Here is a 55,806-nt window from a genome sequence, read left to right as displayed (position 1 = left end):
CCGCGCCCAGGGCGAAGCTCAGCGCGACGCTCGCGGTGGCGAGGACCCGGACCGCCTCCGCCGTGACCTGCACCGTGCGGCGGTCGAAGCGGTCGACCGCCTGCCCGGCCGGGAGGCCGCAGAGGACCGTGGCCGCGGCCTGGACGAAGCCGAAGAGACCGGCCACCGCGGGCGAGCCGGTGATCGCCAGGATCACCAGCGGGTAGGCGATGTCGGTGGCGAAGACGCCGGTCAGGGCAGCGGTCGAGCCGATCCACAGGGTCTGGAAACGCCAGTTGCGGTGCAGCGGAACGGCGCTGGCAACGCTGGGCATGGCAGTGGACGCGCTGGGCGCAGCGGATGCGCTGGATGCGGCAGGCGCGGTGGTGTCGGTCATCTCGGGCCCTCCCCGTTTCATGAACGCTCACCCCATAGAGACCGTTCACTCTTAAGTGAATGATTGCGCAGTCGTGAGCACCTGGCAAGATGGTGGGCATGAGCGAATCCCGCGGATCCGTGCCCGTCGTCGGCCTCCGGATCGTCGACGACATCGACACCCTCAAAGCGCTGGCCGACCCGATCCGGGTGACCATCCTCCAGGTGATGATGGGACGCACCGGTCAGGACCCGCGAGGTTGGACCGCCAAGGAGTTGGCCGCCGAGCTGGACCAGCCGCAGACCAAGCTCTACCGCCACATCAAGCACCTGGAGGAGCGCGGGCTGCTCCGGGTCGCCGAGACCCGGTTGGTCTCCGGCATCACCGAGCAGCGCTATGTCGCGGCCCAGACCGACCTGCAGCTCAGCCGGGAGCTGCTCGGCGGCGAGATCGACGCCGACGACGTCGCCGCGGCGTTCGGGGCCGCGATCGGCAGCTACCGGGACCGGTTCCTGACGGCGGTGCGCTCCGGCGGTGTGCGGATGAACCCCGGAGCCGACGCCGAGTCACATCGCAAGCCGCTGATGATGCTCGGCGACGTCCGGCTCGCCCCGGGACGGGCCGACGAGTTCCACGACCGACTGGCCGGGCTGATGGCGGAGTACCTGCAGGGCCCCGAGCAGGACGACGGCATCCCGGTGAACGTCATGCTCGCGGTCTACTGCGAGGACGGCCCGACCGGGGGCTGATGCGACGTCACGCAGAGATCCCTGTCTTCCCAATGACCGCAACGGTACCTTTCGGGCACCATGGACCCTTTCAGGACCTTGGGAGGGAATCCGGGGTCCCGGGGCGGCGGGGTGCCGGAGCGGACGGCGGCTGAGGGGGTGAGCGGGACGGACGAGGACGAGGAGGGGCCGCTCACGCATCTGGAAGATCTGTTGGATCAGATGAACGGCATTGCTGATGAGATGCTTGGCCCCTTGCAGGGGCGAGCGGGGCGCGGGGGAGCGGCGATGACGGCAGGCGGGCGGGACGGCCGGGGCGGTGACCGGCAGAACGACGAGCGTCCCTGGGAGGCGTGGCCCGGCACGTCCCGGGCGGGTGCGGCGGCGGGCGGCGATCAGGAGGGGTGGCCCGGAGGGTCTCGGACAAGGGCGGCGGTGGGTGGCGGGCGGGCATACCTGGCGCAGCAGTACACCGAGGTCGCCGAGGACGCCGAGCAGCGGTTGGAGGAACTCCTCGCGCTCGCCGCCGAGCCGTCCCCCGCGGTCGACTTCGACGCCCTGCGCCGTCCCTACGAGCCGCGTCCGCTCCCCGCCGACGCCCAGGTCGAGCCCCCGCGCTGGGCCGACTTCGCACCCGACCCGGGCCCGGCCACCGCCGGTGCGCCGGGACGTCCGCTGCTCAGCGGCTCCTACCAGCAGGAGCTGGCAGCCGCCCGACTGCGGCACCAGCGCGCCCTGCGCGAGTACCGGCACCAGGAGAAGGGGCTGCGGGAGCGGGCCGAGCAGGCCCGCCTCGCCCATGAGCTGGAGGAGCAGCAGCGCGCCCGCAGCGTGCGGGAGTACAACGAGCGGCTGGAGGGCTACCGCAAGTCGTACGAGGAGGGCCGTCCCGCGGCCGTCGAGTCGGTGCTCGAACGCGCGCTCGCAGCGGCCGGGCGGCTGCCCGGACTTGAGGTCCCGGCCCGGGTGTCCTACCGCGAGCTGACCCGGACCGCGGTGGTCGACCTGGTGCTGCCGGGGCCGACCGTGGTGCCCTCGGCGCTGCGGTTCCAGGTCGCGCCGGACGGGGGAGTGGAGGCGGTGGAGCGGCCGCCGGCGGAGACCCTGGCCCGCTACCGGCAGCTGCTGGCCCGGCTGGTGCTGCGCGCGCTGGACGCGCTGCTCGCCGCGGACACCGAGTGCACGCTCGACGGCATCGTCCTCAACGGCCTCGCGGTCACCGCGGAGGCGGGGGAGTCCTGCCTGGTCAGCGTGGACGCGCGCCGGGCCGACCTGTTCGCGGGGACGCTGCTCCCGGCGAGCAGCGCGGAGGCGGTGGAGCGGTTGTGCGCGCTGCCGTGCGTGCTCTCCGACGACCCGTTCGGTCCGACGCCGGTGCTGCCGTTCGCGATCGGCCGGTCCGGGCCCCCGGCTCCTGAGGACCTGTCACCCGGCGAGTTCACCGCGATGATCACCGAGCTGTTCGAGCTGATGGGCCTGGACGACTGGGACCTGCGGCTGCAGGGCCACGACGGGCTGCTGGCGCTGGCCCAGGGGGACGGACGCGAGTTCGCGGACACCTCGTACGTGGTCTTCGCGGCCCGCCGCCCCTCGACGGTGCGGGCGGACGCGGTGCGGGACGTGGCCGAGGTGGTCGCCGAGGAGCACGCCGACGGCGGGATCTGGGCCAGCACCGGCAGTTTCGAACTGGACGCGGTGGTCGCGGCGGCGTCGCTCCCGCGACTGCGGCTGATCGACGGCGGCGAGCTGCGGGCACTGATCCGGGCCCACCTCGGCGCGGAACTGGGCGGGTAGGGCCTGCGGCCCGGCCACCCCGGCGGCGGGTCCGATCCAGCCCGGCTCGGCCCACCTCGGCCCAGCCGCCCCGGCGGCGGGTCCGGTCCGGCTCGGCCCACCTCGGTCCGGCCACCGGCACCGGGAGGCGCGGCCGGTCGGGGAGGGGCGGGTCCGGCTTCCTGCTGGCAGGCTGGGGGCATGGGTTTCGCATTCCTCGACAGATGGCGCACCCGGCAGCCCCCGGCCGCGCCGGGACCGGTCCGCTACGGCTCCGTTCAGCCCGGCAGCCTCGGCGAGATGCTCTCCGAGTGCGGGCTGCTGCGCGAGCGCGCACTCGACGCTGGGCTGCGGCTGGACGACACGGCCGCCTCGCTGCGCGCGCTCGACCAGCTCATACCCGACTGGCGGAACGACCCGAACGTCTCGGAGTGGCTCGGCAACGACGCCGGGCTCTACCTCGGCACGGTGATCGTCCGGACGGTCGACGGCGCCCAGTGGGAGCTGCTCGCCGACGGCAGCCCGATGGTGGTCCTGGCGAACGGGCGCGAGATCGACGTGGTGACGGCGGGCCGGAGCTGGGCGGAGGAGGGCTCGCCGGAACTCTCGGCCGCGTACGCCCTGGTGCACAGCGGGGGTTGACCCGCGGTCGGCTGTCGCGGTCACGGCCGGGCGGCTGACGCCCACTCAGGCGGCGGGGCACCCGTCCGGCGCAGCAGCGGGGGCGCGGCGGCGCGGGGCCGCGCAGGATGGGGGTGTGAGGGCGCGGGTCGGGCCTCTCCGAGGGTGGCGGCGACTGGGCAGGGCGCCGCCACCCTCACCCCGTATCAGGGCCTCCCCCTTCGGGTGCGGGGCCGCTGATCAGGAATTAAACGACAAGCATTATCATTACCGTGTGGTAGCCGTGACGCACGGGACGGATCCGGGCGCGCGGGACACACGAGTGAGAGCGAGCGTGCGGGATGCCGGTGCTGGTGGCCGCTGGGGCCTTTCTGATGACCCTGCTGGGCGGTCTGGTCGCCGGAAAGGTCGGCGACAAGCGGCACCTGGTGCTGGGGCTGGCGGCCGGTCTGATGCTCGGCGTGGTCGGCTTCGACCTGCTGCCCGAGGCCCTGCACGCCGCGTCGAGCGACCTCTTCGGCGTCCCGCAGGGCCTGCTGATGTTCGTACTCGGCTTCCTGGTGCTGCACGTGGTCGAGCGCTCGGTGGCGATCCACCGGGCCCACGAGGCCGAGTACGCCGAGCACCTGCACGCGGGCCACTCGGCCGGGCACACCCACGGCCGCAGCGAGAAGCTCGGCCTCGCCGCGGCCTCCGCGCTCTGCCTGCACAGCGTCATGGACGGCTTCGCCATCGGCGCGGCCTTCCAGGTCGGCGACAGCTTCGGCACGGTCATCGCCATCGCCGTGATCGCCCATGACTTCGCCGACGGCTTCAACACCTACACGATCACCCGGCTCTACGGGAACGACCGGCGCCGGGCGCTGCTGCTGCTCGGCTGCGACGCGCTGGCCCCGGTGCTGGGCGCCGGGATCACCCTGCTGTTCACCATCCCGGAGCATGTGGTGGGGCTCTACCTGGGCTTCTTCTCCGGCTTCCTGATGTACCTGGCGACCTCGGACATCCTCCCCGAGGCGCACAGCCCGCACCCGTCCCGCTCGACGCTGCTCTGCACCCTCGCCGGAACCGGCTTCATGTGGCTGGTCATCGGCCTGGCCAGCTGACGACGGCTCAGCCCGGCCCCGGGGCCGAGTCGCGCTGCGGCCACTGCTCGCGCAGGGCTTCCAGCGCCGCCGCGATGGCCGGGCGGCGGGAGGCGTGCTGCCGCCAGAGCGCGAACACCCGCCGGGTCGGCGCCGGGTGCACCGGTCGCGCCACCACCTGCGGCGGCAGCGTCCCCCGTCCCAGCCGGGGCACCAGGCCGAGCCCGAGCCCGGCCGCGATCAGCGCGATCTGGGTCTCGAACTCGCCGATCTGGTAGCGGATGTCCGGCTCCTCGCCGGCCTCCCGCATCGTCCGGACCAGCCAGTCGTGGCAGATGTTCCCGGCCGGGACGCTGGTCCACGGCCGCCCGGCCAGATCCGGCACGGTCAGCACCGGCAGCGCGGCCAGCGGGTCGTCCGCGGGCAGCAGCACGTCGACCTGGTCGTCGCCCAGGGACAGCCGGGCGACGCCCTCGGGCACCGCCAGCGGGGTGTTCGGCCAGTCCTGCACCACCGCGAGGTCCACCTCGCCCCGGGCGACCAGGTCGACCATGTCGTAGGGGTCGCTCTCCAGCAGCCGCAGCTCCAGCTCCGGGTGCCGTGCCGCGAGGGCCGCCAGCACGCCGGGGAGCAGCCCGCGCGCGGCGGTCGCGAAGGCGGCTAGCGACAGCCGTCCGACCACCGCGCCGCGGCGCTGCTCCAGCGACACCTCCGCCTGCTCGACCAGCGCCAGCACCCGCTGCGCGGCTCCGGCCAGCTCCTGGGCGGCGTCGGTGAGCACCACCCCGCGACCGCGCTTCTCCAGCAGCGTGGTCCTGGTCTCCCGCTCCAGCTTGGTGATCTGCTGCGACACCGCGGACGGGGTGAAGCCGAGGGCTGCCGCCGCCGCGCCGACCGAGCCGTGCACCGAGACCGCGTGCAGTGCGCGCAGGCGCCCGAGATCCATCATGCGGCGATGCTATGCGCTGTGCGTCCCGACCCGGCGGGGCCTCGACCGCCGTGGCCTCAGCCCTGCCGGATCGCCGCCCGGTAGACCGCGGCGATGCCGGGGCCGAAGTACGGGGAGTAGGAGACGGCCGAGGTCCGTCCGCCGTCCTGGTGGCCGCCGATGACGCCGACGACCGTGCCGCGCCCGCCCGCGCCCGCCGTGGTGCCGGTGAGCAGCGGGCCGCCGCTGGTGCCGCCGGGCAGCCCGGCGCAGTCGAACTCCAGCTGGTCGGCGCCGAAGCCGCGGAGGGCGGCGCTGCCGCAGTGGACCGGCCGCTCGGTCCGGTCGGGGTAGCCGACGGCGACGGCCGCCGCGCCGCGCCCGGTGTCGAAGCCGAGTGCCTCCGAGCCGGCCGCGTCCTCCAGTTTCAGCCCCTTGGCCTGCGGAGCCACCGTCAGAAAGGCCACGTCGTAGTCCGGGTCGCCGTGGACGGACCACTTCGCGTCGGCGGTCACCCGGGTGACCGTCCACTGCCCATACGGGCTGAGCCCGTCGTGGTAGCCGGGGACGAAGACCAGGCCGGTGGTGACCCGGCCGCTGCCCGGGACCACCACGCAGTGCGCCGCGGTGACCAGCAGGTCGTGCCCCGGGCTGTCGACCACGGTGGCGGTGCAGAAGTGGCGGCCGAGCCGCCCGCCGCTGCCGCCGGTGAACAGTGCGCCGACCCTGGGGGTGCCCGCGAACGGGACGGCGGTGGGCGCGCCGGCGGGCGCGGCGATGGCGGTGGGAGCGGCGGTGGCGGAGGCCGGGGGAGCTGCGGCGGCCAGGCCGAGCCCCGTGCTGACGAGGAGGGCGAGCCCGAGCCCGAGCGAACGGTGCGTCATGTGAACTGATCCTCAAGGAGGGCGGGGACGGCCGCCACCCTCCGAGCCAAGCGGGTGACGTGCTCACCCCGACGCCACCGCCCCGACGCCACCCCCGTCGCCGGCCACCCCCGTCGCCAGCCAGCCCCGTCGGCGGTCAGTCCGCGGCCGGCGTCCCGGGCCCGTCGGCCGGTCCGTGCTGCCGGTGGTCGTGCCCGTGGCCGTGCGGGTGCGGATGCTGGTGGTGCGGATGGGCCCGGTCGTGCGCCTCGTTCACGGACCGCAGCAGTCGGAGCAGCGCCGAGCGGTCCTCGGGACCGACCGAGCCGAAGTACTCCTCGGCGACCTGCTGCCGGACCTGCCCGATCCGGTCCACCGTCTGCTCGCCCGCCTCGGTCAGCCGGAGCAGGATCGCCCGCCGGTCCTCCGGGTCCTGGACCCGGGCCACCAGTCCGGCCGCCTCCAGCGCGTCGACCACGGTGGTCACCGAGCGGGGGGCGATCCGCAGCCGCTCGGCGAGCTGGTTCAGCCGGATCATCTGGCCGCCGCGCTGCGCGCCGCGTGCGAGCACTTCCAGGGCGCGCCCCTGCGAGGGGTTGATCCCGAACGGCGCCAGCTGGTGGAACGTCCCGCGCCGGATCCGTTTGGCCGCCCGGGTGACGGCGTCGGCAAGCTCGACCTCGGTGGGGACGGGGCTGCTCACGGGGGCTCCTGAGAGGGTGCGGGCGGACGGCGCCGATAATTAAAGAGCTAAGCTCACATTTTCCGTTAGGCTGACCTAAGTCAGACTCTACTGGAGGTCACCCATGCCCCGCTCGCAAGCCCGCGTCAGCACCGACCGCCCGCACCGCTACGCCAAGCAGCTCGCCGCCCATCTCGGCCGCAAGGTCGAGAGCAGCTGGGACGAGGAGACCGGGCTCGGCTCGGTCTCCTTCGCCATGGGCACCGCCACCCTCACCGCCGCGCCCGGTGCGCTGCTGCTCGCCGTGGAGGGCGAGGAGGAGAACCTCCCCAACCTGGAGAGCGTGGTCGGCCGCCACCTGGTCCGCTTCGGCAGCAAGGACGAGCTGGTCGCCGAGTGGCACCGCGACAACGGCGAACCCGGCAGCGTCCAGCGCAACGAGGAGGAGCCCCCGGCTCAGTCCTGACGCAGGTTCAGTTTGAAGCCCACATGCGATCCGGTGAAGCCCAGCCGCTGGTAGAAGCGGTGGGCGTCGGGCCGTCGGGCGTCCGAGGTCAGCTGGACCAGGTCGGCGCCCAGCCTGCGGGACTCCTCGATCGCGTACTCCATCAGCAGGGTGCCGAGCCCGCTGCCCCGCTCGGTGGAGCGGACCCGGACCGCCTCGATCACGGTCCTGGTCGCACCGCGCCGGGACAGCCCGGGGATCAGCGTCAGCTGGAGCGTGCCGACCACCTCGCCCGCCCGCTCCGCGACCACCAGCCGCTGGTTCGGGTCGGCGGCCAGGCGCTCGAACGCGGCCAGGTACGGCGCCGGGTCGCCCGGGGTCTCCCGGCTCGCGCCGAGCGGGTCCTCGGCCAGCAGGGCCACGATGGCGGGCAGGTCCTCGGCGCCTGCCCGCCGGAAGCGGACGTCGCTCATGCCGGGAGCTGCGCCTCGATCGCGGCGACCACCTCGGCGGCCTCGGGCTCGGTCCGCGGGCGGAACCGGCCGACCACCTCGCCCTGCGGGGAGAGCAGGAACTTCTCGAAGTTCCAGGTGATGTCCCCGGCCTCGCCCTCGGCGTCGGCCGCCTTGGTCAGCTCGGCGTAGAGCGGGTGCCGGGCCTCGCCGTTGACGTCCGTCTTCTCCAGCAGCGGGAAGGAGACGCCGTAGCTGGTGGAGCAGAAGGTAGCGATCTCCTCGGCGCTGCCCGGCTCCTGTCCGGCGAACTGGTTGCTGGGCACCCCGAGCACGGTGAAGCCGCGCGCGGCGTACTGCTGCTGCAGCCGCTCCAGGCCCGCGTACTGCGGGGTGAGGCCGCACTTGGAGGCGACGTTCACCAGCAGCACGGCCTTGCCCCGGTAGTCGCCCAGCGTGGTCGGCCGGTCGTCCAGGGTGCGCAGCGGGATGTCGTACAGGCTCATCGGGGACCTCCGGTGATGGGGAGTCAGCTGACATGGAGACGGACATGCCTCGGCGACAACAGTGCCCCATCACCGGATCTTCCCGCTCAGCCGGGCTGTCCCTCGGTGGCGATGATCGCGAAGCGTGAGCCCTGCGGGTCGACCAGCTCGGCCATCCGGCCGACGCCGGGCATGGTCTCGGCGGCCATCATCGCGGTGGCGCCCAGCGCGACGCCCTTGGCCAGGCTGGCGTCGCAGTCGGCGACCTCGAAGTACGGCCGCCACAGCACGGCCGGGAACTCGGCCATCGCCATGATCCCGCCGAAGCCGTCGCTGCCGTCGCTGTCCGCGGGGGAGAGCACGTGGTAGAGCATCTCCCCGCCGATCGGCATGTCCCGTACCACCCAGCCCAGGGCCTGCCGGTAGAAGCGGAGCGCGGCCGGGCCGTCGGTGGTGTGCAGCTCGACCCAGGAGACGCTGCCGGGGACGTTCACCACGCCGAAGCCGGTGTTCCGGCCGGGCTGCCAGGCCGCGAACCTCCCGCCGGTGGGGTCGGTGAACTGGGCCATCCGGCCGGAGTCCCGCACGTCCGTGGCCGGCATCCGGACCGTGCCGCCGGCCTGCTCGACCGACTTGGCGGTGGCCTCGACGTTGGTGCTGCCGAAGAAGGGGGTCCAGCCGCTGAAGACGCCGGGCTCCATGACCGGGCCGAAGCCGGCGACCGTCTTTCCGTCCTGCTCGAAGAAGCCGTGGCGGCCGGTGTGGGGACCGGTCGAGGCGATGGTCCAGCCGAAGAGGCCGGTGTAGAAGGCGGTGCTGGCGTCGAGGTCGGTGGTGCCGAGGTCGAGCCAGATCGGGGAACCGGGCCGGAAGGTGGAGCTGATCATGCGGATACTCCCTCGGGTGTGTGCTGACCAAGCGGGCGTGCGGTCCACAGTCTTGCGCCCGGCACTGACAATTCACCGGCTTGCGGGCGTCTGCCCCGCAAAGAAATTAATTCGGTCATTTTCGATCCTGTTCGATCAGCGGAGGGCCGGACATTCCACGGCTGTCGGACCCCGGCGGTACGGTTCCCCCACGCGATCACAGCAGCGTCACACCGGAGGGGGAGCGCGGCGATGGCGGCTCCACAGCACAACGCTCCGCAGAGCAACGCCCCGCAGCCGCAACACGCCGAGGTGACCGGGGTGCTGGAGCGGATCACCTACTCCAACGAGGAGACCGGCTACACCGTCGCCAGGGTCGACACCGGGCGCGGCGCGGGCGACCTGCTCACGGTGGTCGGCGCACTGCTCGGCGCCCAGTGCGGGGAGAGCCTCAAGCTCTACGGCCGCTGGGGCAGCCACCCCCAGTACGGCAAGCAGTTCACCGTCGAGAACTACACCACCGTGCTCCCGGCCACGATCCAGGGCATCCGCCGCTACCTGGGCTCGGGGCTGATCAAGGGCATCGGGCCGCGGCTGGCCGACCGGATCGTCGAGCACTTCGGCACCGACACCCTGGACGTGATCGAGCAGACCCCGGAGCGGCTGGTCGAGGTCCCCAAGCTGGGGCCGAAGCGGACCAAGCTGATCGCCGCCGCCTGGGAGGAGCAGAAGGCGATCAAGGAGGTGATGATCTTCCTGCAGAGCGTCGGGGTCTCCACCTCCCTCGCCGTCAGGATCTACAAGAACTACGGCGACAACGCCATCACCGTGGTGAAGACCGAGCCCTACCGGCTGGCCGCCGACGTCTGGGGCATCGGGTTCCTCACTGCCGACCGGATCGCCCAGGCCGTCGGCATCCCGCACGACAGCCCGCAGCGGGTCAAGGCGGGCCTCCAGTACGCGCTGTCGCAGGGCTCGGACCAGGGCAACTGCTTCCTGCCCGAGGAGCGGCTGATCTCCGACTCGGTCAAGCTGCTCGCGGTGGAGGTCGGCCTGGTGATCGAGTGCCTGGCCGAGCTGGTGGCCGAGGAGGGCGTGGTCCGCGAGCTGCTGCCGCCCGAGGCCGACGGCGCGGAGCCGGTCACCGCGATCTACCTGGTCCCGTTCCACCGCGCCGAGATCAGCCTGGCCGGGCAGCTGCTGCGGCTGCTGCGGACGCCGGAGGACCGGATGCCGTCCTTCGCCACGGTCGACTGGACCAGGGCGCTGAGCTGGCTGCGTGGTCAGACCGGGGCCGAGCTGGCCCCGGAGCAGGAGCAGTCGGTGAAGCTGGCGCTGACCGAGAAGGTCGCGGTGCTCACCGGCGGGCCCGGCTGCGGGAAGTCCTTCACGGTCCGCTCCGTCGTCACCCTGGCCAGGGCCCGCGAGGCGAAGGTCGTGCTGGCCGCGCCGACCGGACGGGCCGCCAAGCGGCTGGCCGAGCTGACCGGCTGCGAGGCCTCCACGGTGCACCGGCTGCTGGAGCTGAAGCCGGGCGGCGACGCCGCCTACGACCGGGACCGGCCGCTGGACGCCGACCTGGTGGTGGTGGACGAGGCGTCCATGCTGGACCTGCTGCTGGCCAACAAGCTGGCCAAGGCGGTGGCGCCGGGTGCGCACCTGCTGCTGGTCGGCGACGTGGACCAGCTGCCCTCGGTCGGCGCGGGGGAGGTGCTGCGGGACCTGCTGGCGCCCGGCAGCCCGGTCCCCTCGGTCCGGCTGACCAGGATCTTCCGGCAGGCCCAGCAGTCCGGCGTGGTCACCAACGCGCACCGGATCAACGAGGGCGTGCCGCCGATCACCGACGGCATGGCCGACTTCTTCCTCTTCCCCGAGGAGGACACCGAGCTGGCCGCGAGCCTGACCGTGGACGTGGTGGCCCGCCGCATCCCGGCCCGGTTCGGGCTCGACCCGAGCCGGGACATCCAGGTGCTCACCCCGATGCACCGCGGCCCGGCCGGTGCCGGGAACCTGAACACCCTGCTGCAGGCGGCGGTCACCCCGTCCCGCCCGGACGTCCCGGAGCGGCGCTTCGGCGGACGCACCTTCCGGGTCGGCGACAAGGTCACCCAGATCCGGAACAACTATGACAAAGGCGAGAACGGCGTCTTCAACGGCACGGTCGGCACGGTCACCGCGCTCGACCTGGACGAGCAGCGGCTCACCGTGCTCACCGACGAGGACGAGGAGGTGCCCTACGACTTCGACGAGCTGGACGAGCTGGCCCACGCCTACGCGGTGACGATCCATCGGTCGCAGGGCAGCGAGTACCCCTGCGTGGTGATCCCGGTCACCACCAGCGCCTGGATGATGCTCCAAAGGAACCTGCTCTACACCGCGGTGACCCGGGCCAGGAAGCTGGTGGTGCTGGTCGGTTCACGCCGCGCGCTGGCCCAGGCGGTCCGCGCTGTTTCCGCAGGTCGCAGGCATACTGCTGTGGACCACAGACTTCGTACGGGGTGACCCGGCTGTCCGTCCGCTGTTCCGCTTCTGTCAAGAAGTGAACGCTGGACGGCTTGTTCTCAGGGGTCGCCAGCTCTTTCGGGCCACCCTGACTGCACGTTTGTACGGCAAATGGGGGACAGTGTAGGGAGTCAGGGCACCCCTTGAAGAGGTTCATTTCGCTGGTGAGGGAAGACGTGAGCGACAACTCTGTAGTACTCAGCTACCACGGCGACGAGTACGAGTACCCGGTGGTGGACGCCACCGTCGGCAACGCGGGCTTCGACATCTCGAAGCTGCTCAGCCAGACCGGCCTTACCACGCTGGACAACGGCTTCGGCAACACCGCGGCCTGCAAATCAGCGATTACCTACATCGACGGCGACAAGGGCATCCTGCGCTACCGCGGGTACCCGATCGAGCAGATCGCCGAGCAGGGCACCTTCCTGGAGACCGCGCACCTGCTGATCAAGGGTGAGCTGCCGACCTCGGACGAGCTGTCCGTGTTCCAGCACGAGGTCTCCCAGCACACCCTGCTGCACGAGGACGTCAAGCGCTTCTACCAGGGCTTCCCGCGCGACGCCCACCCCATGGCGATGCTGTCGTCCGTGGTCAGCGCGCTGTCCACGTTCTACCAGGACAGCCACAACCCGTTCGACGCCGAGCAGCGGGACCTGTCGGCCATAAGGCTGATCGCCAAGCTGCCCACCATCGCGGCCTACGCCTTCAAGAAGGCCCAGGGCCACCCCTTCGTCTACCCGCGCAACGACCTCGGCTACGTCGAGAACTTCCTGCGGATGACCTTCGCGGTGCCGGCCGAGGACTACGAGCTGAACCCGGTCGTCGTCAGCGCCCTGGAGAAGCTGCTGATCCTGCACGCGGACCACGAGCAGAACTGCTCCACCTCCACCGTGCGGCTGGTCGGCTCCTCGCAGGCGAACCTGTTCGCCAGCATCTCGGCCGGCATCAACGCGCTGTGGGGCCCGCTGCACGGCGGCGCCAACGCGGCGGTGCTGGAGATGCTCACCGCGATCAAGAACGACGGCGGCGACGTCGACGCCTTCATCCGCAAGGTGAAGAACAAGGAAGACGGCGTGAAGCTGATGGGCTTCGGGCACCGGGTCTACAAGAGCTTCGACCCGCGCGCGCAGATCATCAAGAGCGCCGCCCACGACGTGCTGGCCCAGCTGGGCAAGTCCGACGAGCTGCTCGACATCGCGCTGAAGCTGGAGGAGCACGCGCTCACCGACGACTACTTCATCTCGCGCAAGCTCTACCCGAACGTGGACTTCTACACCGGTCTGATCTACCGCGCCATGGGCTTCCCGACCAGCATGTTCACCGTGCTGTTCGCGCTCGGACGACTGCCCGGCTGGATCGCCCACTGGCAGGAGATGATCACCGACCCGGGCAACAAGATCGGCCGCCCGCGGCAGATCTACACGGGCTTCGAGACCCGTGACTACGTTCCGGTCAGCGAGCGCTGAACCGGATCCGCGGCTGAGAAGCACGCACGGCGCGGACCGTAGGGGGAGGCCGCTCAACCACCCCCCGGCCGCGCCGTGCGCGTGTCGGCCACCCAGCGACGGAGGCCGACTCACGGGGTCCGCCGGAACCCCGATTCACGTGTTGTAACACATAACAGGGGGAGTGAAGTTACGCCGGTCCCCTGTGACTCCGCTCTCATGTCGCAGAGTAGTGCTGACGTGACGTCACCGGAAGCGCCGCAACCGCAGACTGTTGCTCACCACGAAGACCGAGGAGAAGGCCATCGCCGCTCCCGCGATCATGGGATTGAGCAGGCCGAACGCCGCCAGCGGCAGTGCCGCGACGTTGTAGCCGAAGGCCCAGAACAGGTTCCCCCTGATGGTGCCGAGGGTCCGCCGGGACAGCCGGATCGCGTCCGCCGCGGTGCGCAGGTCACCGCGGACCAGGGTCAGGTCCGCCGCCTCGATCGCCGCGTCGGTGCCGGTGCCCATGGCCAGACCCAGATCGGCCTGCGCCAGCGCGGCGGCGTCGTTCACCCCGTCGCCGACCATGGCGACGGTGCGCCCCTCCGCCTGCAGCCGGCGGACCACCGCGGCCTTGTCCTCCGGCAGCACCTCGGCGATCACCCGGTCGGCGTCGATGCCGACCTCGGCCGCCACGCCCGCCGCCGCGGCCCGGTTGTCCCCGGTCAGCAGGACCGGGGTGAGCCCCAGCGCCCGCAGTCGGCGTACCGCCTCGGCACTGGTCGGCTTCACCGCGTCGGCGACCACCAGGACGGCCTGTGCCGCGCCGTCCCAGCCCACGGCGACAGCGGTGCGCCCGGCGTCCTCAGCGGCCGTCCTGGCGGCCCGCAGCGGCTCCGGCAGCGCCCCGCCGGGGTGGTCGGACACCAGCGCGTCCCTGCCGACGGCGACGGCGCGGCCCTCGACCGTGCCGCGGACCCCGCGTCCGGGCAGCGCGCGGAAGTCCTGGACCGGCGGGAGCGGGCCCGCCGCCGCGGCGGCCTCGGCCACGGCGCGGGCGATCGGGTGCTCCGAGGCGTGCTCCAGCGCCCCGGCCAGCCGCAGCGCCAGCGCCGCCGCCTCGGGGGTGCCCTCGGCGGTGTGGACGGCCAGCAGCGCCATCCGACCGGTGGTCACCGTGCCGGTCTTGTCCAGGACGACGGTGTCGACCGCACGGGTGGACTCCAGCACCTCGGGGCCGCGGATCAGGATGCCCAGCTGGGCCCCGCGACCGGTGCCCACCATCAGCGCGGTCGGCGTGGCCAGCCCGAGCGCGCACGGGCAGGCGATGATCAGCACCGCCACCGCGGCGGTGAAGGCCTCGCTGGGGCTGCCGCTGACGGTCAGCCAGGTCACCAGCGTGGCCAGGGCGATGACCAGCACCACCGGCACGAACACCGCGGAGATCCGGTCGGCCAGCCGCTGCACCGCCGCCTTGCCGTTCTGCGCCTGCTCCACCAGCGCTGCCATCCGGGCCAGTTGAGTGTCCGCGCCGACGCCGGTGGCCTGGACCACCAGTCGCCCGCCGGAGTTGACGGTGGCGCCGGTCACCGGATCGCCGGGGGCGACCTCGGTCGGCACCGACTCCCCGGTCAGCAGCGAGGTGTCCACCGCCGAGCTGCCCTCGACCACCACCCCGTCGGTGGCGATCTTCTCGCCGGGCCGGACCACGAACCGGTCGCCCACCGCCAGCGCGGACACCGGCACCCGGACCTCGCGCCCGTCCCGCAGCAGCACCGCGTCCTTGGCGCCCAGCGACAGCAGCGCGTGCAGGGCGGCGCCCGCGCTGCGCTTGGCACGGGCCTCCAGGTAGCGGCCGAGCAGGATGAAGGCGGTCACCCCGGCGGCGGTCTCCAGATAGAGCGTGGAGCCCGCGTCGGCCCGGGTCAGGGTGAGGCTGAAGCCGTGCACCATCCCCGGCATCCCGGCGCTGCCGAAGAACAGCGCCCAGGCGGACCAGCCGAAGGCGGCCAGGGTGCCGAGCGAGACCAGGGTGTCCATGGTGGCCGCGCCGTGCCGCAGATTGGTCCAGGCGGCGCGGTGGAACGGCAGCCCGCCGTAGACCACGACCGGCCCGGCCAGTGCGAAGGACAGCCACTGCCAGTTCCGGAACTGCAGCGCCGGGACCATCGCCAGCAGCACCACCGGGAGGCTGAGCACGACGGTGACCAGCAGCCGCTGCCGCAGCCCGGCGAGCTCGTCCTGCGGCCGTTCGGAGGCGCTGTCCTCCGGCTCGAGCCGCGGGGCCTCGGCGGTGTAGCCGGTCCGCTCGACCGTGGCGATCAGGTCGTCCACGGTCAGCCCGGGGGCGTAGCTCACGCTGGCCCGCTCGGTGGCGTAGTTGACGCTGGCCCGGACGCCGTCCATCCGGTTGAGCTTCTTCTCGATCCGGGCGGCGCAGGACGCGCAGGTCATTCCGCCGATGGCGAGGTCGACCCGGCTCTCGGCGGCGGGCGCCCCGGTGCCCGCGGCGGTGGTGGTGCTGCCCATCCTGCTGCTCCCTTCCGGGGCCGGGGTCAGGCCCGGCCGACCAACTGGTAGCCGGCCTCGTCCACGGCGGCGCGGACCACGTCGTCGGTCAGCGGCAGCTCGTGGGCGACGGTGACGGTGCCGGCCTTGGCGTCGGCGCTGACCCCGGTGACGCCGGGGAGGGAGCCGATCTCCTCGCTGACCGACTTCTCGCAGTGGCCGCAGCTCATGCCGGAGACGGTGAAGACGGCGGTGGACATGGCTTCCTCCAAGGAAGGTGGTGACGGGTGCTTCCCTCTACGGAACACCATACCCCTAGGGGGTATTCCGCTCCAGGGCAGCCGAGAGCGTGACGGTACAGAGAGTAACGAGCGCGGGGCCCGCAGCCACATTCCGCCACGGCGGCGGGGGCAGGCGTGGACTTATGTCGCCTATCAGATGATTGATATAGATTCGAAGCTGTGACGATCCGGAACAGCGACACCACGCTGCTGCAGACCCGGCGCTGGGTCCGGATGTCGGTTCCGCTCGGGGTGATCGTGCTGATCGCCGCCACCGACCTGCTGGCCGGCCGGGAGTCCTACCTGGCCTCGCTGCTGGCCGTGGTCCCGCCGCTGGCGGCGCTGACGCTGTCCCCACTGGAGGTGATCGGCGCCAGCGCGATCGGGCTGGTGCTGCTGGTCGCGCTCAGCCGCTTCGACGGCCTGGAGGACCCGGCCGACTCCCGGCTCTTCTTCGGCACCCTGATCTCCTACATCGCGCTCTCCGCCGCCAGCATCGTCATCTCGCACCTGCGGATCGTCAGGACCAGGCACCTGGTCGCCGTCAGCACGGTGGCCGAGGCGGCCCAACTCGCGCTGCTGCGCCCGCCGGGCCCGCAGGTCGGCGACATCCGGCTGGCGGCGCGGTACGTCTCCGCCGCCGACTCGGCGAAGATCGGCGGCGACCTCTACGGCGTGCTGGACACCCCGTTCGGGGTGCGCGCGATCATCGGCGACGTCCGCGGCAAGGGCCTGGCCGCGGTGCAGACCGCCGCGGTGGTGCTGGGCGCGTTCCGCGAGGCCGCCTACGACGAGCCGGACCTGGCCGGGGTCGCCCGCAGGCTGGAGACGAGCGTGCTCCGGCACGTCACCAGCGGCGAGTTCACCACCGCGCTGCTGGTCGGCTTCCGCGACCCGGAGCTGATCGAACTGCTGCACTGCGGCCATGTCGCCCCGCTCCGGGTCGCCCCGGACGGCACGGCGCAGGTGCTCGACCCGCCCGACCCCTGGGTGCCGATCGGCCTGGCCCACCTGGCCGAGGGCGCGCCGCTGACCTGGCGGGTCCCGTTCCGGCAGGGCGACGTGCTGCTGCTCTGCACCGACGGCGTGGTCGAGGCCCGGCAGCGGAACGGCGAGGGCCCGTTCTACCCGCTGACCGAGCGGGCCCCGGCCCTGGTCGCGGGCGGGGCGGTGGACCCGGAGGAGGCGGTGGCCCGGGTCTACGCCGACCTGCTGCACCACGCCGGCGGCGAGCTGCGCGACGACGCGGCACTGCTGCTGCTGGCCCGCGACGCGGACACGCCGTCACCCGAACGCGCTGCTCCGGAATGCGCTTCCGATGATCAGGGCCGATCCTGAGCGGACAGGCGAGTACCAGAGGAGTCGCACATGTTTCAGATCATCTGGATTGTGATCGTGGGTGCCATCCTTGGCGTCATCGCCAAGATGCTCCTCCCCGGCAAGCAGGCCATCCCGTTCTGGCTGACCATCATCTGCGGCATGCTCGGCGCGCTGCTCGGCAACGCCGTAGCCGGCTGGATCGGGGTCCGGCACACCAGCGGCATCGACTGGATCCGCCATCTGCTCCAGTTGATCGGCGCGGTGGTCGTGGTCGCCGCGGGCTCCGCGGTCTGGCCGGCGATCCGCGGCAAGAACAAGAACGTCGATACCACCCGCGTGTGACTCCGCCGCACTGACGGGACTCCGCCGCGCTGACGGGCCCCTGCCGGGACGTTCCGGCAGGGGCCCGGTGCGCTGCTGGGTGACCTTGATTATTGATGAGGTCAAGTTGTTGCCGTAGGCTGGAGGCCATGAACAGCACCCCCGCGCCCGCCGTCGTGCCCACCAAGGCCACCCTGATCGACGAGTTCGCCGCGATCGGGGCTGCCTACTTCCAGGACTTCGCCGCCGTCGCCGCCCGGCACGGGCTGACGTCCGTGCAGGCCAAGGCGCTGGCGGTGCTGGTGCGCAAGCCGCTGCCGATGCGCGGCATCGCCGAGCAGCTGGTCTGCGACGCCTCCAACGTCACCGGCCTGGTGGACCGGCTGGAGGCGCGCGGGCTGGTCCGGCGTGAGGTCAGCGCCAGCGACCGGCGGATCAAGATCGTACTGGCGACCGAGGCCGGGGAGGCCGCGATCCGCGCGGTGCGCGACGACATGCACGCCACCCAGCAGGCGCTGGACCTGCTCAGCGACGAGGAGCGGACCGTGCTGCACGGGCTGCTGTCGCGGCTGCGCCCGGTGCTGGAGTCCGCACCTGCCACCGGACCGACCCGCTAGCGCCCCTGACTAGCCCCTGACCGCGTCGATCGCCCGCAGGATGCGCTGCTCCGACACCGGGTACGGCGTCCCCAGCGGCTGGGCCCACAGGCTCACCCGGAGCTCCTCCAGCATCCAGCGGATCTGGACCGTGCCCTCCTCGTCCAGCCGGTCCGGCGGCAGGTCGGCCAGCAGCTCGTCGTAGGCGTCCCGCATCCTGAGCATCACGCTGGTGCGGTCCCGGTCCTTGTGGGGGTCGTCCGGGAGCTTCACCAGCCGGCGTTCGACTGCCTTGAGGTAGCGCAGCAGGTCCGGCAGGCGGCGCTGGCCGGTCTCGGCCACGAAGCCGGGGTGGATCAGCTCGGCCAGCTGCGCCCGTACGTCGGTCAGGCCGGTGAGCATGGCCAGGCTGTTGCCGATGGCCTTCAGCCGCTCGGCCACCCGGTGGTTCACCGCCAGCACATTGGCGGTCTTCACCACGGTGTCGGCGGTGACGTCGTAGAGGTCGGCCCGGACCGCGCCGCGCAGCCGCTTGTACGAGGCCTCGTCCCAGACCGGGCCGCCCGCGTCGGCGATCAGCCGGTCCGCCGCCGCGGTCAGGCAGTCCGCGAACAGCGCCTCGGTGCTGCCGTGCGGGCTCGCCGCCAGCGCCAGCTTGGCGCCGTTGCCCAGCCGGGACTGGATCGAGTTCACCGGGGAGGGGATGCCGAGCAGCAGCAGCCGGCGGGTGCCGGCCAGCATCGCCCGCTGCTGCGCCCGGGGGGTGTCCAGCAGCCGGACCGAGACCGTGGCGCCGTCGTCCACCAGCGCCGGATAGCCCTTGACGGTCTGTGAGCCGCGCTTCTGCGCGAAGACGTCCGGCAGCTCGCCGATGGTCCAGTCGGTCAGCCCGCGTCGCTCCAGACCGCCGGCCGCCTCGGCGATGGCCGCCTGGGTCCGGGACTTCAGCTCCAGCTTGAGCGCGTCCAGGTCCTTGGACTCGCCGAGCTTGCGGTTCTTGTCGTCCACCACCCGGAAGGTGATCCGCAGGTGGTCCGGGACCGCGTCCAGGCTCCAGCTGTCGCGCGGGACCGGGATGCCGCGGAGCCGGTGCAGCTGCCACTCCAGCAGCTCCACCAGCGGCTTGTCCTCGGTGGTGGCGGTGGCCGGGTCGCGGTGGCCCAGGCCCTGCATCAGCCGCTTGGCGTAGTCCGGGGCCGGGACGAAGTTGCGCCGCAGCGCCTTGGGGAGGGAGCGGATCAGCGCGGTGACCAGGTCCTCGCGCAGGCCCGGGATCTGCCAGTCGAAGCCGATCGGCCGGACCTGGTTCAGCAGCGTCAGCGGGAGGTGGACGGTCACGCCGTCGGCCTCCGCGCCCGGCTCGAACTGGTAGGTGAGCGGGAACTCCAGGTCGCCCTGCCGCCAGACATTGGGGTAGTCGCGCTCAGTGACCGTGGCCGCGTTGTCGTTGACCAGCAGCTCGGGGGTGAAGGTGAGCAGCTCCGGACGGGTGCGGTGGGTCTTCTTCCACCAGCTGTCGAAGTGCGCGCCGGAGACCACGTCGGCGCCGATCCGCTGGTCGTAGAAGTCGAACAGGGTCTCCTCGTCGACCAGGATGTCGCGGCGGCGGGCCCGGTTCTCCAGCTCCTCGACCTCGTCCAGCAGCTTGCGGTTGTCATGGAAGAAGCGGTGGTGGGTGCGCCACTCGCCCTCGACCAGGGCGCGCCGGATGAACAGCTCGCGGGACAGCTCCGGATCGATCGAGCCGTAGCCGACCTTGCGCTGGGCGACCAGGGTCACCCCGTACAGGGTGACCTTCTCGAAGGCGACGACCTGGCCCCGGTCCTTCTCCCAGTGCGGCTCGCTGTAGCTGCGTTTCAGCAGGTGGGCGGCTTGCTCCTCGATCCACTCGGGTTCGACCTTGGCGGCGATCCTGGCCCACAGGCGGGAGGTCTCCACCAGCTCGGCGGCGATCACCCAGCGCGGGGTCTTCTTGAACAGCGCACTGCCCGGGAAGATCGCGAACTTGGCGCTGCGGGCGCCGAAGTACTCCTGCTTCTCGGCGTCCTTGAGGCCGATGTGCGAGAGCAGCCCGGCCAGCAGCGAGCGGTGGACCGCGTCGCCGTCGACCTCGTCGGCTGGGTGGCCGAGGTCGATGTCGAGCGACTTGGCGACCTGCCGCAGCTGCGCGTCGATGTCCTGCCATTCGCGTATCCGCAGGTAGTTCAGGAACTCCGACTTGCACATCCGGCGGAACTGGCTGGAGGACAGCGCCTTCTGCTGGTCCTTCAGATAGCGCCAGAGGTTGAGGTAGGTGAGGAAGTCCGAGGTCGGGTCGGTGAAGCGGGCGTGCAGCTGGTCGGCGTGCGCCCGCTTCTCGACCGGGCGCTCGCGCGGGTCCTGGATCGACAGCGCGGCGGTGATCACCATCACCTCGCGGACCACGCCGTGCTTCTCGGCCTCCAGCACCATCCGGGCCAGCCGCGGGTCCACCGGCAGCGCGGAGAGCTTGCGGCCGAGCGGGGTGAGCGTGTTGACCTTGGTGGTCGTCACCAGCGCGCCCAGCTCCTGGAGCAGGTCCACGCCGTCCTTGACGTTGCGTCGGTCCGGCGGCTCCAGGAACGGGAAGGCGGCGATGTCGCCGAGGCCGGCGGCGGTCATCTGCAGGATGACCGAGGCCAGGTTGGTGCGCAGGATCTCCGGGTCGGTGAACTCGGGGCGGGCGAGGAAGTCCTCCTCCGAGTACAGCCGGATGCAGATGCCGTCCGAGGTACGGCCGCAGCGGCCCTTCCGCTGGTTGGCGCTGGCCTGCGAGACCGCCTCGATCGGCAGCCGCTGGACCTTGGTGCGGTGGCTGTAGCGGGAGATCCTGGCGGTGCCGGGGTCGATCACGTAGCGGATGCCGGGGACGGTGAGGGACGTCTCGGCGACGTTGGTGGCCAGCACGATCCGGCGGCCGGTGTGGGACTGGAACACCCGGTGCTGCTCGGCGGAGGAGAGCCGCGCGTAGAGCGGGATCACCTCGGTGTGGCGGAGGTTCTGCTTCTCCAGCGCGTCGGCGGTGTCGCGGATCTCCCGCTCGCCGGAGAGGAACACCAGGATGTCGCCGCTGCCCTCAGCGCCCAACTCGTCCACGGCGTCGCAGATCGCCTGGATCTGGTCGCGGTCGCGGTCGATCGCGTCGGCTTCCTCGTCCTCGCCTTCCTCGATGACCGGGCGGTAGCGGACCTCGACCGGGAAGGTGCGTCCGGACACCTCGATGATCGGGGCGGCCTCGCCGGTGCGGGCGTCGGTGAAGTGCTCGGCGAAGCGCTCCGGGTCGATGGTCGCGGAGGTGATCACCAGCTTCAGGTCCGGGCGCTTGGGCAGCAGTTGCTTGAGGTAGCCGAGGATGAAGTCGATGTTGAGGCTGCGCTCGTGGGCCTCGTCGATGATCAGGGTGTCGTACTGGCGCAACAGCCGGTCGTTCTGGATCTCGGCGAGCAGGATGCCGTCGGTCATCACCTTGACGGCGGTGTCCGGGCCGACCTGGTCGGTGAAGCGGACCTTCCAGCCGACGGTCTCGCCCAGTTCGGTGCCCAGTTCCTCGGCGACGCGCTCGGCGACGGTGCGGGCGGCGATGCGGCGGGGCTGGGTGTGCCCGATCAGGCCGCGGACGCCGCGGCCCAGTTCCAGGCAGATCTTGGGGATCTGGGTGGTCTTCCCCGAGCCGGTCTCACCGGCGATGATCACGACCTGGTGGTCCCTGATCGCTTCGAGGATGTCCTCGCGGCGGGCGCTGACCGGCAGCGACTCGGGATAGGTCGGGGTCGGGACAGATGCCCTGCGGTTGGCGACGCGGAGTTCGGCGGACTCGATCTCGGCGGCGAGGGTCGCTTGGGTGCGCTCGCGCTTCTCCGGCTCGCGGAGCTTGCGGAGGCCTTCCAGGCGGCGGCCGAGGCGCTCCTCGTCGCGGAGGGTGAGCGTCTGCAGCTTGGCGACGAGGTCGCCGAGGGAGGGGACGGCGTCCGCCGGGCGCTGGGCGTCTTGCTGGCCGTCGGCGCGGGGGGTGCGCGGGCGGTCGCCGCGGCGGCCGTTTCCGCGTGAGCGGCTGCTGCGGGCGCGGCGCGGTGCGTCGGCGCCCCTACCGGTGCCGGGGCCCTGAGCGGTGCCGTCGGTTGAGCCGGTGGTGGCTTCCGCGGCGGTGGGCGGTGCCTCGGGGGGATTCGAGGGCGCGTTCGCGCTCGGCGTGGCGGGGGAGCGGGGGGCGACTGGCGAGGAGTCGACGGCTGCGGAGTTCTGCGGGGTACCCATTGCACTCCCCACCCTACGCAAAGTGCCCCCTCACCTGTCGACCCGATATCGGCGCAGCCCGTCCAGGTCGGCGGTGCGGAGAAACCCGGCCCGCAGCAGTACCCGCTGCGACGCGGTGTTGTCCGGCCGGGTCAGCGCGAGCACGCCGCGCACCACGGGGTGGGTGAAGGCGTAGCGGGTGAGCGCGTGCGCGGCCTCGGTGGCCAGGCCGAAGCCGCGGGCCTCCGGCACCAGGTCGTAGCCGATCTCGACCGTGCCGGTGCTGTCCGGCGGCCCGTGGAAGCCGACGCTGCCGATCGCCAGGCCGTCGGCCGGGTGCACCACCACGTACAGGCCCCACGGAGGCCGGTGCCAGCCGACCTCCGCGGCGCGGGTGACGATCCCGGCCATGCCCCGGGTGCCGTCCTCGGGCCCGCCGCCGAGCCAGCTCCAGCCGCCGTCGCCGCCGTGGGCGAGCTGCGCCGCCGCGGTGGCGGAGGCGGGTTCGAGGCGGAGCCGGGGGGTGGAGATCACCCAGGGATTATGCCGCCCCGCCGGGACCGGGCCGCTCAGGGGTTGACGGTGAGCAGCAGCTTGCCGGTGCTGGCGCGGCTCTCGACCAGGCGGTGGGCGTCGGCGGCGTCCGCGAGCGGGAACTCGGCGGTGATCGGCAGGTGCACCCCCTGCGTCGCGGCCAGCGCGAACGCGTCGGTGGTGAGGGCGCGCAGCGCCTGCGGGTCGGCGGCGGCCAGGCCGAGGATGCTGAAGGCGGACACGCTCAGCGCCTTCGGGGCGAGGTCGGCGAAGCCGCTGCTCCAGGCCTCGGCGTTGCTGCTGTTGCCGAAGGCCACGGCGCGGCCGTAGCGGGCCAGCGAGGCCACGCCGCGCCGCCAGGTGTCGCCGCCGACCGAGTCGAGGACCAGGTCCACGCCCCGGCCGCCGGTGGCCTCGGCGAGCTGCCGGTCGAAGTCCTCGCCGACGAACACCTCGTCGTAGCCGTACTTCAGCGCGTATGCGGCCTTGTCGGGGTGGGAGACCACGCCGAAGACCCTGCCCGCCCCGGCCAGCCTGGCGACCTGGCCCAGTGCGGTGCCGACGCCGCCCGCCGCGCCCTGGACCAGCACGCTCTCGCCCGCGCGGAGCCGTCCGGCGTGGTGCACCAGGGCGTAGGCGGTGGGCAGCACCGAGGGCAGTGCGGCGGCGTCGCGCAGTTCCAGGCCGTCCGGGAGGGCGAAGGTCTGTGCGGCCTCGGCCAGGGCCACCTCGGCGTAGCCGCCGCCGGAGAGCAGTGCGACCACCGGCTGCCCGACCTGGAGCCCGGTCACCCCCTCGCCCACGGCCCGGACCAGGCCCGCGGCTTCGAGACCCGGCACGAACGGGAGGCCGCTGACCCGGTAGCCGTTGCTGCGGGCCAGGATCTCGGCGAAGTTGACCCCGGCGTAGCCGGTGCTGATGCTGACCTGCCCGGGACCGGGCAGCGGCTCCGGCAGGTCGCGGAGCTGGAGCACCTCCGGAGTGCCGAACTGTTCGACGACTACTGCGCGCATGGGTGAACCCCCGGCTAGACTGTTCGACGAGATGCGAACACCGATGAGTGTACGCAATCGGTCGAACACTTCACAGGACTTTCGCTCCACCGGACTTTCGGGAGACCGCCATGGGCCAGCGTCCGGCGCCGCAGCACCGGGATCCGCGGGAGGTGCCGATCGAGACGGTGTTCGCCGCGCTGGCCGACCCGGTGCGGCTGGCCATCGTCCGGCAGCTCGCGGACAGCGCGGACTGGTCCCGGGCCTGCGGCAGCTTCGACGTCCCGGTGGGCAAGGCGGGTCTGAGCCACCACTTCTCGGTGCTGCGCGAGGCCGGCCTGGTGGAGCAGCGGGACGCCGGGGCGCGGCGGGTGAACCGGCTGCGGCGGGACGAGATCGAGTCGTGCTTCCCCGGGCTGTGGGCACTGACGCTGCGTCAGTCGTCCTGATCCTCGTCCTCGTCGTCGCTGCCGCCCTTGGCGTCCAGGTAGCTGCTCGCGACATGGGTGTCCAGCGGGAACTGCACCGGGGTGTCGCCGAAGACCAGGCGGCGGGCCTCCTCCCCGGCGTCGGCCACGGCCGCCCTCACCGCGTCGGCGAGCTGGGCCGGGGTGTGCACGATCACCTCGTCGTGCTGGAAGAAGACCAGGCGGGGGCGGTCGCCGTCGGTCGCCACCGGGATCGCGGCAAGTCGGCGGCGCAGCCCGGCGATCAGGGCCAGGGCCCAGTCCGCGGCGCTGGCCTGGATCACGAAGTTGCGGGTGAAGCGCCCCCGGGAGCGGGTGTCCCTGGCGGCGCTGTCGTCCCCGGCGTCGGCGCCGTCCTGCTGCGCGGCGCCCTCGGTGAGGTCGAGCCAGTGCGCCGACGGCGGCGGGCAGACCCGCCCCAGCTGCGAGCGGACCACCCCGCCCGCCTCGCCGGTCCTGGCCGCCGCCTCGACCAGGCCCATCGCCTGCGGGAACCGCCGCTTCAGCACCGCGACCAGCTGGCCGGTCTCGCCGCTGGTCCCCCCGTACATCGCGCCGAGCAGGCCGAGCTTGGCGCGGCCCCGATCGCCCTGGAACGCCTCGGCGGCCAGGCCCGCGTAGAGGTCCCCGGCCGCGCCCGCGCGGATCATGCCGGGGTCGCCGGACATCGCCGCGAGCACCCGCGGCTCCAACTGGCCCGCGTCCGCCACCACCAGCCGCCAGCCGGGGTCGGCGACCACCGCGCCGCGCAGGATCCGCGGGATCTGCAGCGCGCCGCCGCCGCGGCTGGCCCAGCGCCCCGACACCACCCCGCCGACCACGTACTCCGGCCGGAACCGGCCGTCCCGGACCCAGGCCTCGCGCCAGGCCCAGCCGTGCGCGGCGTGGATCCTGGACAGCTCCTTGTAGCGCAGCAGCAGCGGCGCGGCCGGGTGGTCCAGGTCGCGCAGCACCCAGTTGCGGGTGGTGGTCAGGCTGATGCCTTGTTCGGCGAAGGCCCGGATCACCTGGCCGGGGGAGTCCGGGTTCAGCGCCCGCCCCTGGTGCTGTCCGCCCAGCGCCTGCTGCAGCTCGTAGGACAGCGCGGCCAGCTTGGCCGGCTGGGCGCCGCCGCGCGGACGGGAGCCGAGCAGGTCGTAGAGCAGTTCGTCGTGCACCTGGGTGCTCCACGGCAGACCGTCGAACGCCATCTCGGCGGCGATCAGGCCGCCGGCCGACTCCGCCGCGCAGAGCAGCCGGGTGCGGCCCGGCTCGGCGGTGGCCGCGATCCGGCGCAGCTGCTCGGCGTGCACGGCGACCAGGGCGCGCAGCGGGTCGGTGCCCGGCGGCAGCCGGCTGCGGTCCGGGGCGAACAGGGTGTCCTGGTCGGCGTCGGACGCGGCGGAGCCCTCCGGCAGGTCGGGCGGCACCGGGAGGCCGTTCAGCCGGGCCCAGGCCGCGCCGAGCGAGCGCGGGCGGCCGTAGCGGTCCTCCTGGCCGAGCAGCAGCGGCTCAACCAGTTTCACGTCGTGGCAGCGGGCCGGCCGGGAGCCGGGCAGCCGGGGCAGCAGCCGCCCGTACACCTCGTCGGTGGCGGCCCAGACCCAGCGCGGCGACTCGGCCGCCTCCTGTTCGGCCAGGGCTGCGGCCAGGTCGCGGACCCGCACCGGCTCGCCCAGCGGCGAGCCGTCCTCGGCGAGCGGCTGCAAGCGCCCGCCGGGGCCGTCCTGGTCCGCCGCGACCGCGACCCGCCGTTCCGCCACCGCGCTGCCCTCTTCACGTCGTCACGTCGTCTTGTTGCCGTGGGGGCCTATGGGTCGGCCCTGCTGGTCGGTCCTGCGGAACGTACCACCGGGCACTGTCAGCCAGGCGTGCCCGCGGCGCGGCGGGTGGGGTCCGGATGCTGAAAATCCCGGCGGCGGAGCCATGGGCACGTTCAGGATGAGCGGTATGCAGACGACGCAGCCCCGCCCCCGCCTCTGGTTGATCGACCTGCCGGTGCTGGTGGTCGCGGCGATCTGGGGCTCCAGCTACCTCTCCGTCAAGACCATCGCCACCGGACCGACCGTGGTCCCGCTGCTGGTGCTGCGCTTCCTGGTCGCGCTGCTGCCGATGGGGGTGCTGGTGGCGGGTCGGCTACGGCGGCTGAGCCGGCCCGAGGTCCGGGGCGGGATGCTGATCGGGCTGATCCTGGCCACGATCTTCCTGGTCGAGACGGTGGGCGTGGTGCACACCTCGGCCACCAATGCCGGTCTGATCATCAGTCTGACCATGGTGTTCACCCCGCTCCTGGAGAGCGGCCTGGCGCGTACCCGTCCGTCCACGCCCTTCGTCTGCGCCGCCGCGATCTCGGTGCTCGGGGTGGCGCTGCTCACCCAGGGGGCCGGGTTCCAACGCCCGGGGCTCGGCGACCTGCTGGTGTTCTGCGTGGCGGTGATCCGCGCGGTGCACGTGGTGGTGATGCACCGGATGAAGTCCCTCAGGGACACCGAGTCGGGTGCGCTGACCTTCGTCCAACTCGGCACCTGCCTGGTGGTGTTCCTGCTGATCTCGCCGTTCTCCGGCCCGGCGCCCTGGCGGCTGGCGGCCTCGTACGACGCCGGGCAGTGGGTCGACCTGCTCTACCTCGGGCTGGCCTGCACGGTCTTCGCGTTCTTCGTGCAGATGTGGGCGGTGCGGCGGACCTCCCCCTCGCGGGTCAGCCTGCTGCTGGGGACGGAACCGCTGTGGGCGGCGGTGATCGGGGTGGAGATCGGCGGCGACAAGCTGGGCGCGCTCGGCGCGGTGGGCGCGGTGCTGGTCCTGGTCGGCACGACCTGGGGCCGGGCCACGGCCGGGCGGGGCGGCGGGGCGGTTGCCGCGGACGGCGATGGGGGCGTCGGTGCGGGCGGCACCGGGGACGGGACGGGACGGGGGAGGACACCGGGGGCGCCGCCACGGACGCCGCCGCGGCGGTCAATGCGGACATTTAACACATAAGGCCACCTATGGTCGGATCAGGCGCTGAGCATGCGCCGCCCGTCGATCCGGAGAGGGTGGCTGCCGCCCGTGGTGCACTGGCTCACCGACCACATCTTCAAGCCGTACCCCGAACTGCTGATCTTCCTGACGGTGGCCCTGGGCTTCCTGGTCGGCAGACTGCACTGGAAGGCCATCGGCCTCGGCTCGGTCACCGGCTGCCTCATCGTCGGGCTGTTCGCCGGCTGGGCCACCGACGTGACCGTCAACGGCACGGTGAAGTCGGTCTTCTTCATCATGTTCCTGTTCGCCCTGGGTTACAAAGTCGGCCCGCAGTTCTTCCGAGGACTGAAGAAGGACGGGCTGCCGCAGGCCGCCGTCGCCCTTGTGGTCTGCCTCACCGGCCTGGGCGTCTGCTACGGCTTCGCCCGGATGCTCGGCTACGGGACCGGCCTCGGGGCCGGACTCCTCGGCGGGGCGCTCACCCAGTCCGCCGTCATCGGCGTGGCCCAGGACGCCATCGGCAACCTGCCCGGCCTGACCCACGATCAGATCAGCGCCCAGCAGAACCTGGTGCCGGTCGCCTACGCGGTGACCTATCCGCTCGGCACCATCCTCTGCGCCATCCTGCTGGCCAACATCGCGCCGCGGCTGATGAAGAGCGACCTCAAGCGCGACAGCGCGATCCTGGCCAAGGAGCTGGACGTGCCCAGCGGCAACCCCGACCTGGGCGAGGGCTACTACGAGGTGGTGCTGCGGGCCTTCACCGTGGCCGTCCCCGGCATCGTCGGCCGCACCATCGACGACTTCGAGGAGCAGCAGAAGCAGCTCGGCCGCCGGATCTACCTGACCCGGGTGCGCCGGGACGGCGTCCTGCTGGAGCACGACCAGCGGACCGTGATCGCGGACGGCGACGTCCTCGCGGTCAGCGCGCTGCGGCACGACCTGGTCGCGTTCGACCCGGTCAGCCACATCGGCCCGGAGGCGGACGACGTCGACCTGCTCGGCTACCGGACCGAGACGCTGCACGTGGTCGTGTCCGAGCCGGACCAGATCGGCCGGACCGTCGGCGAGCTGCGGGCCGAACCGGCCATGGTCGGCGTCTTCATCGACCGGGTCTACCGCTCCGGGGCGGAGTTCCCGTACCGGCTGAACAGCAGGATCGACCGCGGCGACACCCTGGTGCTCAGCGGGCCCGAACGGCTGGTCGGCCCGGCCGGGCGGGCCCTCGGCAAGCCGGTGCCCACCGGTTTCGCCACCGACATGATCTGGGTCGGGCTCGGCATCTTCGTCGGCGGCTGCATCGGCATCCCTGCGCTGACCCTGGGCGGCGTCCCGGTCAGCCTGTCCACCTCGGGCGGCGCGCTGATCATGGGCCTGGTCTTCGGCTGGATCCGTGGCCGCTACCCGACCTTCGGGAATGTGCCGCCCGGCGCGCAGTGGTTCATGGACACCCTCGGGCTGTGCATGTTCGTGGCCGTGGTCGGCATCAACGCCGGGCCGGGCTTCAGCAGCGGCCTGGCCACGGCCGGGTGGGGGCTGCTGCTGTGGGGCGCGGTGGCGACGGTGGTCCCGCTGGTCGTCGGACTGCTGTTCGGGCACTTCGTGCTGAAGATCCGGACCCCGGTGCTGATGGGCGTGGTGGCGGGATCGCAGACCACGACGGCGGCGATCGGCGCGATCAACGAGGCGGCGGACTCGCAGGTGCCGACCCTCGGCTACACCATCCCCTACGCCGTGGGGAACGTCCTGCTCACCATCTGGGGCGCGATCATCGTCGCGCTGCTCGCCTGACCTCCCGTCAGCTTTCCCCTTCCTCTCCCTCTCCCCTTCCTCTCCTCCTTCTCTTTCCCTCTTTGGAGACCGCAGTGCCCAACACCACCGTGAGCCGCGCGGAGATGCACCGCCTCGCCCAGCTCAGCCCGTTCGAGCTCAAGGGCGAGTTCATCGCCCTCGCCGAGAAGTACCAGGCCGGACAGCCCGCGCAGAAGGGCCGCAGCACCAAGGCGATGCTCAACGCCGGGCGCGGGAACCCCAACTGGATCGCCACCGGACCGCGCGAGGCGTACTTCGCGCTCGGCTCGTTCGCCCTGACCGAGAGCCGCCGGGTGTGGACCGCCGACAACCTCGGCGGCATGCCCGAACTGCACGGCAGCGCCGCCCGCTTCGACGCGTACGCCGCCGCGCACCCCGAGCTGCCCGGGATCGCCCTGCTCAAGGACTGCGTCGAGTTGGCCGCCACCCGCTTCGGCTTCGACCGCGACGCCTGGGTGCACGAGCTGACCGACGGCATCATCGGCGACAACTACCCGGTACCGGACCGGATGCTGGAGCACGGCGAGCAGGTGGTCCGCGGCTACCTGCAGGAGGAGCTGATGGCCTCCCGGCCGCCGACCGGGTCCGGGCTCGACCTGTTCGCGACCGAGGGCGGCACCGCCGCCATGTGCTACATCTTCGACTCGCTGATGAAGAACGGGGTGCTGAAGAAGGGCGACCGGATCGCCCTGATGGTGCCGGTGTTCACCCCCTACATCGAGATCCCGGAGCTCGACACCTACGAGTTCGACGTGGTCAGGGTCGAGGCGTCCAGCTTCACCGAGACCGGGGTGCGCGGCTGGCGCTACCCGGAGGAGGAGATCGCCAAGCTGGCGGACCCGTCGGTCCGGCTGCTCTGCCTGGTCAACCCGAGCAACCCGCCGTCGCTGGCGCTGTCCGGGCGGGTGGTCGAGCAGATCAAGGGCATCGTCGAGAGCAGCAACCCGAACCTGCTGATCGTCACCGACGACGTCTACGGGACGTTCGTCGACGGCTTCCGCACCATCGCCGCCGAACTGCCGCGGAACACCCTGCTGGTCTACTCCTACTCCAAGCACTACGGCTGCACCGGGCACCGCCTCGGGGTGATCGGTCTGCACCAGGACAATGTGATCGACGATCAGATCGCCGCGCTGCCGGAGAGCGAGCGGGAACGGCTGCGCAAGCGCTACGGGACGCTCAAGCTGGAGCCGGACAGCATCCGCTTCATCGACCGGCTGGTCGCCGACTCGCGCCAGGTCGCGCTGAATCACACGGCCGGGCTGAGCCTGCCGCAGCAGGTGCAGATGCAGCTGTTCTCGCTGTTCGCGCTGCTGCCTGAGGGCAAGGAGTACAAGGCCAAGGTGCAGTCGGTGGTCCGTCAGCGGCTGGACCTGCTGCTGGAGGGCTCCGGGATGCGTATCGCGGAGGACCCGCGGCGGGCCGGCTACTACATCGAACTGGACCTGCTGGCCGAGGCCGAGCGGGTCGCGGGCAAGGGCTTCGCGGACTACCTGCAGGCGACGTACGAGCCGGTGGAACCGCTGTTCCGGCTGGCCGAGCAGACCGGCGTGGTGCTGCTGAACGGCGGCGGGTTCGACGGGCCGGAGTGGTCGGTGCGGGTGTCGCTGGCGAACCTGGACGACCTGGACTACCTGAAGATCGGACACCACCTGAAGGAGATCTTCGCGGACTACCAGGAGGAGTGGCGCGCGGCGGGGGCGGTGGGCGCGAACGGCGCGAACGGCACGTCGGGAGCGGTCGGCGCGGCGGGCTGACCTGGAGGGACGGGGCCTGGGCGGGGCCCGCGTAGGGCCCGCACGGGGAGGTGCCGCAGGACGCCGGTTGGCGCCTGCAGCACCTCTGGCGCTCTGAGGCACTTCGCGGTAGGCCGGGGCGTCGGGGTACGACGGGGTGCCCGGGGGCGTCGCTGGTTGCCCCCGGGTGACTTTGGATGCTCGCGGATTTTTTGACGGCGGCTCGGAGACGGCGGCTCTGGGACGGCCTGCTGGAAGACGCCGTCATGGGGGACGGCGTCGCGGGGGGCCAGCGTCGCGCGGGGCGTCAGCCTCGGCGTCGCCAGACCAACGCCGCCGAGACCGGGAGGTTCCGGTGCTGCTCCCACTTCGGCTTCAGGGTGATCCAGCGGTCGTCCACCAGTCCCTCGCGCATCTCCACCAGCTCCCACCCGGCCCGCAGCCCCGCCGTGACGTTCTCGCTGATCAAGTGGACGTACGTGCTGATGGCGATGTGCTCCCCGGCCGCGTTGGTGAAGTGCGTGGGCATCCCGGTGGCCAGGATGAACTGCGGGTGGAACGACACCTGGACATACAGCCCACCCACCGCGGCCAGCCGCCAGGCCTCCCGGTACAGCGGCAGCAGCTCCGGCAGGTGCTCGTCCACCAGCGACGAGATCACCAGGTCATAGGCCCCGGCCGACAGGCCGGTGTCCCTGACGTCACCGGTCACCAGGCGGTCGTGGACGCCGCGGGCGCGGGCCACGGCCAGCATCTCGGGCGTGAGGTCCACCCCGTCCACGGCCGGGACCCCGCGTCCGCGCAGCCAGGCGGCGGTGCGCCCGGTCCCGCAGCCGAGGTCGGCGGCCCGGTTGACGGTGTGCCACTCGGGGACGGTGAGGGCTTCCAGGAGGGCGAGGTCCATGATGTCCTCGACGGTGTCCTCGTACGTTCCCGCCCAGTGGCCGTATCCGGTGGCGACATCCACCATCGGGTAGCCGCGTCTGTCCACGTCCGAGAAATTCACCATGCGGTGATTCTGGGCGAAGGACAGACGCGACGCGAACCGATTTTCGCCCGCTGGCCAGGTGTGGCTACCGCCTACTGCTCCACACTGTCGAGACGTACCGGCATCAGCAGGGAGAAGCTGTGCTCGTCCTCTCCCTCCACCGCCTCCACCGCCACACGGCGGATGGCCAGCGGAGTGAGCGGACTGCCCAACTCCAGGACCAGCCGATCCCTGGCGGCAGCGGCGAGGGCGTCGAGCAGGAACGCGCGGTTGACACCGACACGGTCACCGACGGTTCCTGTCGCTGCCGCCTTGGCTTCCGCGCCTCCATCCGTCCCCGCGTCTGCGCGGCCCTCGCTGTCGTCCCCGACCACGGTCAGCGAGCCGTCGGCGGTGATCGCCAGCAGTGAGACCGCCACGTCCGCGCCGCCCTCGCCGTGCGGCGAACTGTGGGTCGGCCCGTTGGTCAGTGCCTCGCGCAACGCGGCAACGTCCACATCGACCCGGCGACCTGACGGGAGCCGGGTGAGCCTGCGGTAGTCAGGGAAGTCGTGGTCCAAGCAGACGCCGGACGCCTGGCCGGCGTCGGCCCGCAGCGAGACCCGGTCCCCGTCCAGGGTCAGCACTGCCTCACCGGTCGAGGTCAGCAGCGCCCGCATCGCGTCGACCAGCGCGACCGGGACGATGACCTGCCGCGATGCGGTGCCCGCGGCTGCCGCGTCCGCGCTGTCGAGCCGCGGCTGGGGCAGGGCGAGGCGTGCCACGGCGAGGCGGTAGCGGTCGGTGGCGACCAGCCGCAGCGCCTGCTCGTCCGCGTCGACATCGAGGTGGACCCCGCCGAGCATCGGCAGTTCGGGGTCGGTGCTGACCGCGAACCGGACCGTGTCCAGCGCGGCGGCCAACTCGGGCGCGGGCAGCGTCAACTGCAGGGTGGTGTCGTCATCGGTGCTGTCGGTGTGCGGGGTGCTGTTCAACGGGTGCTCCCTGAGCGCGAGTAGGTCTCGGACAGCGGAGAGCTCGCGGCGTGCCTCGTCGAGGCTGCCTTTCAGTCGCAGCAGGTGCGCGTCCAGCAGCGCGCCGACCAGCGCGGCGTCCTGGCTGGACCAGCCGGCCAGGACCAGGCGGATGTCCGCCAGCGGCATGCTGACCCGGCGCAGCCGGGTGAGCAGCCGTGCCTCCTGCCGCTGGCCCGGCCCGTACCAGCGGTAGCCGCTGGCCGGGTCGACCCACTCGGGGACGAGCACGCCCGCCCCGTCGTAGAACCGCAGGGCGCTGACCGTCAGCCCGCTGTCACGGGCCATCTCGCCGATGCTGTACATCTTGCTCTCCACGCCCTGGACTCTCCGGCCTCAACCAGGTCGAGGGTCAAGGAACAGGCTTCCCTCGCTGGTCAGCGCGTGTCAGCGGGTAGGGGTCAGGCCCAGGCCGGAGCCGATGGCCGGGGCGCGGCGGATGATCACAGAACCGCGCGGGGCGGTGAGCCGCAGCCAGGCCGGATGCCGGTGCAGGGCGACCGTCTCGGACTGCTGGAGCAGGCCGACCAGGTGTGCTGCGTGCAGGGCGCGCAGGGTCAGCCCGCTGGGGTGCACCTGCCGGGACCAGATGGCCTCGGCCAGGCCGTCCGGGTCGGCGCTCTCGTGCCGGAACTCGGTCACCGCCGCCCGCACCGCCGCGCCCAGCGGGGCGGTGGGCAGGTCGGCGACGTGCTCCCACGGGGTACGCGGCGGCAGCAGCCCGGCCCAGGCCGGGCCGGTGATCGGCTCGGGCAGGGGTACGGCTGCCGCGTCCCCCGCGGCTGGACCGGCGTCGATCCCGTCCAGCAACTGCCCGGCCGAGACCGTCAGATCGAGCTCGCCCGGCTGCTCCTCGGGCGTCCGGCCCGGCCCGCCGACGGCCAGGGCCGCGGTCCGGATCACCAGCGGGCCGCTCTCGCCCAGCGGCAGCCGGGCGAACACCGCCAGCGCGTTGTTCGCCGTCCGCAGCCGTACGGCGGCGGCTTTGTCGTAGCGCAGCAGCCTGCCCAGGAAGGCGCCGAGGTCGGCGGCTTCCCTGGGGTCCGCGAGCTGCAGTGCGGTCATCGTGGTCACGCAGCCACCGGGACGGCTTCCAGGTACTCGGCCAGGAACGCCCGCTCGCCGGCGGTCAGCCGACGCGGCCGGGCCGCCGCCAGGTCGTAGGGGACCACGACGGTGGACGCCCGGACGTAGAGCGTCTCCGCGTCCTTGACCTCGTAGGACACCGTGAAGGAGGCGTGCCCGAGACGGGTCAGCCAGGTCTCGATCATGATCGGCTCGGGCCGATAGACCAGCGGCTTGAGGTAGTCGATCTCGTGGCGGGCCACGACGGAGCCCTCGGAGAACGCCTTCTCGCCGACCTCGCCGGCCGTGGTGAAGGTGAAGTCGATCCGCGCCTCCTCGAGGTAGCGCAGAAAGACCACGTTGTTGACATGCCCGAACGCGTCCATGTCGGACCAGCGGAGGGGACAGGCGTAGAGGTGGCGGGACACGGGAGGTCTCCAGATGCGGGGAGCCGGGGCGGGCTTGCGGGGAATGAACGGGGACGTTGTCCGCAAGCCTGCCCCGACGGTGTTGCGGGCAGGTGTCGCAGTGGTCAGCCGCGCGTGAGCTTCTTGTACGTCGCACGGTGCGGACGGGCCGCATCGGCGCCGAGACGCTCGATCTTGTTCTTCTCGTAGGACTCGAAGTTGCCTTCGAACCAGTACCACTTGGAGTCGCCCTCGTAGGCGAGGATGTGCGTGGTGACCCTGTCAAGGAACCACCGGTCGTGGGAGATGACCACGGCGCAGCCGGGGAACTCCAGCAGCGCGTTCTCCAGCGAACCGAGGGTCTCGACGTCCAGGTCGTTGGTGGGCTCGTCGAGGAGCAGCAGGTTGCCGCCCTCCTTCAGCGTCAGCGCCAGGTTGAGGCGGTTGCGCTCGCCGCCGGAGAGGATCCCGGCGGGCTTCTGCTGGTCCGGGCCCTTGAAGCCGAAGGCCGAGACGTAGGCGCGGGACGGCATCTCGACCTGGCCGACGTTGATGTAGTCCAGTTCGTCGGAGACGACGGCCCACAGCGTCTTCTTGGGGTCGATGTTGGCGCGGGACTGGTCGACGTACGAGACCTTGACGGTGTCGCCGATGCGGACCGTGCCGGAGTCGGGCTGCTCCAGACCGAGCAGCATCTTGAAGAGGGTGGTCTTGCCGGCGCCGTTGGGGCCGATCACGCCGACGATGCCGTTGCGGGGGAGCGTGAAGCTCAGGTCGTCGACCAGGAGCTTGTCACCGAAGGACTTGGAGAGGTTGGTGACCTCGACCACGATCTGGCCCAGACGCGGGCCCGGCGGGATCTGGATCTCCTCGAAGTCCAGCTTCCGCATCTTGTCGGCCTCGGCCGCCATCTCCTCGTACCGGGCGAGTCGGGCCTTGGACTTGACCTGGCGGCCCTTGGCGTTGGAGCGGACCCACTCCAGCTCCTCCTTGAGGCGCTTGGCGCGCTTCGCGTCCTTCTGGCCCTCGACCTTGAGACGGGTCGCCTTGGTGTCCAGGTAGGTGGAGTAGTTGCCCTCGTAGGCCAGGGCGCGACCGCGGTCGAGTTCCAGGATCCACTGGGCCACGTTGTCCAGGAAGTACCGGTCGTGGGTGACCGCGACGACGGTGCCGGCGTACTTGGCGAGGTGCTGCTCCAGCCAGTTGACCGACTCGGCGTCCAGGTGGTTGGTGGGCTCGTCGAGCAGCAGCAGGTCCGGAGCCTCCAGCAGCAGCTTGCAGAGCGCGACGCGGCGCTTCTCACCGCCGGAGAGGGTGGTCACCGGCCAGTCGCCGGGAGGGCAGCCCAGGGCGTCCATGGCCTGTTCGAGCTGGGCGTCCAGGTCCCAGGCGTTGGCGTGGTCCAACTCCTCCTGGAGCGTGCCCATCTCGTCCAGCAGGGCGTCCGAGTAATCGGTGGCCATCAGTTCGGCGATCTCGTTGAAGCGGTTGAGCTTCCCCTTGACCTCCTTGACCCCGTCCTCGACGTTCTCCAGGACCGTCTTGGTCTCGTCGAGCGGGGGCTCCTGCAGCAGCATGCCGACGGTGTAGCCGGGGGTCAGGAACGCCTCGCCGTTGGAGGGCTGCTCAAGACCGGCCATGATCTTCAGCACGGTCGACTTGCCCGCGCCGTTGGGGCCCACGACGCCGATCTTCGCGCCAGGCAGGAAGCTCAACGTCACGTCGTCAAGGATGACCTTGTCGCCGTGCGCCTTCCGGGTCTTGCGCATGGTGTAGATGTACTCAGCCAAGAGGAACCGTCCGGCGTCGTAGGTGGTGTGGGTTACAGCCTTCCATTGTGCCGCACCGGGGCCCGGCGCCCGAATCCCGGTGCTGCGGGAGCGGGCGGGGACGGGGCGGGCACGGGTGGGGGTGGCGCGGGTACGGGGGTCAGCCGCTCCGCTCCGGTCCGGTGCCTGTGGTGGCGGGTGTGTCCCCGTCCCGGGGTGGGACCTGCCGGCGGACGCCGGGACCGCCCAGGGGATCGTCCGCCCGGACTTCCGCACAGCCGGCCCCGGCCCCGACCAGGACAGGCACCGGGACGGGCAGTGGGTCGGGCACCGGGACTGTGGCGGAAGCCGCTGCGGAGGCCGGTGCGGAACCCTGCGCGGGGACCGACTCGGCGGCCACCACCGGCACCGACGCTGGCACGGGCGCTGACGCCGGCGCCCCTTCGCCTCCCTCGCGTTCGCTGCGATCACGGCCGTCGTTCCGGCCGTCGCCGCCGGTCATCTCGCCCATGACACCGACCGGCCGGTCCGGCCTCGTCCCGTCGTCCACCGCGCGGGAGGCCGCTCGGCTCACCAGCTCAGGACGGCCCCGTGAAGCACGCCGGAAGGCGGAGGTACCCCGGGAGAGGTCGTGCCCGATCGCCGTTGCCTCGATCTCCGCCGCGACGCCCCGCGGGCTTCCCTCGCCGTTGTCCCACTCCCTGACCCGCATCCGCCCGGTCACCAGGAGGGGATCGCCCCGGCCCACCGAGCCGAGGACGTTCTCGGCGAGCCAGCGCCAGGACCAGACGGTGAAGAAGCTGGTTTCCCCCTCCACCCACATCTGCCGCTGCCGGTCGAACCTCCGGTCGGTCGCCGCCAGCCGGAAGCTCGCGACCGGCACCCCGCCGGCCGTGGTGGCGTACCGCACCTCGGAGATCACATGGCCGACCAGCGTCACCATCGTGCCGTTCATAGCCCAGCCCCCACATTCCGTTCCCCGGAGGGAACATCCCGTCGCTCCCGGCGGGTGGCGCCGGGGTCTGGAATCAGCCTGGAGCACCACAACGACCACGTACGACGCAGAGCCCCCAGCTGTGGACAAACCCGACCCTGTGCACAACTCCGCCACCCGATCGGGTGTAATTCCGGACGCGGAGTCCCATTTCAGGGCAGGTGCCGGGCTTTCGCAATTTGACTGCTCTCGGACATGTTCGCGAGCCTGGCCGAAACCATAACGGCTGAGGCAGCAGCGCCGTAACGAGTGGACAACAGCCCGCCATCCAAGCCCTCGCATCGCTGCGCCCACGGACCCTACCTGCGATTATCAGACCGCTCCATCAGGGAATAGGTCAGTGTCATCCCTGTCGGCGCACCCGGTACAGAGCCAGCCCACGCTTATCCTGTCCCTCGACAGGACCCAGCTCCGGCACCAGCAGGCACCCTGTCCCGCCCCCGTAGCTCAGCGGATAGAGCAGGTGCCTTCTAAGCACTTGGCCGCAGGTTCGAGTCCTGCCGGGGGCACGCAACGACGAACCCCGCACATGACCATCCTGTGCGGGGTTTTCGCACGTCGGAGGCCCTTTGGCGGTCCCGACCGGGTAGTTGGGATGATTCCGATGATGTTCGGATATCACTGGCGTTGATCGGGTGCCTGTGCCTGAGCCCTGCCTGAGTCGGGCACGGGCCCCAGTGCCGCCACGGCCGCATCAAGGGCCTTCTTGATGTCGTCGTCCTCGCCGTCGATGCAGCGGGCGTAGATCTCCAGCAGCACCGCAACGCTGTTGCCCGCCCAGGCGGCGGCCTTGGCCGGCGGCACCCGTCGGTTCAACCACTCCGTCAGGCACAAGTGGCGGAGGTCGTAAACCTGCTGAGCCACCGGCGACTTGTACTCGGCCTCGCTGAGCGCCTCCTTGCGGGCACGATCCCAGGTTCGCCGGTAGACCGATCCGGTGAGCACGCCGCCCTTCTCTCCCTGGAACAGGAGATCACCCGGCTTCAGGCCTTCCCGCTTGATGTGGTCCCGGAGAATCGCCGTCAACTCCGGGCAGCACGGCACCGGCCGGGTCACCCCCTCATCGCGTCCCTTGAGATGGCGCTTGTCGTGGATCTCGCCGGAGTCGGTCCACTGCTTTCCGGGCGTCGCGGTGTGGACCAACAGCTCCCCAGCCACTCTCGGGCAGGTCCGCGTCCCATACACGTAGCGCGACGCACTCCTCGGGGCGAGGCCCCGCGTAGCGAATGGTGGCGAAGAAGGCGTGCAGGCGTGGGCCCCCGCGGCGTCGGGCACGCACCCAGCCGAGCACCCGTCTCTGCTGGTCCGGGTTCATCAGCACCCGCTTGTCGATAGCGCGGAGGTTCTTCCCGGAGGTTCCGCGCTTGACTGGCGGCAGGGGATTCTCCTGGAGTACTCCCCGCTGCATGGCGAAGTCGATCGCATTACCGAGAATCCGGCAGCTGCGCTTTTTCGAGGAACTGGCCACGGGTTTTCCATCAAGCTTCCGCGTAATGGCGTCCAGCACGTCAGAGACGGTTGCGGGTTTCTCCCAGGTTGTCATCGGTCGACTTTCACGGCGTGACGCCTTCGGGCGGGATTCCGGGGACGGCCCATTTGGGTTCGGAGAAGACGGTGCCCATGAGCTGGTCGGCGGTCCACAGCGACCGGAACCGCGGCCCGGCGGCCTGGTCGCCGCCGGGGGTGACGACCCGCAGCGGTGGCACGGGTCCGTGGTCGTCCTGCGGCGGGTGGACGTCCGTGGGCCAGGGGTCGTGGGTGGTCGGCCGTGGTTCGGTGGTCATGCCGGATGCCCCAGGGCGTCGGCGATGCCGTTGTTGACGGCGCGGTGGGCGTAGGGGCGGGGGACGCCGACGCTGGTGGCGGCAGTGGTGAGCTGGTCGGCGAGGCTGGTCAGGTCGCAGGGGCCGGGGCAGTGGGTGTGCTGGGCAGCGAGGAACCGGGCTACGCCGTAGGTCTGCGAGGCGGCCCCGGATTCCTGTGGGCTCGGATCATCGCCAGTCCTCGTTCGAGGCCGGTGCAGGCGGGGCAGTTTCCGAGGGGCAGTTTCCCTGCCCGCAGCGGCAGCACGGGCAGGTGGAGGGTGCGGGCGAGGTGCAGGGCGGTGGTGAGCGGATCGGGCGCGGGGGGCTCCGTTCGTGCAGGGGTGGTTGGTGCGGCCGGGCGGGCGATCCGGATGCCGGGCTTTGTGCCCTGCGGGGCTGCTCCGGCGGGCTCCGGGCGCTTCGGGCTTCCGGGTGAGAAGGGGGTAAGGGTGCAGGCCGGGTGGTGAAAAGGGTTCGGGGGTGCTGGTGCGGAGGGCTACACTTACAGCGAATTTATGAGACACCTCGTTCGGTGAGGCGTCTTCACGGACACAGGCCACTGATCCCACCCGTCGAGAGACGCTCCGGATCAGGACACCTCTTCCCGACCTAAGGGTTGAGGCCAAGTGGCTGCGCAGACGGGCCGGTTTACACAGGCGCCCGCGCTACGCCGTGGAGTGCCAAAGCTCTGACGAGTTGGGGTGTGCCGGGACCTTCTTCGAGGCTTGGCGTTCCCCCTGCCGCACGGCGCCTAGGAGCGCCACGACCGGAGGGAGGCGAGAGACATGGATTGCAGTTGCAGTAGTCCGGGCCACAAACGGCCCCAGCACCCATGCCTGACCTTGTCTTCTTCCGGCATGCGGTAACCACCTTCCCCGATCCGCCCGTACGCACGGCGTTCGGCCTGTGCTGCCCAGGTGGCGGCAGGGCATGGGATTGTGATGGCCGCATGCCCTCCAGCACGGCCCCCACCGGGGCCAGGGAGGGGTTCATCATGACCACCACCACCGACACCACCGTCCGCACCGCGGTACTGGACGACGCGCACGTCGGCGATATCCACGGCGCGCTGGGCACGATCCGGCTGGGCGACCACGGTGAGCGCCGCGGCCTGTCCGCGAAGCTGAAGACCCTGCTGGCGATCGCCGGCCCCGGCCTGATCGTGATGGTCGGCGACAACGACGCCGGGGCCTTCGCCACGTACGGCCAGGCCGGGCAGAACTACGGCACCCACCTGCTGTGGACCCTGCTCCTGCTGGTCCCCGTCCTCTACGTCAACCAGGAGATGGTGCTGCGCCTCGGCGCGGTCACCGGAGTGGGCCACGCCCGGCTGATCCTGGAGCGCTTCGGCCGCTTCTGGGGCGCGTTCAGCGTGATCGACCTGTTCATCCTCAACGCCCTGACCCTGGTCACCGAGTTCATCGGGATCACCCTGGCCGCAGGCTACTTGGGGCTCCCCAAGGCCGCCTCGGTGGTGCTCGCCGCGGTAATCATCGTCGCCTCGGCGTTCACCGGGTCGTTCCGCCGCTTCGAGCGGATCGCGATGGTGCTGTGCGCGGGGTCGCTGCTGCTGGTCCCGGTCTCGTTCATGGTCCACCCGGCTGCCTCGCAGATGGCGCACGACTTCCTGGTGCCCACCATGCCCGGCGGCAGCGGGCAGGCAGCCACGGTGATGCTGCTGATCATCGGGATCGTGGGCACCACGGTCGCCCCTTGGCAGCTGTTCTTCCAGCAGTCCTACGTCATCGACAAGCGGATCACCCCGCGCTTCATGAAGTACGAGAAGGCCGACCTGTGGCTCGGCATCGCCGTCGTCGTCATCGGAGCCGCCGCCCTGATGGGCGCCGCTGCCGCTGCCTTCGCCGGTACCCACGGGGCCGGGAACTTCACCGACACCGCCGGACTCGCCCACGGCATCGCCGCGCACGCGGGACGGCTCGCCGGAGTGCTGTTCGCCATCGCCCTGCTGGACGCCTCGATCATCGGCGCGTTCGCGGTCTCCCTGTCCACCGCCTACGCCATCGGCGACGTCTTCGGGATCAAGCACTCGCTGCACCGCGGGGTCAGCGGGGCCAAGGGCTTCTACGCCGTCTACGCCGCCCTGGTCTGCCTGGCCGCGGTGATCGTTCTGCTGCCGGGATCGCCGCTGGGGCTGCTCACCGAGGGTGTGCAGACCCTGGCCGGGGTCCTGCTGCCGTCGGCCTCGGTGTTCCTGCTGCTGCTGTGCAACGACAAGCAGGTGCTGGGCCCGTGGGTGAACGGCCCGCGCACCAACGCCTTCACCGCCGCGGTGGTCGGCGTGCTGGTCACCCTGTCGGTGATCCTGACCGCCTCGGTGCTGTTCCCGCACATCGGCTCCGGCGCGATCCTCGACATCATGGCCGTCTGCGGCGCGGCGGGAGCGGTGGCGGCCGGATACGCCCTGGTCCGGCGGCGGGGCGGGGCGGGTGCCGGGGTCGAGGCCCCGGTCGAGGTCCTGGACGAGGTCCCGGTGGACCGCAGCGACCGCGACTCCTGGCGGATGCCCCCGCTGGAGACCCTGACCAGGCCGGTCATGGCGACCGGCCGCAAGATCGGGATGGGCGCGCTGCGCGGGTACCTCGCGGTGGCGATGGTCCTGGTGGTCATCAGGATCGTCGAGGTCGCGATCGGGCACTGACGCTAACGGCGGGGGAGCCGCGGCGGAGGAGCTGGGGCGGCAGAGCTGTGGTGGCGGCGTCGGAAGGTGCTGACCGCCACGGCGAGCCGTACCGGGAGAGGCCGAACCTGGCGGTCGCCTTCGCTGCCCAGCGGTTGACCTCGGGCCGGACCCGGAACAGGGCCCGGACCCGGCCGGTCGGGCTCGATCCGGCCCCGCGAAGTGCGGTCATGCCTGATTGACGCCCTGCCGGGGCGTCCGTACTCTCTGGGGCGTGTGACGGCCTGAGGAAGCTGGTGGAAATCCAGCACGGTCGCGCCACTGTGAGTCGAACGCCACCCGGGCGCTCGTCGAGTCAGACAGTCGGCCGTCGCAGCACTCCATTCGCTGAGGGACGCACGATCCCCGTTCAAGGAGGCTCTTCGGTGAGCAGTCTGTCCGCACCCCCCGCTGCCATATCCACCCCGGTCGTCCTGCCGGTTTCCAAGGCTGTGCTCTGGCTGGTCGGCACCGCGTTGATCGCATGCGCCGTCTACTACTTCATCGGCGTCGACCAGGGCGCCTACTCGGTGTTCGGCAACGACATGCACATCCATGAGTTCGTCCACGACTCCCGCCACTTCCTCGGCTTCCCCTGCCACTGACCTCTGAGCGGAAGCACGGACGGAACCCATCATGGAAAAACGACTCATCCTGCGCGGCATCATCGCCGGCGCGGTGGCCGGGCTGCTCGCCTTCGTCTTCGCGCGGATCCTCGCCGAACCGGTCATCAACACCGCCATCAACTACGAGAGCGCGCGCGACGCGGCCCAGGACGCCCTGGACAAGGCCGCGGGGCTGCCCATTCCGGACGCGGGCCCGGACATCTTCAGCCGGACCGTCCAGGCCAACATCGGCATCGGCGTCGGCATGGTGTTCTTCGGGATCGCCATGGGCGCGCTGTTCGCCGTCACCTACGCCATCTGCCTCGGACGGGTCGGCGCGTTGCGCCCGCGCAACCTCGCCCTGCTGGTCGCGGGCGGCGGCTTTCTCGGCGTCTACTTCGTGCCGTTCATCAAGTACCCGGCCAACCCGCCGTCCATCGGGCACCCGGACACCATCCACGACCGCGGCAACCTCTACCTGGTCATGGTGGCCTGCTCGGTGCTGTTCCTGATCGGAGCCGTGGTGCTGGGCAAGCGGCTGAAGCCGCGGTTCGGCAACTGGAACGCGACCCTGCTGGCGGGCGCCGCCTTTGTGGTGGCGATCGGCATCGTCATGGCGCTGCTGCCCTCGCTCGGTGAACTCTCGGCCAATGTCAAGGAGTTCGGCCACCACGCGACCGAGACGCCGTTGCCGCTGACCAACGCCAAGGGCGCCATCGTCTTCCCCGGCTTCCCGGCGGACACGCTGTTCTCGTTCCGGTTCTACTCCGTCGCCGCGCAGTTGCTGCTCTGGGGGACGCTGGCGCTGGTCTTCGGTCCGATGGCGGAGCGGCTGCTGCAGCCCAAGGCCGCCCCGGCGACGCCGTCGACCCCGTCGACCGCCCCGGCGGCGGAGGTCGGCAGCACGGTCTGACACCCGCGTCCTCCCTCGGGCCGGGCCGGGGTCGTGACTCTCCGTCAACAGGGGAGCGCGGCACCGGCCTTTGACGTCCCTCGGCCTTTGGTGTTCCCCGGCCTTGGTGTCCCCCGGCCGTTGGCCGTAGCGCATTCAGCAGGTCCGCTGATACTCGACCTGGTCGAGCGGCCTGCCGTCGCCGAAGTCCAGGACGCGGCAAGCGCCGGACTCGGTGAAGCCGCTCTTGACGTAGAAGCGGCGTGACTGCGGGGTGTCGCGCAGCGTCCACAGGTGCGCCCGGTGGAATCCGTCCTCGCCCAGGCGGTTCAGCGTCCCGGTCATCAGCGCGGCGGCGACGCCGCTGCCCCAGCCGTCGGGGTGGCCGTAGAAGCTGTGGATCTCGGCGAACCCCGGTCGGCTCCCGGACCGGTCGAACCAGGACATGGCCAGGGGGCGGCCGTCGAGCGCGGCGAGCAGGACCGTACCGGGCCCCTCGATGATCCGCCGGTGCCACCGGGTGCGCCTGCTCAGCACCGCGTGAGCGGCGAACTCCGGGTCGAACAGGGGCGCGTAGGCCGCTTCCCAGGCGGCGGCGTGGATCTCGCCCAGTGCGTCACCGTCGTCAGGGCGGGCCAGGCGGACGTCGATCATTCGGCGGTCTCCTCGGACGGAGGGGCGGGGTGGGCCTGGTCCGGTCCGGCGGGCGCCGGTGGGAAGACGGTCAGCAGGCACGCACAGCGGGGAGGCTGACGGCCGCCCCGCCCCGCAACACATCTTGCTGCACACTTGATGTTGTTGCAACTAGTTCGCAATAGTGGTGTCCGACGATCGGCAGTCGATCCCGATCCGATCCGATCCGTACCGCTTCGCGAGAGGGCACCCGAGCCATGGGCCAGTACAGCCTCCCCGACCTCCCTTACGACTACTCCGCCCTGGAACGCGCCATGACCGGCGAGATCCTGGAGCTGCACCACTCCAAGCACCACGCCGCCTACGTCAAGGGCGCCAACGACACCCTGGAGCAGCTCGCCGAGGCCCGCGACAAGGACACGCTCACCCCCGCCTCGCTGGTCGGCCTGGAGAAGACCCTGGCCTTCAACCTCTCCGGGCACGTGCTGCACTCGCTGTTCTGGAACAACCTCTCCCCGGACGGCGGCGACCGCCCCGACGGCGCGCTGGCGGACGCGATCACCGAGCACTTCGGCTCCTTCGAGGCCTTCAAGAAGCAGCTCACCCTCGCCACCACCGCTGTTCAGGGCAGCGGCTGGGGCATCCTCTCCTGGGAGCCCCTCGGCAAGCGCCTGATCGTCGAACAGGTCTACGACCACCACGGCAACGTCGGCCGGGGCAGCACCCCGCTGCTCGCCTTCGACGCCTGGGAGCACGCCTACTACCTGCAGTACAGGAACGTCCGCCCCGACTACGTCGGCAAGCTCTGGGACGTCGTCGACTGGGCCGACGTCAGCGCCCGCTACGCCAAGGCCGCAGGCAGCGCCACCGCCTGACCGGGCCGGACGCCGGGTCACCGATGAGTCAGAGGCCTCCCGCGCGTCACATCCATGTGGACGTATCAGGTGTGGAAGCGGCGCGCGCGGGAGACCAGGGCGCCTTCGAGCGGCTGGCCGAGCCGCACCGCCATGAGCTGCAGGTGCACTGCTACCGCATGCTCGGCTCGATCGAGGACGCCGAGGACGCGGTCCAGGAGACGTATCTGCGCGCGTGGGTCCGACTGGACAGCTACGCCGGGCGGGCGCCGTTCCGGGCGTGGCTGTACGGCATCGCGACCCACGCCTGCCTGGACGCGCTGCGCCGCCGCAAGGCCCGGGTGTGGCCGTCCGACCTCTCCGGGCCGGGCGACCCGCGCCGGGAACCGGCCCCGCCGGTCGAGCTGCCCTGGCTGCAGCCCTACCCCGACCTGCTGCTCGACGCGGCTGCTCCCGCCGACGCCGAGCCCGAGGCTCTGGTGACCTCCAAGGAGACCGTCGAGCTGGCCTTCCTGGCCTCGATCCAACGGCTGCCGGCCCGGCAGCGGGCGGTGCTGATCATGCGCGATGTGCTGGACTGGTCGGCCAAGGACACCGCCGCCTCGCTCGGGACGACCCCGGCGGCGGTGAACAGCGCGCTGCAACGTGCGCACGCGACCCTGGCCGACCATCTGCCGGCCGACCGGGCCGGATGGACGCCGAAGTCGAGCACGGCCGAGAAGTCCCTGCTCAAGCAGCTGATCACGGCCTGGGAGCGGTCGGACACCACCGCCCTGGTCGCGCTGTTGCGCGCCGACGCGCGGCTGGTCATGCCGCCGCGGCCGTCGTGGTTCTCCGGCCGCGACGACATCGCGGTGTTCTTCCGCGAGCACGTCTTCGCCGGGATGGGCGGCGGATGGCTGCTCCGGCCCACCGGGGCCAACCGGCAGCCCGCGGTCGCCGCGTACTGGCGGGCGCCAGGCGCGTCGGAGCACCGGCCGTTCGGGATCGCCGTGCTCGGTGTGCTCGGGGCCGACGACGGCGGCGGCATCGCGGAGTTCGCGATGTTCGCACAGCCGGAGCTGTTCCCGAGGTTCTCGCTGCCGAGTCGGCTGTGACCGACGGCTTCCGGGTCCGCACGCTCACGCTGCGGCCCGGCGAGGCGATCGACTACCGGGCGGCGGAGTGGAGCGGGGCTCTGGTGATCGTCGAACAGGGCGAGCTGGAGGTGGAGTGCGTCAGCGGGGTCCGGGCCTGCTTCGGCGAGGGCTCGGTGCTGACCTTCGCGGGGTTGGAGCTGCGTCGTCTGCACAGCACCGGCAGCGGCTGCCTGGTGGTCACCGGGCTGTCGCGCGAGCCGGTCCGCTGATCGGTCGAACTCGTCCGGCCCGTCGATGACTCGGGGCCCGGTGGTGCGTCACACAGGTGATCCCCATGCACGGAATTCATCGAAGGAGCTCGCCATGTCATACGCAGACAAGACCGTCCTGATCACCGGCGCCAACCGCGGCATCGGCCAGGCGCTGGTCACCGAAGCCCTCCGCAGGGGCGCTGAGCGCGTCTACGCCGGCACCCGACAGCCGCTGCGCCACCCGGACCGCCGGGTCACCCCGCTGATCATCGACGTGACCGACCCGGAGCAGGTCCGGGCGGCGGCCGAGGCCGTCGGGCCGCTCGACATCCTGGTCAACAACGCCGGTCTGGCGCTGGGCGACGACCTCGGCGACCCCGCCGCGCTGGAGCGGCACCTCGCCGTGAACCTGTTCGGCACGCACCGGATGATCCAGGCGTTCCTGCCGTCGCTGACCGCCTCCCGGGGCTCGATCGTCAATGTGCTCTCGGCGGCGTCGCTGGCCGCCGTGCCGGTGCTCCCGTCCTACTCGGTCTCCAAGGCCGCCGCGTTCTCGCTGACCCAGTCCCTGCGCGCGCTGCTGGCGGGGCAGGGGGTGAGCGTGCACGCCGTCCTCGCGGGGCCGGTGGACACCGACATGAGCCGGGACCTGCCCGTCCCCAAGGCCGCCCCCGGGACCGTCGCCCGTGCCGTCTTCGACGGGATGGACAACGGTGAGGAGGAGATCTTCCCCGACCCGATGACCGAGCCGATGGCGGCGGGCTGGCGCGTCGGCGCGGTCAAGGAACTGGAGCGGGCGAACGCCGCGCTGCTCGCCGCCCCGACCCTGACCTGAGCCGGTTCACGCTGCTGGGGCGGCGTCCCGCGCGATCGTCCCGGGACGGGGGGCTGTCGCAGGTCAGGGTGGGTGCCGTCCCAGGATGTCGGCAGAGCTCCGGGGGCCGTCGACAGTCGCGGGCCGGATGCCCGAGGCTCGCAACCGGCGGCCTTCCGGGCGTCCTGAGATCCAGGGGAGTTCTCCGATGTTCAAAGCGTTCAAAGCGGTTCTCGTCGGCGGCGCGGCTGCCGCGACGGTACTCGTCGCCACCCCGTCCGCGTGGGCGACACCGGCTCCGATCAGCTACCACAGCACGTCCTGCCCGAACAGCCTCACCTACAACGAGGACGACGGCTGCGTCGTCTACCTGCAGCAGATGCTCAACACCCTCGGCTTCGGCCTGAGCGTCGACGGCCAGTTCGGCGCCAACACCCTCTCCGCGGTGAAGTGGACGCAGACCAAGGCGCACCTGCAGGACAGCTCGGTGGGCGTGGACGGCCAGGTCGGCCCGGTCACCAAGGGCTGGATCGACAAGTTCTACGCCCAGTCGTCCCGGCAGCCCGGCCCCAGCAACGCCTGCAGCATCGTGCTCAACCCGTCCCCGACGAGCGGCGCGGGGGGCGCCAGCGCGACCATCGCCCAGATCAACAACTCGGCAACGTGCACCGGTTGGCTGGAGCGCTACAGCAACGGCAGCTGGTCGCAGGTGTCCGGGCAGCACACCATCGGCGGGCCCGGCCAGTGGGTGACCACGTATGTCTATGCCGACACGTCGACCGAGCTGGCCCGCGCGTGCGTGCACTACGTGGGCAGCGGGGTGAGCGGGACCACCTGCACCATCGGATTCTGACGCCTGGTCAGGAGAGGCGCCTGGTCAGGAGAGCGGCTCCGGTGCGGCGATCCGGCGGGTCTCCTCGGTGACCTCGCTGAGTTCGTTCACCGGAGCCTGCGCGCGCCAGGCGTGGCGGCCGGCGTCGAGGAGGCCCAACCGGGCGGCCTCCTCGGCGTTGCCGCTGGTCAGTGCCAGGGTAGCGATCCCGTCCCGGGTCGCCAGGACGTCGAAGCGGGCACCGCGCCAGGAGGCGAGCAGGCGGCGGTAGGAGACGTCGTCGCACAGCTCGAACTCCAGCCGACGGGACATCATCGTGCCGTCCTCGGCGGCCCGGTAGACGGTGGCCTCGCCCTGGTCCGGGCCGAAGTCGGCGAGATGGGGCGAGCCCTGGAAGGTGACCACGGGCCCCCGCGGGATGCTTCCCGCGGGGGCGGGCGCGACAGGCCCTGACGACAGCCCCGCCTGTTCGGCGGCGGGGAAGGCGTGCCACCCGGTGTAACGGCCGGGGTAGCGGGCCAGCGCCTGCTCCCAGCCCTCGGTGCCGTCCTCGGCGAGGTGCCAGAGCTCGGCGCCGACCGGGATCTCGGTCAACTCCAGCCAGTACTCGGGGACGGCGGCGGGCGCGTAGTCGGTGTAGCCGGTGCCGAGGAAGGGGTCGGGCAGCACCAGGGTGGAGCCGAGGCGGGCCGCGGCGGCGGCGGTCCGGCCGCCGAAGGACGCCTGGAACAGCGCGGGCCAGTGCGTCGGGAAGCGGAGCACGAACAGACCGTCGCCCGCGGGGAAGTCCGCCCCAGCGGTCTCGGTGGCCAGCCCGTGGTAGGCCCGCGCCGCCGCGCCCGAGTCGGCGGCCGCCACGTCCACCAGGCGCGAGCACAGCCCCCACGTCCGGTACGGCTCGAAGGCGCCGGGGACGGTGCTGTTGCCCAGGTAGCGCGCGGCGAGCTGCCGGGTGATCGGCAGTTGCACCAGGGTGCGGGGGGAGAGGCCGGGGGTGGTCGTGGTCATTCCGGGTGATCTGCCTTCCAGCGGGCGAGCAGGTCGTAGCGCGTCTCGGTGAGGTCGGTGACGTCTTCGAGCGGGAAGGTGCCCTCGTATTCGATGGCACCGGTCCTGACCAGGTAGGCGTCGGCGAAGGCCGCGCCCTTGGCGCCCTGGTAGTAGCCGTTGATCCGGCCGTTGCGGACGCCGCCGCTGGAGAACAGCTCGCCCTTCCAGCGGAAGGTCCAACTGGAGGAGTACCAGGAGGTGACCGACCGGGGGTCGACGGGGTGGCAGCCGGAGCGCCCGCGCGGGTCGGGCCCCAGGCCTTCCGGCGCAGGCTCGCCTTCGTCCACGCAGAGCGTGATCATCGGCGCACCGTCGTCCGACAGGGCCCGGTAGAGCCGCCCTCGGTACTCGACGAACCGTTCCGGCCCGTAGGAAGACGAACTAGCCATCGGTCTTGATCCACCTGTTCCCGTCGAAGTGAGCCGCAAGGGACTCCTTACCGTCCGAGGTCATTCTCCAGATCTCGGACCCGTCGGGGACCTTGGTGCGCACGGCGTCCCATTCGGGGATTCCGCCACCGGTGTACCCGGTCCCGGTGAACGGGTCCTGCCAGCCCCGGCCGGGGGTACTGGCTCCGGCCAGGTCGGCGACGTGCTGGGCGGCGGCCGAGTCTCCCACGGCGCCGAAGGTGGTGTCCGCCTTGAAGTCCTGCGGTGCGCGCAGACGCAACTGGTACGCCTCCGACGCCCCCTCGGGGACCGGGGACCAGCCCGCGCCCTTGTCGTCCAGGGCGAGGCCGTCGCGCAGATCGGACGGGGTGCTGAGACCGGCGGTGTCGGTGCCGCGGGCGACGGAGCCGCCGAACTGCGTTGCGTCGAAGTCGCGGCCGTTGGGCATGACCGTGGCGTTCTCCAGGTAGGACTTGGCGACGTCCGGTCCGAGCACCTTGGTGACCACCTGCCCGTCCGCGATCTTGATGCTGTTGCGGACGTCCACCACCTGCTGGATCTGTTCGTCCGTCAGGTCGTTGGTCGGGGAGGTGCGCAGTCGGTCGTGTTCGGCGCGGTCCAGGCCGCGGGCGTTCAGCTCCTGGTCGATCTGGGTGTTGAAGTCCGGCGAGTCGCGCAGCGCGTCCCGGCCCAGCTGGGGCGCCCCGGCGCCGGAGTCCAGGGCCTGGCTGATCCGGGAGGCTCCCGGACCCGCGGCCTGGCCGGGGATACCGCCGGACGGCTTCGGCGTGGTCAGCGGGTCGTCCTTGGGCATGGCGGACCGGAACGACTCGGCCAGCTCGCTCTCGTTGGCCGCGTGCTCGGCGAGGTTCTTGGTCCCCTTCTCCACCGCCGCGTCGACCACTCCGGCGTGCTTCTCGGCGATCTTCGGCAGCGACTTCTCCGCGTCCGCCCGCAGCGCCTCGAAGACCGCCTTCTCCTCTCCGCCCCCGGCCATCTCAGAAGGCCAGCCCGGCGACGCCGCCGCGCAGCACCTGCGCGTGGCCGCGGAGCGCCTCCGCGTGCCCGCTGAGCACCTGGAGATGTGCTCCGGCCGTGCCGTGGTCGAGGGAGAAGCCGTCGCCCGGCCCGCCGCCGTCGGAGCCGCTGGTCTGCGACCAGTCCAGGCCGGACATGGCGCTCTCGATCCGGGCGAAGAGGGGTTTGGCGGCGGCCTCGATGACCTCGCCCATGATGTGCTGGATGATCTGCTGCTTCAGGGTCTCCAGCAGCTTCTTCCCGGTTTCGATGATCACCGGGACGGCGGCCTCGGCCAGCCCGAGCGTGGCCACCGAGGCTGCCTGGTCGGCGACGAAGGTCGCCGCCATGGCGATCAGCTCCGCCAGCGCCTCGACCTTCTGGGCGATGATGTAGTCGGCCGCGATGTCGAGTGCCTCGGCGAGCACGCGGCAGCCCTCCAGCAGCTCTTGGACGTGCCGCTCGGAGAGCTGGGACCAGCCGGACTGCATCCGCCGGGTCGCCGTCCCCTGGTAGGCCTGGGCGAAGTCCGCTATCACGGCGGTGGCGTCCTGGTGGGTCTGCTGCACGGCCTGGCCGAAGTCGCGGACCATCCCGGCGAACCGGCGCACCTCGTCCTCGTTCAGGTACGGCCAGGGGACGCCGATGACATTGAGGAATGTCACGACCGGTCCCGGTAGATCGTCTACAGCCAAGATCCGCCCCCGTGTGCGCCGTCCCGCGTCTGGAAGAACTCGTGGTCATTCGTGGTCGGAGAGGGACTTTACCGGGAGCACCCCGGCCGGGTCGAAGGCGGGATGCCTTCGATCCGGCCGGGGTGCGTCGGATCAGCCGAGGGGTCCGCCGATCCGTTCAGCCGAACCGTTCAACCGGGCGGATCAGCCGAGGTCGAACCGGTCCAGGTCCATCACCTTGCTCCAGGCCGCGACGAAGTCGTTCACGAACTTCTCCTTGGCGTCGTCGCTCGCGTAGACCTCGGCCAGCGCGCGCAGCTCGGAGTTGGAGCCGAAGACCAGGTCGGCGCGGCTGCCGGTCCACTTGACCTGGCCGGAGGCGTCCCGGGCCTCGAAGGCGTTGGCGTCCGCGGACGTCGCCGTCCAGGTGGTGCCCAGGTCCAGCAGGTTGCTGAAGAAGTCGTTGGTCAGCACCCCGGGGGTGGCGGTGAGCACGCCCTGCGACGACTGCTGGTGGTTGGCGCCCAGTACCCGCAGGCCGCCGACCAGGACCGTCATCTCCGGGGCGGTCAGGGTCAGCAGGTTCGCCCGGTCGATCAGCAGGTACTCGGCCGGAAGCCGGGTGCCCTTGCCCAGGTAGTTGCGGAAGCCGTCGGCGTTGGGCTCCAGCGCGGCGAAGGACTCCACGTCGGTCTGCTCCTGCGAGGCGTCCACCCGGCCCGGGGCGAACGGCACCTGGACGGTGTGCCCGGCCTGCTCGGCGGCCTGCTCGACCGCCGCGGCGCCGGCGATCACGATCAGGTCGGCCAGCGAGACCGCCTTGCCGCCGCTCTGGCCGGCGTTGAAGGCCTCCTGGATGCCGGTCAGCGTGCGCAGCACGGTGGCCAACTGGTCGGGCTCGTTGACCTCCCAGCCGCGCTGCGGCTCCAGCCGGACCCGGGCGCCGTTGGCGCCGCCGCGCTTGTCGCTGCCGCGGAAGGACGAGGCCGAGGCCCAGGCGGCGGAGACCAGCTGGGGCACGGTCAGGCCGGAGGAGAGCACCTGGCCCTTGAGCGCGGCCACGTCCGCGGCGTCGACCAGCGGGTGCGTCACCGCGGGGAGCGGGTCCTGCCACAGCAGCACCTCGCTCGGGACCTCGGGGCCGAGGTAGCGCACGACCGGGCCCATGTCACGGTGGGTCAGCTTGTACCAGGCGCGGGCGAAGGCGTCGGCGAGCTGGTCCGGGTTCTCCAGGAAGCGGCGCGAGACCTGCTCGTAGGCGGGGTCGACGCGCAGCGCGAGGTCCGTGGTCAGCATGGTCGGGGCGTGGGTCTTGGAGGCGTCGTGGGCGTCGGGGACGGTGCCCGCGCCGGCGTTGGCCTTCGGCCGCCACTGGTTGGCCCCGGCCGGGCTCTTGAACAGCTCCCACTCGTAGCCGAAGAGGATCTCGAAGAAGCTGTTGTCCCAGGTCACCGGGGTGTTGGTCCAGATGCCCTCAAGGCCGCTGGTGATCGCGTCGCCGCCCTTGCCGGTGCCGAAGGCGTTCTTCCAGCCCAGGCCCTGCTGCTCCAGCGGGGCCGCCTCGGGGTCGTCGCCGACGTTGTCGGCCGGGCCCGCGCCGTGGGTCTTGCCGAAGGTGTGGCCGCCCGCGATCAGGGCCACCGTCTCCTCGTCGTTCATCGCCATCCGGCGGAAGGTCTCGCGGATGTCGCGGGCCGCCGCCAGCGGGTCCGGGTTGCCGTTGGGGCCTTCCGGGTTGACGTAGATGAGGCCCATCTGGACCGCGCCGAGGGGGTTCTCCAGCTCACGGTCGCCGGTGTAGCGCTCGTCGTCGAGCCAGGTGGTCTCGGGGCCCCAGTAGACGTCCTCGTCGGCCTCCCAGACGTCGGCCCGGCCGCCGCCGAAGCCGAAGGTGGTGAAGCCCATCGACTCCAGCGCGACATTGCCGGTGAGGATCATCAGGTCGGCCCAGGAGATGCTCTGGCCGTACTTCTTCTTGACCGGCCACAGCAGCCGCCGGGCCTTGTCGAGGTTGCCGTTGTCCGGCCAGCTGTTGAGCGGGGCGAAGCGCTGCTGCCCGGCCCCGGCGCCGCCGCGGCCGTCGCTGATCCGGTAGGTGCCCGCACTGTGCCAGGCCATCCGGATCATCAGCGGGCCGTAGTTGCCGAAGTCGGCGGGCCACCAGTCCTGCGAGTCCGTCAGCACGGCGGCGATGTCCTGCTTGACGGCGGCGAGGTCGAGGCTGTTGAACGCGGCGGCGTAGTCGAAGTCGGCGCCGAGCGGGTTGGCCGCCACCGGGTTCTTGGCGAGGATCTTCAGGTTGAGCCGGTCCGGCCACCACTGGCGGTTTCCGCCGCCCTGGGTCGGGTGCGGGGCGCGCCCGTGCACGACCGGGCAGCCACCGCTGCCCTCCGCTTTCGCGTCTACGACGATTGCATCATGGTTGTCAGACATCGGAATCCTTCCGGATGGGCGGATCGTGGCGCTGCGGATCATGGTGTTCAGGAACTGCGCGGCGGGGTGGAACGTCCTGGAGCGAGCCTAGGGCCCGCACGTTCGCGCATCCCGGAGGCGATCGCCTGGACACCGGGGCCGTCACGTCGCTGTCTCCTGCCGTACTGGAGTCTTCCTGTCCCTTGGCTCTCGCCAAAACCGATCCTACAATGGACAGAGTCTAAGTCAAGATAATCACCAAGAGCTGCGAACGAGTCTTACCGAGCCCGGACAGGGGAGCCCGATATGAGTGACCTTCTGCGGCGGCTGCGGGGACGCGGCTGGCGGATGACCTCGCAGCGGCGGGTCGTCGCCGAGGTCCTCGACGGCGACCACGTCCACCTCACCGCTGACGAGGTGCACGCCCGCGCGGCGGGGCGGCTGCCCGAGATATCCCGGGCCACGGTCTACAACACGCTGCGCGAGCTGGTCTCGCTGGGCGAGGTCGCCGAGGTCTCCACCGACGGCCGGGCCAAGCGCTACGACCCCAACGCGCATCACCCGCACCAGCACCTGGTCTGCTCCGGCTGCGGTACCGTCCGCGACGTCCGACCCACCCGCGACCCGCTGGCCGACCTCCCGGCGGGGGAGCGGTTCGGCTTCGCCGTGGCCGCGGTCGAGGTCACCTACCGCGGCCTGTGCCCGTCCTGCGCGGGTCGGCTGCCGCCGGGCTGAGCGGAGCTTCCCCCGGCGGGCCGCGGCCGGGCTGGGCGCGGAGCTTCCCCGGCGGGCCGCGGCCGGACTGAGCGTCGGGGTTCGGGTCGCCACCGGATTGAGCGCCGCGGTTCCCGGGCGGGTCGCCGTCGGTTCACCGGTGCGGGCGGGGACGGCACGTACCATCGCCGTGTGCCTGCTACCGAGCCTCCCTCCCCGCACCGCTGGCTGCGCCGACCGGACGGCGGCCGAGCGCCGCGGTTCGACTACGGCGCCGACTACAACCCGGAGCAGTGGCCCCGCGAGGTCTGGCAGGAGGACGTCCAGCTGATGCGGGAGGCCGGGGTCACCGTCGTCACGCTCGCGGTCTTCTCCTGGGCGCGGCTCCAACCCACGGCCGACAGCTGGGACTTCGCCTGGCTGGACGAGATCATGGACCTGCTGCACGCCAACGGCGTCTCCGTCGACCTGGCTACCGCCACCGCCTCCCCGCCACCGTGGCTGACGGCCCGTCACCCGGAGATCCTGCCGGTCACCCGCACCGGCGAGACCCTCTGGCCCGGCGCCCGCCAGCACTGGCGGCCGACCTCCCCGGTGTTCCGGGAGTACGCGCTCCGCCTGGTCGAGACCATGGCCACCCGCTACCGGGACCACCCGGCGCTGACCGCCTGGCACATCTCCAACGAGCTGGGCTGCCACAACGTCCACGACTACTCGGACGACGCCGCGCGGGCCTTCCGCGACTGGCTCCGGGCCCGCTACGGCAGCCTGGACGCGCTCAACCGGGCCTGGGCCACCTCCTTCTGGGCCCAGGTCTACAGCGACTGGGAGCAGATCCTGCCGCCCCGGCTCGCCGCCAGCCACCCCAACCCGACCCAGCAGCTGGACTTCCAGCGCTTCTCCTCCGACGCGCTCAAGGACTACCTGTGCGCCGAGCGGGAGGTGCTGCGCCGGATCACCCCGGAGATCCCGGTGACCACCAACTTCATGGTCATGGGGGAGACCAGGGCGATGAACTACCCGGGCTGGGCCGCCGAACTCGACTTCGTCTCCAACGACCACTACGCCAAGCCGGGCCCGCAGCGGCTCGACGAGCTCTCCTTCTCGGCCAACCTGACCAGCGCCCTCGCCCGGGGCCTGCCCTGGTACCTGATGGAGCACTCGCCCAGCGCGGTGAACTGGCGGGACGTCAACCCGGCCAAGCGCAAGGGCGAACTGGCCCGGGACGCGCTGCTGCACGTGGCGCACGGCGCGGACGCGGTCGCCTTCTTCCAGTGGCGCCAGTCCGCGGCCGGGGCCGAGATGTACCACGCAGCGATGGTCCCGCACGCCGGCCCGGACAGCGACGTCTTCCGCGCCTGTGCCGAACTGGGCCGCACTCTGGCCGCGTTGGCGCCGGTCGCCGGATCGGTGCGGGAACCGGCCCGCGCGGCCGTCCTGTTCGACTGGGAGTCCTGGTGGGCCGCCGAGCTGGACTCCCACCCCTCCGCCCAACTGCGGTACCGGCAGGAGGCATTGGACTGGTACTCGGCCTTCCTCGACCTCAGCGTCCGGGTCGACCTGGTCACCGCCGCGGCCGACCTGACCGGCTACGCCTTCGTGGTCGCGCCGGTGCTGCACCTGGTCCCGCAGCAACTGGCGGACCGGCTCGGCGCGTTCGTCGAAGGCGGGGGCCACCTGGTGACCACCTACTTCTCCGGGACGGTCGACCGGGACAACCACATCTGGCCCGGCGGCTACCCGGGCGCACTGCGGGAGCTGCTGGGCATCCGGGTGGAGGAGTTCGCCCCGCTGTTCCGCGGCGAGCAGGTGGAGTTGGACGACGGCAGCCGCGGCACGCTGTGGAGCGAGCGGGTGCAGACCACCGATCCGGCGGTGCGGGTGCTCGCCCGCTACAGCAGC

Annotated in this window: 51 protein-coding genes, 1 tRNA gene and 2 riboswitches (2 of these 54 running past the window's edge); of the genes, 25 read left to right on the top strand and 27 right to left on the bottom strand. The window is 71.7% G+C overall.

Annotated elements, in window-relative coordinates; genetic code table 11:
* A protein-coding gene (locus ACEZDE_RS21535) for an MFS transporter (RefSeq protein WP_380538257.1) crosses the window boundary here: on the bottom strand, positions 1-376 show its 5' end (the start). 965 nt of this gene lie to the left of the window's left edge; the window shows 376 of its 1,341 coding nt (coding positions 1-376); it begins with the start codon at positions 374-376; the stop codon falls past the left edge of the window.
* 98 nt (positions 377-474) lie between these two features.
* Between ACEZDE_RS21535 and ACEZDE_RS21530 the strand changes: the two genes are divergently transcribed.
* The 4 genes from ACEZDE_RS21530 (at position 475) to ACEZDE_RS21515 (ending at position 4,580) form a co-directional block, all read left to right on the top strand.
* The gene (locus ACEZDE_RS21530; protein ID WP_380538255.1) at positions 475-1,104 is read left to right on the top strand and encodes a helix-turn-helix domain-containing protein; all 630 of its coding nucleotides are present in this window, start codon (positions 475-477) and stop codon (positions 1,102-1,104) included.
* A gap of 414 nt (positions 1,105-1,518) precedes the next feature.
* Positions 1,519-2,877 (top strand): restriction endonuclease, encoded by a 1,359-nt coding sequence (locus ACEZDE_RS21525; RefSeq protein ID WP_380538253.1) that lies wholly within the window; start codon positions 1,519-1,521, stop codon positions 2,875-2,877.
* Between the two features lie 180 nt (positions 2,878-3,057).
* A complete protein-coding gene (locus ACEZDE_RS21520; RefSeq protein WP_380538251.1) occupies positions 3,058-3,498 on the top strand; it encodes a DUF6278 family protein in 441 nt (146 codons plus the stop codon).
* Between the two features lie 320 nt (positions 3,499-3,818).
* Positions 3,819-4,580 (top strand): ZIP family metal transporter, encoded by a 762-nt coding sequence (locus ACEZDE_RS21515; RefSeq protein ID WP_380538249.1) that lies wholly within the window; start codon positions 3,819-3,821, stop codon positions 4,578-4,580.
* 7 nt (positions 4,581-4,587) lie between these two features.
* On the opposite strand, the gene ACEZDE_RS21510 is transcribed toward ACEZDE_RS21515, so the two are convergent.
* From ACEZDE_RS21510 to ACEZDE_RS21500, 3 genes are all read right to left on the bottom strand, one after another.
* A complete protein-coding gene (locus tag ACEZDE_RS21510; protein WP_380538247.1) occupies positions 4,588-5,508 on the bottom strand; it encodes a LysR family transcriptional regulator in 921 nt (306 codons plus the stop codon).
* Between the two features lie 56 nt (positions 5,509-5,564).
* Positions 5,565-6,371, bottom strand: coding sequence for a trypsin-like serine peptidase (locus ACEZDE_RS21505; protein ID WP_380538244.1), 807 nt, complete (start codon positions 6,369-6,371; stop codon positions 5,565-5,567).
* 136 nt (positions 6,372-6,507) lie between these two features.
* Positions 6,508-7,053 carry a MarR family winged helix-turn-helix transcriptional regulator gene (locus ACEZDE_RS21500; RefSeq protein ID WP_380538242.1) on the bottom strand — a complete coding sequence of 182 codons (546 nt, stop codon included), beginning with the start codon at positions 7,051-7,053 and terminating at the stop codon, positions 6,508-6,510.
* A gap of 103 nt (positions 7,054-7,156) precedes the next feature.
* On the opposite strand from ACEZDE_RS21500, the gene ACEZDE_RS21495 reads away from it, so the two are divergent.
* Entirely contained in the window at positions 7,157-7,498 is a 342-nt protein-coding gene (locus ACEZDE_RS21495) for a DUF2218 domain-containing protein (RefSeq protein ID WP_380538240.1), read from the top strand.
* On the opposite strand, the gene ACEZDE_RS21490 is transcribed toward ACEZDE_RS21495, so the two are convergent.
* From ACEZDE_RS21490 to ACEZDE_RS21480, 3 genes are all read right to left on the bottom strand, one after another.
* Positions 7,489-7,950: a GNAT family N-acetyltransferase gene (locus ACEZDE_RS21490; protein ID WP_380538238.1), complete on the bottom strand. Its 462-nt coding sequence runs from the start codon at positions 7,948-7,950 to the stop codon at positions 7,489-7,491. The genes ACEZDE_RS21495 and ACEZDE_RS21490 overlap by 10 nt on opposite strands.
* A complete protein-coding gene (locus ACEZDE_RS21485) occupies positions 7,947-8,435 on the bottom strand; it encodes a glutathione peroxidase (RefSeq protein ID WP_380538236.1) in 489 nt (162 codons plus the stop codon). Before ACEZDE_RS21485 ends, ACEZDE_RS21490 begins: the two co-directional genes overlap by 4 nt.
* An 86-nt stretch (positions 8,436-8,521) precedes the next feature.
* Positions 8,522-9,301, bottom strand: coding sequence for a VOC family protein (locus ACEZDE_RS21480; RefSeq protein ID WP_380538233.1), 780 nt, complete (start codon positions 9,299-9,301; stop codon positions 8,522-8,524).
* Positions 9,302-9,532: 231 nt separating this feature from the next.
* Here ACEZDE_RS21480 and recD2 point away from each other — a divergent pair, with 231 nt between their 5' ends.
* On the top strand, positions 9,533-11,782 hold the full coding sequence (gene recD2 / locus ACEZDE_RS21475) for an SF1B family DNA helicase RecD2 (protein WP_380538231.1): 2,250 nt from the start codon (positions 9,533-9,535) through the stop codon (positions 11,780-11,782).
* Between the two features lie 176 nt (positions 11,783-11,958).
* Positions 11,959-13,248, top strand: a complete 1,290-nt coding sequence (locus tag ACEZDE_RS21470; protein ID WP_380538229.1) for a citrate synthase — start codon at positions 11,959-11,961, stop codon at positions 13,246-13,248.
* 225 nt (positions 13,249-13,473) lie between these two features.
* Here the strand turns inward: ACEZDE_RS21470 and ACEZDE_RS21465 are convergent, their stop codons facing one another.
* On the bottom strand, positions 13,474-15,741 hold the full coding sequence (locus tag ACEZDE_RS21465; protein WP_380538226.1) for a heavy metal translocating P-type ATPase: 2,268 nt from the start codon (positions 15,739-15,741) through the stop codon (positions 13,474-13,476).
* A 26-nt stretch (positions 15,742-15,767) separates the two neighbouring features.
* Positions 15,768-16,031: a heavy-metal-associated domain-containing protein gene (locus ACEZDE_RS21460; RefSeq protein ID WP_380538224.1), complete on the bottom strand. Its 264-nt coding sequence runs from the start codon at positions 16,029-16,031 to the stop codon at positions 15,768-15,770.
* Between the two features lie 150 nt (positions 16,032-16,181).
* Between ACEZDE_RS21460 and ACEZDE_RS21455 the strand changes: the two genes are divergently transcribed.
* The 3 genes from ACEZDE_RS21455 to ACEZDE_RS21445 all read left to right on the top strand — a co-directional run bounded on the left by ACEZDE_RS21455 (position 16,182) and on the right by ACEZDE_RS21445 (position 18,259).
* Complete coding sequence (locus tag ACEZDE_RS21455) at positions 16,182-17,339, top strand: PP2C family protein-serine/threonine phosphatase (protein WP_380538222.1); 1,158 nt, start codon at positions 16,182-16,184, stop codon at positions 17,337-17,339.
* Positions 17,340-17,369: 30 nt separating this feature from the next.
* The gene (locus ACEZDE_RS21450) at positions 17,370-17,663 is read left to right on the top strand and encodes a GlsB/YeaQ/YmgE family stress response membrane protein (RefSeq protein ID WP_380538220.1); all 294 of its coding nucleotides are present in this window, start codon (positions 17,370-17,372) and stop codon (positions 17,661-17,663) included.
* 128 nt (positions 17,664-17,791) lie between these two features.
* Positions 17,792-18,259 (top strand): MarR family winged helix-turn-helix transcriptional regulator, encoded by a 468-nt coding sequence (locus tag ACEZDE_RS21445; protein ID WP_380538218.1) that lies wholly within the window; start codon positions 17,792-17,794, stop codon positions 18,257-18,259.
* A 9-nt stretch (positions 18,260-18,268) separates the two neighbouring features.
* Here the strand turns inward: ACEZDE_RS21445 and hrpA are convergent, their stop codons facing one another.
* Genes hrpA through ACEZDE_RS21430 form a run of 3 tightly spaced genes read right to left on the bottom strand, consistent with a single transcriptional unit; the run spans position 18,269 to position 24,036 of the window.
* Positions 18,269-22,510, bottom strand: a complete 4,242-nt coding sequence (hrpA, locus tag ACEZDE_RS21440; RefSeq protein WP_380538216.1) for an ATP-dependent RNA helicase HrpA — start codon at positions 22,508-22,510, stop codon at positions 18,269-18,271.
* Between the two features lie 30 nt (positions 22,511-22,540).
* Positions 22,541-23,023: a GNAT family N-acetyltransferase gene (locus ACEZDE_RS21435; RefSeq protein ID WP_380538213.1), complete on the bottom strand. Its 483-nt coding sequence runs from the start codon at positions 23,021-23,023 to the stop codon at positions 22,541-22,543.
* Positions 23,024-23,058: 35 nt separating this feature from the next.
* The gene (locus tag ACEZDE_RS21430) at positions 23,059-24,036 is read right to left on the bottom strand and encodes a quinone oxidoreductase family protein (protein WP_380538211.1); all 978 of its coding nucleotides are present in this window, start codon (positions 24,034-24,036) and stop codon (positions 23,059-23,061) included.
* Positions 24,037-24,146: 110 nt separating this feature from the next.
* Between ACEZDE_RS21430 and ACEZDE_RS21425 the strand changes: the two genes are divergently transcribed.
* Positions 24,147-24,464 carry an ArsR/SmtB family transcription factor gene (locus tag ACEZDE_RS21425; protein ID WP_380538209.1) on the top strand — a complete coding sequence of 106 codons (318 nt, stop codon included), beginning with the start codon at positions 24,147-24,149 and terminating at the stop codon, positions 24,462-24,464.
* Here ACEZDE_RS21425 and ACEZDE_RS21420 read toward each other — a convergent pair.
* Positions 24,452-26,224: a bifunctional 3'-5' exonuclease/DNA polymerase gene (locus tag ACEZDE_RS21420; RefSeq protein ID WP_380538207.1), complete on the bottom strand. Its 1,773-nt coding sequence runs from the start codon at positions 26,222-26,224 to the stop codon at positions 24,452-24,454. The genes ACEZDE_RS21425 and ACEZDE_RS21420 overlap by 13 nt on opposite strands.
* A gap of 187 nt (positions 26,225-26,411) precedes the next feature.
* Here ACEZDE_RS21420 and ACEZDE_RS21415 point away from each other — a divergent pair, with 187 nt between their 5' ends.
* The 3 genes from ACEZDE_RS21415 (at position 26,412) to ACEZDE_RS21405 (ending at position 30,991) form a co-directional block, all read left to right on the top strand.
* Positions 26,412-27,440: a DMT family transporter gene (locus ACEZDE_RS21415; protein ID WP_380538205.1), complete on the top strand. Its 1,029-nt coding sequence runs from the start codon at positions 26,412-26,414 to the stop codon at positions 27,438-27,440.
* A gap of 69 nt (positions 27,441-27,509) precedes the next feature.
* Entirely contained in the window at positions 27,510-29,213 is a 1,704-nt protein-coding gene (gene aspT, locus ACEZDE_RS21410; RefSeq protein ID WP_380538203.1) for an aspartate-alanine antiporter, read from the top strand.
* Positions 29,214-29,287: 74 nt separating this feature from the next.
* On the top strand, positions 29,288-30,991 hold the full coding sequence (locus ACEZDE_RS21405; protein WP_380538201.1) for a bifunctional aspartate transaminase/aspartate 4-decarboxylase: 1,704 nt from the start codon (positions 29,288-29,290) through the stop codon (positions 30,989-30,991).
* A gap of 286 nt (positions 30,992-31,277) precedes the next feature.
* Here the strand turns inward: ACEZDE_RS21405 and ACEZDE_RS21400 are convergent, their stop codons facing one another.
* The 6 genes from ACEZDE_RS21400 to ACEZDE_RS21375 form a co-directional block, all read right to left on the bottom strand.
* Positions 31,278-31,979, bottom strand: a complete 702-nt coding sequence (locus ACEZDE_RS21400; protein ID WP_380538199.1) for a class I SAM-dependent DNA methyltransferase — start codon at positions 31,977-31,979, stop codon at positions 31,278-31,280.
* Positions 31,980-32,050: 71 nt separating this feature from the next.
* Entirely contained in the window at positions 32,051-33,289 is a 1,239-nt protein-coding gene (locus ACEZDE_RS21395) for a DNA polymerase III subunit beta family protein (RefSeq protein ID WP_380538197.1), read from the bottom strand.
* A gap of 69 nt (positions 33,290-33,358) precedes the next feature.
* The gene (locus ACEZDE_RS21390; RefSeq protein ID WP_380538356.1) at positions 33,359-34,036 is read right to left on the bottom strand and encodes a hypothetical protein; all 678 of its coding nucleotides are present in this window, start codon (positions 34,034-34,036) and stop codon (positions 33,359-33,361) included.
* A gap of 5 nt (positions 34,037-34,041) precedes the next feature.
* Positions 34,042-34,464 carry an acyl-CoA thioesterase gene (locus ACEZDE_RS21385; protein WP_380538195.1) on the bottom strand — a complete coding sequence of 141 codons (423 nt, stop codon included), beginning with the start codon at positions 34,462-34,464 and terminating at the stop codon, positions 34,042-34,044.
* Positions 34,465-34,568: 104 nt separating this feature from the next.
* Positions 34,569-36,233 (bottom strand): energy-dependent translational throttle protein EttA, encoded by a 1,665-nt coding sequence (gene ettA / locus ACEZDE_RS21380; RefSeq protein WP_380538193.1) that lies wholly within the window; start codon positions 36,231-36,233, stop codon positions 34,569-34,571.
* Positions 36,234-36,372: 139 nt separating this feature from the next.
* Positions 36,373-37,167, bottom strand: coding sequence for a single-stranded DNA-binding protein (locus ACEZDE_RS21375; protein ID WP_380538191.1), 795 nt, complete (start codon positions 37,165-37,167; stop codon positions 36,373-36,375).
* A gap of 475 nt (positions 37,168-37,642) precedes the next feature.
* Here ACEZDE_RS21375 and ACEZDE_RS21370 point away from each other — a divergent pair.
* Positions 37,643-37,715, top strand: a tRNA-Arg gene (locus ACEZDE_RS21370).
* Positions 37,716-37,824: 109 nt separating this feature from the next.
* Here ACEZDE_RS21370 and ACEZDE_RS21365 read toward each other — a convergent pair.
* Positions 37,825-38,349 carry a hypothetical protein gene (locus ACEZDE_RS21365; protein ID WP_380538189.1) on the bottom strand — a complete coding sequence of 175 codons (525 nt, stop codon included), beginning with the start codon at positions 38,347-38,349 and terminating at the stop codon, positions 37,825-37,827.
* A 410-nt stretch (positions 38,350-38,759) separates the two neighbouring features.
* Positions 38,760-38,990, bottom strand: a complete 231-nt coding sequence (locus tag ACEZDE_RS21360; RefSeq protein ID WP_380538187.1) for a hypothetical protein — start codon at positions 38,988-38,990, stop codon at positions 38,760-38,762.
* A 538-nt stretch (positions 38,991-39,528) separates the two neighbouring features.
* A riboswitch (M-box (ykoK) riboswitch) is annotated at positions 39,529-39,719 on the top strand.
* A 286-nt stretch (positions 39,720-40,005) separates the two neighbouring features.
* On the opposite strand from ACEZDE_RS21360, the gene ACEZDE_RS21355 reads away from it, so the two are divergent.
* From ACEZDE_RS21355 to ACEZDE_RS21345, 3 genes are all read left to right on the top strand, one after another.
* Positions 40,006-41,670 (top strand): NRAMP family divalent metal transporter, encoded by a 1,665-nt coding sequence (locus ACEZDE_RS21355; protein ID WP_380538185.1) that lies wholly within the window; start codon positions 40,006-40,008, stop codon positions 41,668-41,670.
* 242 nt (positions 41,671-41,912) lie between these two features.
* A riboswitch (cobalamin riboswitch) is annotated at positions 41,913-42,035 on the top strand.
* Positions 42,036-42,074: 39 nt separating this feature from the next.
* On the top strand, positions 42,075-42,293 hold the full coding sequence (locus ACEZDE_RS21350) for a CbtB domain-containing protein (protein ID WP_380538183.1): 219 nt from the start codon (positions 42,075-42,077) through the stop codon (positions 42,291-42,293).
* Between the two features lie 31 nt (positions 42,294-42,324).
* On the top strand, positions 42,325-43,206 hold the full coding sequence (locus ACEZDE_RS21345; protein ID WP_380538181.1) for a CbtA family protein: 882 nt from the start codon (positions 42,325-42,327) through the stop codon (positions 43,204-43,206).
* 135 nt (positions 43,207-43,341) lie between these two features.
* Here the strand turns inward: ACEZDE_RS21345 and ACEZDE_RS21340 are convergent, their stop codons facing one another.
* Positions 43,342-43,839 carry a GNAT family N-acetyltransferase gene (locus tag ACEZDE_RS21340; RefSeq protein WP_380538179.1) on the bottom strand — a complete coding sequence of 166 codons (498 nt, stop codon included), beginning with the start codon at positions 43,837-43,839 and terminating at the stop codon, positions 43,342-43,344.
* Between the two features lie 236 nt (positions 43,840-44,075).
* On the opposite strand from ACEZDE_RS21340, the gene ACEZDE_RS21335 reads away from it, so the two are divergent.
* The 5 genes from ACEZDE_RS21335 (at position 44,076) to ACEZDE_RS21315 (ending at position 47,669) form a co-directional block, all read left to right on the top strand.
* Positions 44,076-44,693, top strand: a complete 618-nt coding sequence (locus tag ACEZDE_RS21335; RefSeq protein ID WP_380538177.1) for a superoxide dismutase — start codon at positions 44,076-44,078, stop codon at positions 44,691-44,693.
* A gap of 71 nt (positions 44,694-44,764) precedes the next feature.
* Positions 44,765-45,769: an RNA polymerase subunit sigma-70 gene (locus ACEZDE_RS21330; RefSeq protein WP_380538175.1), complete on the top strand. Its 1,005-nt coding sequence runs from the start codon at positions 44,765-44,767 to the stop codon at positions 45,767-45,769.
* Complete coding sequence (locus tag ACEZDE_RS21325) at positions 45,766-46,020, top strand: hypothetical protein (protein ID WP_380538173.1); 255 nt, start codon at positions 45,766-45,768, stop codon at positions 46,018-46,020. The genes ACEZDE_RS21330 and ACEZDE_RS21325 overlap by 4 nt, the downstream gene beginning before the upstream one ends.
* Before the next feature lie 94 nt (positions 46,021-46,114).
* A complete protein-coding gene (locus ACEZDE_RS21320; protein ID WP_380538171.1) occupies positions 46,115-46,837 on the top strand; it encodes an SDR family NAD(P)-dependent oxidoreductase in 723 nt (240 codons plus the stop codon).
* 187 nt (positions 46,838-47,024) lie between these two features.
* Positions 47,025-47,669 carry a peptidoglycan-binding domain-containing protein gene (locus ACEZDE_RS21315; protein ID WP_380538169.1) on the top strand — a complete coding sequence of 215 codons (645 nt, stop codon included), beginning with the start codon at positions 47,025-47,027 and terminating at the stop codon, positions 47,667-47,669.
* A gap of 24 nt (positions 47,670-47,693) precedes the next feature.
* On the opposite strand, the gene ACEZDE_RS21310 is transcribed toward ACEZDE_RS21315, so the two are convergent.
* The 5 genes from ACEZDE_RS21310 to katG form a co-directional block, all read right to left on the bottom strand.
* Positions 47,694-48,656 carry a hypothetical protein gene (locus tag ACEZDE_RS21310; RefSeq protein WP_380538167.1) on the bottom strand — a complete coding sequence of 321 codons (963 nt, stop codon included), beginning with the start codon at positions 48,654-48,656 and terminating at the stop codon, positions 47,694-47,696.
* Positions 48,653-49,087 (bottom strand): hypothetical protein, encoded by a 435-nt coding sequence (locus ACEZDE_RS21305; RefSeq protein WP_380538165.1) that lies wholly within the window; start codon positions 49,085-49,087, stop codon positions 48,653-48,655. The genes ACEZDE_RS21310 and ACEZDE_RS21305 overlap by 4 nt, the downstream gene beginning before the upstream one ends.
* Positions 49,080-50,084, bottom strand: coding sequence for a hypothetical protein (locus tag ACEZDE_RS21300; protein ID WP_380538163.1), 1,005 nt, complete (start codon positions 50,082-50,084; stop codon positions 49,080-49,082). Before ACEZDE_RS21300 ends, ACEZDE_RS21305 begins: the two co-directional genes overlap by 8 nt.
* A 1-nt stretch (position 50,085) precedes the next feature.
* Positions 50,086-50,769: a WXG100-like domain-containing protein gene (locus tag ACEZDE_RS21295; protein WP_380538161.1), complete on the bottom strand. Its 684-nt coding sequence runs from the start codon at positions 50,767-50,769 to the stop codon at positions 50,086-50,088.
* Between the two features lie 213 nt (positions 50,770-50,982).
* Entirely contained in the window at positions 50,983-53,211 is a 2,229-nt protein-coding gene (gene katG, locus ACEZDE_RS21290) for a catalase/peroxidase HPI (RefSeq protein ID WP_380538159.1), read from the bottom strand.
* A gap of 285 nt (positions 53,212-53,496) precedes the next feature.
* Here katG and ACEZDE_RS21285 point away from each other — a divergent pair, with 285 nt between their 5' ends.
* Positions 53,497-53,925, top strand: a complete 429-nt coding sequence (locus ACEZDE_RS21285) for a Fur family transcriptional regulator (protein ID WP_380538157.1) — start codon at positions 53,497-53,499, stop codon at positions 53,923-53,925.
* 171 nt (positions 53,926-54,096) lie between these two features.
* On the top strand, positions 54,097-55,806 hold the 5' portion of the coding sequence (locus tag ACEZDE_RS21280) for a beta-galactosidase (RefSeq protein WP_380538155.1). Its footprint extends 420 nt past the window's final position; only the first 1,710 of its 2,130 coding nucleotides appear in the window; its start codon is at positions 54,097-54,099; the stop codon falls past the right edge of the window.

Source organism: Streptacidiphilus cavernicola (genome assembly GCF_042510955.1).
In the GTDB taxonomy this organism is placed as follows: domain Bacteria; phylum Actinomycetota; class Actinomycetes; order Streptomycetales; family Streptomycetaceae; genus Streptacidiphilus; species Streptacidiphilus cavernicola.
The sequence above is the reverse complement of the archived record's forward strand: the minus strand, read 5'-3'. Positions and strand labels throughout refer to the sequence as shown.

Bases quoted from the DNA above. Each gene is read 5' to 3' on its own strand.
- ACEZDE_RS21465 (WP_380538226.1), bottom strand. From the start codon at position 15,741: ATGGGCAGCACCACCACCGCCGCGGGCACCGGGGCGCCCGCCGCCGAG.
- ACEZDE_RS21375 (WP_380538191.1), bottom strand. From the start codon at position 37,167: ATGAACGGCACGATGGTGACGCTGGTCGGCCATGTGATCTCCGAGGTG.
- ACEZDE_RS21320 (WP_380538171.1), top strand. From the start codon at position 46,115: ATGTCATACGCAGACAAGACCGTCCTGATCACCGGCGCCAACCGCGGC.
- ACEZDE_RS21490 (WP_380538238.1), bottom strand. From the start codon at position 7,950: ATGAGCGACGTCCGCTTCCGGCGGGCAGGCGCCGAGGACCTGCCCGCC.
- ACEZDE_RS21460 (WP_380538224.1), bottom strand. From the start codon at position 16,031: ATGGTGTTCCGTAGAGGGAAGCACCCGTCACCACCTTCCTTGGAGGAA.
- ACEZDE_RS21310 (WP_380538167.1), bottom strand. From the start codon at position 48,656: ATGACCACGACCACCCCCGGCCTCTCCCCCCGCACCCTGGTGCAACTG.
- ACEZDE_RS21305 (WP_380538165.1), bottom strand. From the start codon at position 49,087: ATGGCTAGTTCGTCTTCCTACGGGCCGGAACGGTTCGTCGAGTACCGA.
- ACEZDE_RS21505 (WP_380538244.1), bottom strand. From the start codon at position 6,371: ATGACGCACCGTTCGCTCGGGCTCGGGCTCGCCCTCCTCGTCAGCACG.
- hrpA (WP_380538216.1), bottom strand. From the start codon at position 22,510: ATGGGTACCCCGCAGAACTCCGCAGCCGTCGACTCCTCGCCAGTCGCC.
- ACEZDE_RS21445 (WP_380538218.1), top strand. From the start codon at position 17,792: ATGAACAGCACCCCCGCGCCCGCCGTCGTGCCCACCAAGGCCACCCTG.
- ACEZDE_RS21335 (WP_380538177.1), top strand. From the start codon at position 44,076: ATGGGCCAGTACAGCCTCCCCGACCTCCCTTACGACTACTCCGCCCTG.
- ACEZDE_RS21300 (WP_380538163.1), bottom strand. From the start codon at position 50,084: ATGGCCGGGGGCGGAGAGGAGAAGGCGGTCTTCGAGGCGCTGCGGGCG.
- recD2 (WP_380538231.1), top strand. From the start codon at position 9,533: ATGGCGGCTCCACAGCACAACGCTCCGCAGAGCAACGCCCCGCAGCCG.
- ACEZDE_RS21430 (WP_380538211.1), bottom strand. From the start codon at position 24,036: ATGCGCGCAGTAGTCGTCGAACAGTTCGGCACTCCGGAGGTGCTCCAG.
- ACEZDE_RS21390 (WP_380538356.1), bottom strand. From the start codon at position 34,036: ATGACCGCACTGCAGCTCGCGGACCCCAGGGAAGCCGCCGACCTCGGC.
- ACEZDE_RS21345 (WP_380538181.1), top strand. From the start codon at position 42,325: ATGGAAAAACGACTCATCCTGCGCGGCATCATCGCCGGCGCGGTGGCC.
- ACEZDE_RS21400 (WP_380538199.1), bottom strand. From the start codon at position 31,979: ATGGTGAATTTCTCGGACGTGGACAGACGCGGCTACCCGATGGTGGAT.
- katG (WP_380538159.1), bottom strand. From the start codon at position 53,211: ATGTCTGACAACCATGATGCAATCGTCGTAGACGCGAAAGCGGAGGGC.
- ACEZDE_RS21360 (WP_380538187.1), bottom strand. From the start codon at position 38,990: ATGACCACCGAACCACGGCCGACCACCCACGACCCCTGGCCCACGGAC.
- ACEZDE_RS21480 (WP_380538233.1), bottom strand. From the start codon at position 9,301: ATGATCAGCTCCACCTTCCGGCCCGGTTCCCCGATCTGGCTCGACCTC.
- ACEZDE_RS21315 (WP_380538169.1), top strand. From the start codon at position 47,025: ATGTTCAAAGCGTTCAAAGCGGTTCTCGTCGGCGGCGCGGCTGCCGCG.
- ACEZDE_RS21485 (WP_380538236.1), bottom strand. From the start codon at position 8,435: ATGAGCCTGTACGACATCCCGCTGCGCACCCTGGACGACCGGCCGACC.
- ACEZDE_RS21355 (WP_380538185.1), top strand. From the start codon at position 40,006: ATGACCACCACCACCGACACCACCGTCCGCACCGCGGTACTGGACGAC.
- ACEZDE_RS21495 (WP_380538240.1), top strand. From the start codon at position 7,157: ATGCCCCGCTCGCAAGCCCGCGTCAGCACCGACCGCCCGCACCGCTAC.
- ACEZDE_RS21530 (WP_380538255.1), top strand. From the start codon at position 475: ATGAGCGAATCCCGCGGATCCGTGCCCGTCGTCGGCCTCCGGATCGTC.
- ACEZDE_RS21415 (WP_380538205.1), top strand. From the start codon at position 26,412: ATGCAGACGACGCAGCCCCGCCCCCGCCTCTGGTTGATCGACCTGCCG.
- ACEZDE_RS21450 (WP_380538220.1), top strand. From the start codon at position 17,370: ATGTTTCAGATCATCTGGATTGTGATCGTGGGTGCCATCCTTGGCGTC.
- ACEZDE_RS21510 (WP_380538247.1), bottom strand. From the start codon at position 5,508: ATGATGGATCTCGGGCGCCTGCGCGCACTGCACGCGGTCTCGGTGCAC.
- ACEZDE_RS21520 (WP_380538251.1), top strand. From the start codon at position 3,058: ATGGGTTTCGCATTCCTCGACAGATGGCGCACCCGGCAGCCCCCGGCC.
- ACEZDE_RS21515 (WP_380538249.1), top strand. From the start codon at position 3,819: ATGCCGGTGCTGGTGGCCGCTGGGGCCTTTCTGATGACCCTGCTGGGC.
- ACEZDE_RS21285 (WP_380538157.1), top strand. From the start codon at position 53,497: ATGAGTGACCTTCTGCGGCGGCTGCGGGGACGCGGCTGGCGGATGACC.
- ACEZDE_RS21340 (WP_380538179.1), bottom strand. From the start codon at position 43,839: ATGATCGACGTCCGCCTGGCCCGCCCTGACGACGGTGACGCACTGGGC.
- ACEZDE_RS21425 (WP_380538209.1), top strand. From the start codon at position 24,147: ATGGGCCAGCGTCCGGCGCCGCAGCACCGGGATCCGCGGGAGGTGCCG.